This is a genomic window from Gallibacterium trehalosifermentans (genome assembly GCF_042433055.1).
Lineage (GTDB): Bacteria > Pseudomonadota > Gammaproteobacteria > Enterobacterales > Pasteurellaceae > Gallibacterium > Gallibacterium trehalosifermentans.
Genome location: NZ_JBHLWB010000002.1, coordinates 1 through 57,671 on the forward strand (window position 1 = coordinate 1; position 57,671 = coordinate 57,671).

At 36.1% G+C, this 57,671-nt stretch carries 58 protein-coding genes, 1 pseudogene and 1 riboswitch (1 of these 60 running past the window's edge); of the genes and pseudogenes, 18 read left to right on the forward strand and 41 right to left on the reverse strand.

Annotated elements, in window-relative coordinates:
* Positions 1-196: 196 nt before the first annotated feature.
* A complete protein-coding gene (locus tag ACFFHK_RS02680) occupies positions 197-1,030 on the forward strand; it encodes a DUF5718 family protein (RefSeq protein WP_382368971.1) in 834 nt (277 codons plus the stop codon).
* 58 nt (positions 1,031-1,088) lie between these two features.
* On the opposite strand, the gene era is transcribed toward ACFFHK_RS02680, so the two are convergent.
* The 6 genes from era to ACFFHK_RS02710 all read right to left on the reverse strand — a co-directional run bounded on the left by era (position 1,089) and on the right by ACFFHK_RS02710 (position 7,031).
* Positions 1,089-2,012 carry a GTPase Era gene (gene era, locus ACFFHK_RS02685; RefSeq protein ID WP_382368974.1) on the reverse strand — a complete coding sequence of 308 codons (924 nt, stop codon included), beginning with the start codon at positions 2,010-2,012 and terminating at the stop codon, positions 1,089-1,091.
* 11 nt (positions 2,013-2,023) lie between these two features.
* Complete coding sequence (gene rnc, locus ACFFHK_RS02690) at positions 2,024-2,704, reverse strand: ribonuclease III (RefSeq protein WP_382368977.1); 681 nt, start codon at positions 2,702-2,704, stop codon at positions 2,024-2,026.
* 2 nt (positions 2,705-2,706) lie between these two features.
* Positions 2,707-3,678, reverse strand: coding sequence for a signal peptidase I (gene lepB, locus ACFFHK_RS02695; RefSeq protein WP_382368980.1), 972 nt, complete (start codon positions 3,676-3,678; stop codon positions 2,707-2,709).
* A 9-nt stretch (positions 3,679-3,687) separates the two neighbouring features.
* Positions 3,688-5,484 carry a translation elongation factor 4 gene (gene lepA, locus ACFFHK_RS02700; RefSeq protein WP_382368983.1) on the reverse strand — a complete coding sequence of 599 codons (1,797 nt, stop codon included), beginning with the start codon at positions 5,482-5,484 and terminating at the stop codon, positions 3,688-3,690.
* A 146-nt stretch (positions 5,485-5,630) separates the two neighbouring features.
* Positions 5,631-6,215, reverse strand: coding sequence for a Fe-S biogenesis protein NfuA (gene nfuA / locus ACFFHK_RS02705; protein WP_382368986.1), 585 nt, complete (start codon positions 6,213-6,215; stop codon positions 5,631-5,633).
* A gap of 87 nt (positions 6,216-6,302) precedes the next feature.
* Positions 6,303-7,031: an amidophosphoribosyltransferase gene (locus ACFFHK_RS02710; RefSeq protein WP_382368989.1), complete on the reverse strand. Its 729-nt coding sequence runs from the start codon at positions 7,029-7,031 to the stop codon at positions 6,303-6,305.
* 105 nt (positions 7,032-7,136) lie between these two features.
* Here ACFFHK_RS02710 and ACFFHK_RS02715 point away from each other — a divergent pair, with 105 nt between their 5' ends.
* The 4 genes from ACFFHK_RS02715 to ACFFHK_RS02730 all read left to right on the forward strand — a co-directional run bounded on the left by ACFFHK_RS02715 (position 7,137) and on the right by ACFFHK_RS02730 (position 10,913).
* A complete protein-coding gene (locus tag ACFFHK_RS02715) occupies positions 7,137-7,955 on the forward strand; it encodes a Cof-type HAD-IIB family hydrolase (RefSeq protein ID WP_382368992.1) in 819 nt (272 codons plus the stop codon).
* A 208-nt stretch (positions 7,956-8,163) separates the two neighbouring features.
* On the forward strand, positions 8,164-9,135 hold the full coding sequence (locus tag ACFFHK_RS02720; RefSeq protein WP_382368995.1) for an ABC transporter substrate-binding protein: 972 nt from the start codon (positions 8,164-8,166) through the stop codon (positions 9,133-9,135).
* Between the two features lie 78 nt (positions 9,136-9,213).
* Positions 9,214-10,122, forward strand: coding sequence for an ABC transporter permease (locus tag ACFFHK_RS02725; protein WP_382368998.1), 909 nt, complete (start codon positions 9,214-9,216; stop codon positions 10,120-10,122).
* Positions 10,119-10,913, forward strand: a complete 795-nt coding sequence (locus ACFFHK_RS02730; protein ID WP_382369001.1) for an ABC transporter ATP-binding protein — start codon at positions 10,119-10,121, stop codon at positions 10,911-10,913. The genes ACFFHK_RS02725 and ACFFHK_RS02730 overlap by 4 nt, the downstream gene beginning before the upstream one ends.
* Positions 10,914-10,985: 72 nt before the next feature.
* On the opposite strand, the gene ACFFHK_RS02735 is transcribed toward ACFFHK_RS02730, so the two are convergent.
* From ACFFHK_RS02735 to ACFFHK_RS02810, 16 genes and pseudogenes are all read right to left on the reverse strand, one after another.
* Entirely contained in the window at positions 10,986-14,045 is a 3,060-nt protein-coding gene (locus ACFFHK_RS02735) for a type I restriction endonuclease subunit R (RefSeq protein ID WP_382369004.1), read from the reverse strand.
* Positions 14,046-14,268: 223 nt separating this feature from the next.
* Positions 14,269-14,820 (reverse strand): DUF5655 domain-containing protein, encoded by a 552-nt coding sequence (locus ACFFHK_RS02740; protein WP_382369007.1) that lies wholly within the window; start codon positions 14,818-14,820, stop codon positions 14,269-14,271.
* Between the two features lie 62 nt (positions 14,821-14,882).
* Positions 14,883-15,176 carry a PDDEXK family nuclease gene (locus ACFFHK_RS02745; protein WP_382369010.1) on the reverse strand — a complete coding sequence of 98 codons (294 nt, stop codon included), beginning with the start codon at positions 15,174-15,176 and terminating at the stop codon, positions 14,883-14,885.
* Positions 15,177-15,263: 87 nt separating this feature from the next.
* On the reverse strand, positions 15,264-16,409 hold the full coding sequence (locus tag ACFFHK_RS02750) for an AAA family ATPase (RefSeq protein ID WP_382369013.1): 1,146 nt from the start codon (positions 16,407-16,409) through the stop codon (positions 15,264-15,266).
* A 15-nt stretch (positions 16,410-16,424) separates the two neighbouring features.
* Positions 16,425-17,018: a restriction endonuclease subunit S gene (locus tag ACFFHK_RS02755; RefSeq protein WP_382369016.1), complete on the reverse strand. Its 594-nt coding sequence runs from the start codon at positions 17,016-17,018 to the stop codon at positions 16,425-16,427.
* 56 nt (positions 17,019-17,074) lie between these two features.
* A pseudogene (locus ACFFHK_RS02760) lies at positions 17,075-17,647 on the reverse strand (restriction endonuclease subunit S); the annotation flags it as partial.
* 24 nt (positions 17,648-17,671) lie between these two features.
* Positions 17,672-18,763, reverse strand: a complete 1,092-nt coding sequence (locus ACFFHK_RS02765) for a Fic family protein (protein ID WP_382369022.1) — start codon at positions 18,761-18,763, stop codon at positions 17,672-17,674.
* Positions 18,764-18,974: 211 nt separating this feature from the next.
* Entirely contained in the window at positions 18,975-20,516 is a 1,542-nt protein-coding gene (locus ACFFHK_RS02770) for a type I restriction-modification system subunit M (RefSeq protein WP_382369025.1), read from the reverse strand.
* A 128-nt stretch (positions 20,517-20,644) separates the two neighbouring features.
* On the reverse strand, positions 20,645-21,310 hold the full coding sequence (gene thiE / locus ACFFHK_RS02775; protein WP_382369028.1) for a thiamine phosphate synthase: 666 nt from the start codon (positions 21,308-21,310) through the stop codon (positions 20,645-20,647).
* Positions 21,303-22,124, reverse strand: coding sequence for a bifunctional hydroxymethylpyrimidine kinase/phosphomethylpyrimidine kinase (gene thiD, locus ACFFHK_RS02780; protein WP_382369031.1), 822 nt, complete (start codon positions 22,122-22,124; stop codon positions 21,303-21,305). The genes thiE and thiD overlap by 8 nt, the downstream gene beginning before the upstream one ends.
* A gap of 1 nt (position 22,125) precedes the next feature.
* Positions 22,126-22,929: a hydroxyethylthiazole kinase gene (gene thiM / locus ACFFHK_RS02785; RefSeq protein WP_382369034.1), complete on the reverse strand. Its 804-nt coding sequence runs from the start codon at positions 22,927-22,929 to the stop codon at positions 22,126-22,128.
* Between the two features lie 201 nt (positions 22,930-23,130).
* Positions 23,131-23,222, reverse strand: a riboswitch (TPP riboswitch).
* Between the two features lie 165 nt (positions 23,223-23,387).
* Positions 23,388-24,707: a TRAP transporter large permease gene (locus ACFFHK_RS02790; RefSeq protein WP_382369037.1), complete on the reverse strand. Its 1,320-nt coding sequence runs from the start codon at positions 24,705-24,707 to the stop codon at positions 23,388-23,390.
* Positions 24,704-25,243 carry a TRAP transporter small permease subunit gene (locus ACFFHK_RS02795; protein ID WP_382369040.1) on the reverse strand — a complete coding sequence of 180 codons (540 nt, stop codon included), beginning with the start codon at positions 25,241-25,243 and terminating at the stop codon, positions 24,704-24,706. The genes ACFFHK_RS02790 and ACFFHK_RS02795 overlap by 4 nt, the downstream gene beginning before the upstream one ends.
* Positions 25,244-25,296: 53 nt before the next feature.
* Positions 25,297-26,310 carry a TRAP transporter substrate-binding protein gene (locus ACFFHK_RS02800; RefSeq protein WP_382369043.1) on the reverse strand — a complete coding sequence of 338 codons (1,014 nt, stop codon included), beginning with the start codon at positions 26,308-26,310 and terminating at the stop codon, positions 25,297-25,299.
* Between the two features lie 26 nt (positions 26,311-26,336).
* Positions 26,337-27,098: a gluconate 5-dehydrogenase gene (idnO, locus tag ACFFHK_RS02805; protein ID WP_382369046.1), complete on the reverse strand. Its 762-nt coding sequence runs from the start codon at positions 27,096-27,098 to the stop codon at positions 26,337-26,339.
* A gap of 4 nt (positions 27,099-27,102) precedes the next feature.
* Entirely contained in the window at positions 27,103-28,125 is a 1,023-nt protein-coding gene (locus ACFFHK_RS02810; protein WP_382369049.1) for a zinc-binding dehydrogenase, read from the reverse strand.
* A 159-nt stretch (positions 28,126-28,284) separates the two neighbouring features.
* Here ACFFHK_RS02810 and ACFFHK_RS02815 point away from each other — a divergent pair, with 159 nt between their 5' ends.
* The 5 genes from ACFFHK_RS02815 to ACFFHK_RS02835 all read left to right on the forward strand — a co-directional run bounded on the left by ACFFHK_RS02815 (position 28,285) and on the right by ACFFHK_RS02835 (position 34,643).
* Entirely contained in the window at positions 28,285-29,286 is a 1,002-nt protein-coding gene (locus ACFFHK_RS02815; RefSeq protein WP_382369052.1) for a substrate-binding domain-containing protein, read from the forward strand.
* 170 nt (positions 29,287-29,456) lie between these two features.
* Positions 29,457-31,625 carry a DNA helicase II gene (gene uvrD, locus ACFFHK_RS02820; protein ID WP_382369319.1) on the forward strand — a complete coding sequence of 723 codons (2,169 nt, stop codon included), beginning with the start codon at positions 29,457-29,459 and terminating at the stop codon, positions 31,623-31,625.
* Positions 31,626-31,752: 127 nt separating this feature from the next.
* Positions 31,753-32,598 carry an RNA polymerase sigma factor RpoH gene (gene rpoH / locus ACFFHK_RS02825; RefSeq protein WP_382369055.1) on the forward strand — a complete coding sequence of 282 codons (846 nt, stop codon included), beginning with the start codon at positions 31,753-31,755 and terminating at the stop codon, positions 32,596-32,598.
* A gap of 334 nt (positions 32,599-32,932) precedes the next feature.
* Positions 32,933-33,712, forward strand: a complete 780-nt coding sequence (locus ACFFHK_RS02830; protein ID WP_382369058.1) for a M48 family metallopeptidase — start codon at positions 32,933-32,935, stop codon at positions 33,710-33,712.
* Positions 33,713-33,740: 28 nt separating this feature from the next.
* Positions 33,741-34,643: a DMT family transporter gene (locus ACFFHK_RS02835; RefSeq protein ID WP_382369061.1), complete on the forward strand. Its 903-nt coding sequence runs from the start codon at positions 33,741-33,743 to the stop codon at positions 34,641-34,643.
* A 75-nt stretch (positions 34,644-34,718) separates the two neighbouring features.
* Here the strand turns inward: ACFFHK_RS02835 and def are convergent, their stop codons facing one another.
* Positions 34,719-35,240 carry a peptide deformylase gene (gene def, locus ACFFHK_RS02840; protein ID WP_382369064.1) on the reverse strand — a complete coding sequence of 174 codons (522 nt, stop codon included), beginning with the start codon at positions 35,238-35,240 and terminating at the stop codon, positions 34,719-34,721.
* A gap of 178 nt (positions 35,241-35,418) precedes the next feature.
* Here def and dprA point away from each other — a divergent pair, with 178 nt between their 5' ends.
* On the forward strand, positions 35,419-36,549 hold the full coding sequence (gene dprA / locus ACFFHK_RS02845) for a DNA-processing protein DprA (RefSeq protein WP_382369067.1): 1,131 nt from the start codon (positions 35,419-35,421) through the stop codon (positions 36,547-36,549).
* Positions 36,550-36,644: 95 nt separating this feature from the next.
* On the opposite strand, the gene ACFFHK_RS02850 is transcribed toward dprA, so the two are convergent.
* From ACFFHK_RS02850 to mioC, 12 genes are all read right to left on the reverse strand, one after another.
* Positions 36,645-37,070: a F0F1 ATP synthase subunit epsilon gene (locus ACFFHK_RS02850; protein WP_382369070.1), complete on the reverse strand. Its 426-nt coding sequence runs from the start codon at positions 37,068-37,070 to the stop codon at positions 36,645-36,647.
* Positions 37,071-37,108: 38 nt separating this feature from the next.
* A complete protein-coding gene (atpD, locus tag ACFFHK_RS02855) occupies positions 37,109-38,482 on the reverse strand; it encodes a F0F1 ATP synthase subunit beta (RefSeq protein WP_382369073.1) in 1,374 nt (457 codons plus the stop codon).
* Between the two features lie 20 nt (positions 38,483-38,502).
* Complete coding sequence (atpG, locus tag ACFFHK_RS02860; RefSeq protein WP_382369076.1) at positions 38,503-39,369, reverse strand: F0F1 ATP synthase subunit gamma; 867 nt, start codon at positions 39,367-39,369, stop codon at positions 38,503-38,505.
* Between the two features lie 27 nt (positions 39,370-39,396).
* Positions 39,397-40,938: a F0F1 ATP synthase subunit alpha gene (gene atpA, locus ACFFHK_RS02865; protein WP_382369079.1), complete on the reverse strand. Its 1,542-nt coding sequence runs from the start codon at positions 40,936-40,938 to the stop codon at positions 39,397-39,399.
* 12 nt (positions 40,939-40,950) lie between these two features.
* Positions 40,951-41,484, reverse strand: a complete 534-nt coding sequence (atpH, locus tag ACFFHK_RS02870; RefSeq protein WP_382369082.1) for a F0F1 ATP synthase subunit delta — start codon at positions 41,482-41,484, stop codon at positions 40,951-40,953.
* Positions 41,485-41,496: 12 nt separating this feature from the next.
* Positions 41,497-41,967 (reverse strand): F0F1 ATP synthase subunit B, encoded by a 471-nt coding sequence (gene atpF / locus ACFFHK_RS02875; protein WP_382369085.1) that lies wholly within the window; start codon positions 41,965-41,967, stop codon positions 41,497-41,499.
* Positions 41,968-42,023: 56 nt separating this feature from the next.
* A complete protein-coding gene (atpE, locus tag ACFFHK_RS02880; protein WP_382369088.1) occupies positions 42,024-42,278 on the reverse strand; it encodes a F0F1 ATP synthase subunit C in 255 nt (84 codons plus the stop codon).
* Between the two features lie 54 nt (positions 42,279-42,332).
* Positions 42,333-43,142 (reverse strand): F0F1 ATP synthase subunit A, encoded by an 810-nt coding sequence (gene atpB, locus ACFFHK_RS02885; protein ID WP_382369091.1) that lies wholly within the window; start codon positions 43,140-43,142, stop codon positions 42,333-42,335.
* 44 nt (positions 43,143-43,186) lie between these two features.
* Entirely contained in the window at positions 43,187-43,567 is a 381-nt protein-coding gene (locus tag ACFFHK_RS02890; RefSeq protein WP_382369094.1) for an ATP synthase subunit I, read from the reverse strand.
* A gap of 162 nt (positions 43,568-43,729) precedes the next feature.
* A complete protein-coding gene (gene rsmG, locus ACFFHK_RS02895) occupies positions 43,730-44,359 on the reverse strand; it encodes a 16S rRNA (guanine(527)-N(7))-methyltransferase RsmG (RefSeq protein WP_382369097.1) in 630 nt (209 codons plus the stop codon).
* 1 nt (position 44,360) lies between these two features.
* Complete coding sequence (gene mnmG, locus ACFFHK_RS02900) at positions 44,361-46,250, reverse strand: tRNA uridine-5-carboxymethylaminomethyl(34) synthesis enzyme MnmG (protein WP_382369099.1); 1,890 nt, start codon at positions 46,248-46,250, stop codon at positions 44,361-44,363.
* Between the two features lie 384 nt (positions 46,251-46,634).
* Positions 46,635-47,087, reverse strand: coding sequence for an FMN-binding protein MioC (mioC, locus tag ACFFHK_RS02905; protein WP_382369322.1), 453 nt, complete (start codon positions 47,085-47,087; stop codon positions 46,635-46,637).
* A 335-nt stretch (positions 47,088-47,422) separates the two neighbouring features.
* Here mioC and ACFFHK_RS02910 point away from each other — a divergent pair, with 335 nt between their 5' ends.
* From ACFFHK_RS02910 to ACFFHK_RS02940, 7 genes are all read left to right on the forward strand, one after another.
* Positions 47,423-48,370 (forward strand): tagatose 1,6-diphosphate aldolase, encoded by a 948-nt coding sequence (locus tag ACFFHK_RS02910; protein WP_382369102.1) that lies wholly within the window; start codon positions 47,423-47,425, stop codon positions 48,368-48,370.
* A gap of 13 nt (positions 48,371-48,383) precedes the next feature.
* Positions 48,384-49,655 (forward strand): tagatose-bisphosphate aldolase subunit GatZ, encoded by a 1,272-nt coding sequence (gene gatZ / locus ACFFHK_RS02915; protein ID WP_382369105.1) that lies wholly within the window; start codon positions 48,384-48,386, stop codon positions 49,653-49,655.
* A complete protein-coding gene (gatA, locus tag ACFFHK_RS02920) occupies positions 49,652-50,101 on the forward strand; it encodes a PTS galactitol transporter subunit IIA (protein WP_382369108.1) in 450 nt (149 codons plus the stop codon). Before gatZ ends, gatA begins: the two co-directional genes overlap by 4 nt.
* Positions 50,102-50,118: 17 nt before the next feature.
* Positions 50,119-50,403 (forward strand): PTS galactitol transporter subunit IIB, encoded by a 285-nt coding sequence (gatB, locus tag ACFFHK_RS02925; RefSeq protein ID WP_382369111.1) that lies wholly within the window; start codon positions 50,119-50,121, stop codon positions 50,401-50,403.
* 39 nt (positions 50,404-50,442) lie between these two features.
* The gene (locus tag ACFFHK_RS02930; protein ID WP_382369114.1) at positions 50,443-51,807 is read left to right on the forward strand and encodes a PTS galactitol transporter subunit IIC; all 1,365 of its coding nucleotides are present in this window, start codon (positions 50,443-50,445) and stop codon (positions 51,805-51,807) included.
* A 13-nt stretch (positions 51,808-51,820) separates the two neighbouring features.
* Entirely contained in the window at positions 51,821-52,864 is a 1,044-nt protein-coding gene (locus ACFFHK_RS02935) for an alcohol dehydrogenase catalytic domain-containing protein (protein WP_382369117.1), read from the forward strand.
* 78 nt (positions 52,865-52,942) lie between these two features.
* Positions 52,943-53,719 carry a DeoR/GlpR family DNA-binding transcription regulator gene (locus ACFFHK_RS02940; RefSeq protein WP_382369119.1) on the forward strand — a complete coding sequence of 259 codons (777 nt, stop codon included), beginning with the start codon at positions 52,943-52,945 and terminating at the stop codon, positions 53,717-53,719.
* A gap of 95 nt (positions 53,720-53,814) precedes the next feature.
* On the opposite strand, the gene nlpD is transcribed toward ACFFHK_RS02940, so the two are convergent.
* The 6 genes in view from nlpD to ispD are tightly spaced (at most 33 nt apart) and all read right to left on the reverse strand, a layout consistent with a single transcriptional unit that may run on beyond the window.
* Positions 53,815-54,945 (reverse strand): murein hydrolase activator NlpD, encoded by a 1,131-nt coding sequence (nlpD, locus tag ACFFHK_RS02945; protein WP_382369121.1) that lies wholly within the window; start codon positions 54,943-54,945, stop codon positions 53,815-53,817.
* A 19-nt stretch (positions 54,946-54,964) separates the two neighbouring features.
* Positions 54,965-55,540 carry a YqaA family protein gene (locus ACFFHK_RS02950; protein WP_382369123.1) on the reverse strand — a complete coding sequence of 192 codons (576 nt, stop codon included), beginning with the start codon at positions 55,538-55,540 and terminating at the stop codon, positions 54,965-54,967.
* Positions 55,537-56,163 carry a protein-L-isoaspartate(D-aspartate) O-methyltransferase gene (locus ACFFHK_RS02955; RefSeq protein ID WP_382369126.1) on the reverse strand — a complete coding sequence of 209 codons (627 nt, stop codon included), beginning with the start codon at positions 56,161-56,163 and terminating at the stop codon, positions 55,537-55,539. The genes ACFFHK_RS02950 and ACFFHK_RS02955 overlap by 4 nt, the downstream gene beginning before the upstream one ends.
* Positions 56,164-56,169: 6 nt before the next feature.
* Positions 56,170-56,910: a 5'/3'-nucleotidase SurE gene (gene surE / locus ACFFHK_RS02960; protein WP_382369129.1), complete on the reverse strand. Its 741-nt coding sequence runs from the start codon at positions 56,908-56,910 to the stop codon at positions 56,170-56,172.
* Positions 56,911-56,943: 33 nt separating this feature from the next.
* Positions 56,944-57,426: a 2-C-methyl-D-erythritol 2,4-cyclodiphosphate synthase gene (gene ispF / locus ACFFHK_RS02965; RefSeq protein WP_382369132.1), complete on the reverse strand. Its 483-nt coding sequence runs from the start codon at positions 57,424-57,426 to the stop codon at positions 56,944-56,946.
* Positions 57,423-57,671, reverse strand: partial view of a 2-C-methyl-D-erythritol 4-phosphate cytidylyltransferase gene (gene ispD / locus ACFFHK_RS02970; protein WP_382369325.1) — the final stretch only. Its footprint extends 450 nt past the window's final position; the window shows 249 of its 699 coding nt (coding positions 451-699); the start codon falls outside the window, past its right edge; its stop codon occupies positions 57,423-57,425. The genes ispF and ispD overlap by 4 nt, the downstream gene beginning before the upstream one ends.

Here is a 57,671-nt window from a genome sequence, read left to right on the forward strand (position 1 = left end):
ACTGCTACTTCCAGCGACAGCTCCGCTCTTGTTGCGTGAGGCGGCATTATAGGCATTTTTTTGCGCCTTGCAATAGATTTTATGACCTAATTCACATTTTTTTATTTAACTGCTTGGATTTTCAACAAAGTATATTGTTTTGCGGTAAATTTCTTTTTACTCTGTCTTTGTGTTTTTTATTATTATGGAGATTATTATGAACTTAACCAAATTCATTGGCTTAGGTGTAGCAGGTAATTTTGCAGGACATTTAGAGCAAGCAGGCGAAGCAGCCGATTTTGTTACCGTAAAAACAACAGAAACAAACCAGCCAAAAGCAATTTTTCCTTTTTATGTTCCCACTGAACAGTTAGATGACTATACATTTTTAACGACTTATCCACTTTCTAGCACCACAATTCAATTTCCATCTGATGCAGATAATTTACAAATTGAACCTGAGGTGGCGTTAATTTGCGAAATAGACTATCAAGATAAGCAAGTGGTCGCTCTGCGTCCCACACACTTTGCCGCCTATAATGACTGCTCTATTCGTCGCCCAAATGCCAAGAAAATTTGTGAAAAGAAAAATTGGGGAGCAAATTCAAAAGGGTTAGCTACAGTAAAAATCCCACTTGATCATTTCTCTACTGGTGGCATTTTAGATAACTATCGCATCGCTTGTTTCCATAAGCGTAATGGAGAATTAAATCAATATGGTATTGATAGCCCCGCAGTAGGATATAGCTATTTTCACCAAAAATTATTGGATTGGATTGTAGATAGAATGAATAACCAACCCGATCAAGGTCCAATGAATAATATTGCCGAGTTATTAAAACAAGCGAATTATCCTTCTCAAGCTATCATCAGTATTGGCGCAACACGTTATACAGCATTTGGTGAAAAAAACTATCTGCAAGAAAATGATATAAGTATTGTTGTCGTGTATGACAGGCGTAAGTATACAGAGCTGCAAATCCAGCAATTTGCACAAACTGAAGAATTTCCAGCAGATATTTCTGCGTTAATTCAAAAAGTTACAGCCTAATATAAAATAAAAAACCTCAAAAAGTGAATTTTTGAGGTTTTTCAAATAGATAAATATATTAATCATCTATATAGCCAAGACTTCTTAACGCACGTTCATCATCAGCCCAGCCACTTTTCACTTTGACCCATAGCTCCAAATATACTTTTGCATCAAATAAACGTTGCATATCTTGTCTTGCTTCAGTCCCAATGGTTTTTAATTTTTGTCCTTGATGACCAATTACCATCTTCTTCTGGCCTTCACGCTCTACCAAAATTAAACCGTTGATTTCCAGCGTCCCACGTTCATTCACCTTAAATTGCTCAATCTCTACAGTTACAGAATAAGGTAATTCTTCCCCCATAAAACGCATTAACTTCTCACGAATAATTTCTGATGCCATAAATCGTTGTGAACGATCAGTAATGTACTCTTCAGGGAAATGATGAACACCTTTACGCAAAGATTGACGTACAATCGCTTGTAATTGATGAACATTATTTCCTCGTTGTGCAGAGATTGGCACTATCTCTTTAAAGGTAAATTTTTCTGTTAATTGTTGAATGAAAGGCAATAATTCATCTTTATGCTTAACATTATCAATTTTATTAATGGCTAAGACGACTGGCGCTTTGGCACTACGCAATTTATTTAACACCATCTCATCATCATCATTCCAATGTGTTCCATCTACTACAAAAATAATGAGATCCACATCGCTAATTGCACTGCTCGCAGCACGATTCATTAAACGGTTAATTGCTCGCTTTTCTTCAATATGTAATCCTGGTGTATCCACATAAACTGCTTGATAAGCCCCATCAGTATGAATCCCAACAATACGATGGCGAGTCGTTTGTGCTTTACGCGAAGTAATTGAAATTTTTTGCCCTAAAATTTTATTTAATAAGGTAGATTTACCAACATTTGGTCGCCCAACAATCGCTACAAATCCACAATATGTTTCTTGCTCTGTTAATTTTTGTTGATTTTCTGTCATTCTCTTCTCATTTATTTAATTTTTAATACTGCCAAGATTTTCTCCGCAGCAGCTTGTTCGGCTTTACGACGGCTACTACCAATGCCCTCAAATACCTCTGGTAACTGCTCTATTTGGCAAGTTACTTTAAAAGTTTGTTTATGTGCCTCACCTTTAATATCCACTACAGTATAGTTTGGTAGTGGTTTACGCAAGCCTTGTAAATATTCTTGCAGTCTCGTTTTTGGATCTTTTTGTTCATCACCTGGTTTAATTTCAGCTAAACGTTGTTGATACCAATGCAAAACAACCTTTTGTGTCGTTTCAATTCCACTATCTAAATGGATTGCACCAATAATCGCTTCTACACCATCAGATAAAATGGAACTACGACGAAATCCACCACTTTTTAGTTCCCCTGGTCCGAGTTTTAAGTGATCCCCTAATTCAAATTCAACGGCAATCTCAGCTAACGTTTGTTCACGAACTAAGGTAGCACGCATTCTACTTAAATCACCCTCAGAAGCTTTAGGAAATTGATGATATAACGCCTCACCAATAGTAAAGTTCAAAATTGAATCGCCTAAAAACTCAAGGCGTTCATTATGTACACTGGCTGCACTACGATGTGTTAATGCCTGTTGTAATAGTGCAGCATTGGTGAATTTATAGCCTAATTTTCGTTGTAATCTATCTAAATGTTCAATATTCATAATTATTTAATTGTTTGAAAGAGGCGATCTGTTCTAATGCCTGTTGGCCACTCGCCCTCTTTCTTATCTAAACTTAACCAAATAACAGTCGCCTTACCGACAATATTTTTCTCTGGGACAAACCCCCAGAAACGGCTGTCATTACTATTATCGCGGTTATCGCCCATGACAAAATATTCACCCTCAGGCACCGTCCATTCACCAACAGGATTACCTTCCTGTTTAAAATAATAAGGATCATAATTGAAACGATCGGGATTTAATAAAATTTGATGCGTTACTGCACCACTTTCCGTACGTTCAATTTGTGCATTGCCGTGATAAACAAATTCTGCATTTGGCGTTAATCCTTCATATTGATAAGTTTCACTTGGGCAAGACTCCTCTTTACAAGCAGGTGTTACCGTTAATACTCCATCTTGTTGGTTATATTTAATATGATCACCCGGTAAGCCAATCACTCGTTTTATATAATCGACATTAGGTTGAGTTGGTGCTTTAAAAACAACCACATCACCACGTTTTGGTTCACCAAGCGGAATTAATTTATTTTGGAATACAGGATCTTTCACTCCATATTCATATTTGTTTACCAGCAAAAAATCTCCCACACGTAAGGTTGGTTCCATAGAACCTGACGGAATTTGAAATGGTTCATACAAAAAAGAACGTACAATTAAGACAATCGCTAAGACAGGAAATAATGAAGCAAGAAACTCTTCACTTTCAGCAATCGGTTCAATTCGCGCTTTTTCCTCTTCGCTTAGTTGTTTACCGCTACGTTGCTCTGCCCGTGCAATTTGACGTAAACGTTTTGGTTGCCACACAAAACGGCGATGACACCAGAAAATCCCTGAGAAGACAGAAAAGATAATGAGCAAAATGGTAAACGTATTAGGTAATTGAAAATAATCTAATACTTTCCATAACACAAATCCAACGCCCAATAAAATAGGTAAGAAAAAGTTTGACATATTCACTCCTTATTTATCTTTCCCAACGTGTAAAATTGCTAAAAACGCTTCTTGTGGAACCTCTACATTCCCCAAAGACTTCATTCGTTTTTTCCCCTCTTTTTGTTTCTGTAACAGTTTTTTCTTACGGCTAACATCACCACCGTAACATTTCGCCAATACGTTTTTACGTAACTGCTTCACAGTTGAACGTGCAATAATATGGTTACCAATCGCCGCCTGAATCGCAATATCAAACTGCTGACGAGGAATAAGCTCTTTCATTTTTTCCACCAATTCACGTCCGCGGTATGGGGCATTATCTTTATGAACAATCAAGGCTAACGCATCAACTCGCTCACCATTAATCATAATATCCACTCGTACCATATCGGCTGGTTGGAAGCGTTTGAATGAATAATCCAATGACGCATAGCCACGCGAGGTTGATTTCAAACGATCGAAGAAGTCTAAAACCACTTCCCCCATTGGAATTTCATAAGTTAACGCTACTTGATTACCATGATAGACCATATTGGTTTGTACACCACGCTTCTCTACACATAATGTAATCACATTCCCCAAATACTCTTGTGGCAATAGCATATTACATTCTGCAATCGGCTCACGAATTTCTTCAATATTATTAATAGCTGGTAATTTTGCAGGACTATCAACATACAGGATTTCCCCGTTAGTCATTGCCACTTCATAAATTACTGTTGGGGCAGTTGTAATTAAATCAAGATCATACTCGCGCTCTAAGCGTTCTTGAATGATCTCCATATGCAATAATCCCAAGAAACCACAACGGAAACCAAAGCCTAATGCAGTGGAATTTTCTGGTTCATAGAAAAGCGAAGCATCATTTAAACTTAATTTTCCTAACGCATCACGAAACGCTTCATAGTCATCAGAACTTACTGGGAACAACCCTGCATAAACTTGCGGTTTAACCTTTTTAAAACCTGGTAATGGTTTATCCGCAGGATTATGATGTAACGTCAAAGTATCCCCAACTGGCGCCCCAAGAATATCTTTTATGCCACAGACGACCCAACCTACTTCTCCACAAGATAATTCGGTCGTATCAACTTGTTTTGGTGTGAAGATACCTAAACGATCCACACCATAACTTTGTCCAGAACTCATTACCTTGATTTTATCGCCTTTTCTTAATGTTCCATTTTTAATACGAACTAACGATACCACGCCAAGATAATTATCAAACCAAGAATCAATAATTAATGCTTGTAATGGTGCTTCAGGATCACCCTCAGGGGCGGGAATACGTTTAACAATCTCCTCTAAGACATCTTCCACACCTAAACCCGTTTTTGCAGAACAACGCACCGCATCAAGTGCATCAATGCCAACAATATCCTCAATTTCTTCCGCTACTCGCTCAGGATCCGCTGCAGGTAAATCAATTTTATTTAAAATTGGTACAACTTCGAGATCCATTTCAATCGCTGTATAGCAATTCGCTAAGGTTTGTGCTTCTACACCTTGTCCCGCATCAACAACTAACAACGCTCCCTCACAGGCAGCTAATGAACGAGAAACCTCATAGGAAAAGTCAACGTGTCCTGGCGTATCAATAAAGTTTAACTGATAAGTTTCGCCATTTTTAGCTGTATAATCTAACGTTACACTTTGTGCTTTAATTGTAATACCACGTTCACGCTCAAGATCCATGGAGTCAAGTACTTGCGCTTCCATTTCACGTTCACTTAATCCGCCACAAACCTGAATAAGACGATCGGAAAGCGTTGATTTACCATGATCGATATGAGCAATAATTGAGAAATTACGGATATTTTTCATAGACAAGTAATATTTATGTTAATTAGTTAAATAAAAAATAATCGGAGGATTTTACAAGAAACTGGGAAAAACTGCTACTAGAAAGGAATTTGCTATCTTTTTATTAAAAAGGCAGATTTTTATTAAACCTGCCCTAAAAAACAGCATTAATAATAAGAGTGTTCGCCTCGTTGGTGTTCAGTTACATCTTTTACCCCTTTCAGTTCACCACCAAATTGAGCCAATAACTGTTTCTCCACACCTTCTTTTAGCGTTACATCAACCATTGAGCACCCGTTACACCCCCCACCAAATTGTAGAATCGCCTCGCCCTCATCAGTAATTTCTATGAGTGTAATTCGTCCACCATGACTTGCTAATTGAGGATTAATTTGTGTTTGAATCACATAATCTACCCGTTCAATTAATGGCGCATCATCAGCGACTTTGCGCATTTTTGCATTTGGTGCTTTTAGGGTTAATTGTGTTCCCATATCATCTTTAACAAAATCTATTTCTGCATCTTCTAAAAAAGGTAAGCTCACCTCATCAACAAATGCAGAGAAAGATTCATATTTCATTTCACAATCTGTTGCTTCTACTGCAGAAGGTGGGCAATAAGAAACGCCACATTCTGCATTTGGTGTACCAGGATTCACCACAAAAATACGAATATTTGTTCCTTCTTCCTGTTGATCGAGTAGCTTGCGAAAATGAGCTTGTGCAGCGCTAGAAATAATAATTTGTTGCATAACAATCTATTCCTTAGTAAATACTTGACTGATATGGTCGGGAATAATACGCTCAATCAAAAAATTTTTCTACCCTTCAACCAACATTCATGCTGTTTTTTGTGTTCTACATAATGCCCAAACTTGAATATCTTCTATACCCATTTGTTGTAAACAAAAACAAATTTCCTCCATTGTTGATCCAGTCGTAATCACATCATCAATTAAGGCAATGGATTTAATCCCTCGTGGCAACGGTTTCACCAAAGCAAAAGCATTTGAAAGATTTTTTTGTCGTTGTACCGCTGTTTTTCCTCGTTGTGCCTCTGTTGCTCGTTGTCGTACAATCAAATCTTCTCGACAAGGTATATTTAGCCAACGACTTAAATAACGAGCTAATAAAGCAGCCTGATTATAACCTCTTTGCCATTGTCGCCGATGATGCAATGGCACAGGAATTAATAAATCAGGTAAGGCTAGTTGATGTGTTCGCTTTGCATTCCGCACGGCAAGGAATAACCAACGAGCTAAACTGCGATCAAGCCAATAATCTTGATGAAATTTAAAACGATAAATTAATGGTTGAATTGGCTCAACAAATGCGGAAATAAATACGATTCGTTGCCATTTTGGTGGATTAACTAAACAACCTCCACAAGACATTCGATCTTCTAGTAATGCTGCTCCACAACGTCCACAATATGCTCCTTTTGGTAATTGTCGATAACAAGTAGAACAAATTCCATGTTGAGAAATTGCTAAACGGCAACCACAGACTAAACACAGCGTATCAAAAATATTTGTCAGTTTCATAGTAATAACGATGACAAACTGCATTTAGTAATCCCACTGATTCATTTACTATTTGTGAACTATTTCGAGAAAAACAGAAAAAATGCTATTCTTTCTACTTATGTTCCCAACTATGAAGATGTATAAAGTATGTTAAAAAATCCAATTAAAATTATTTTCTTTGATATTGATGAAACTCTCTATGTAAAAGACAAAGCCATTTTGCCTGATACGATTCCCACCGTTATTCGTAGCCTAAAGAAAAAAGGCATTATCCCAGCAATCGCTACTGGGCGAGCAAGATGTGCCTTTCCAGAAAAAATTGATCAATTAATTAAAGAAGAAGGTATTGAGTTATTTGTTACGATTAATGGGCAATATAATAGCTATCAAAATCAAGTCATTGCAAAACACCCTATTGCCAAACAAGACATTGAACGCATTATTCAATTCTTACAACAACATCAGATTGAATATGCGTTTGTTGGTAATGAAGATATTGCCGTCTCCAATATCACTCCACAACTAAAACAAGCGCTTGATCCCATTACAACTCGCTATTTTATTGATACCGATTACTATCTAACCCACGATATTTTTCAGTTACTCCTATTTTATCCTGCTGAACAAGATCAGTTTATTGCTGAATCAGGCATTCTTGGTGAACAATTTAAAACTGTTCGTTGGCACGAATATTCTGTGGATTGTTTAGTGGCAACAGGCTCAAAAGCAAGCGGTATTGATGCGGTAGTCGAACACTTTGGATTGACGATTGATAACGTGATGGCATTTGGTGATGGCTTAAATGATATTGAAATGATCAGCCATGTTGGTACTGGCGTTGCAATGGGAAATGCCCACCCATCGTTAAAAGAATTAGCTAACTATATTACTGAAGATATTGAACATAATGGTGTGTTAAAAGGGTTGTTAGCATTAGGTGTATTAACAGAGAAAGATTTACAATAACAAAAAAGTGTAACGTAAAATTTACACTAAAAACAATTTATAATATTTATAAAAAATACAAATAAAAATACCCAATCCATTACTAAATAAAGATCTTTTAAATAAAATCGCTCTATGTTATAACTGCTTTCACTTGCTGTAAAATACAGTGTAATCTTAATTTTACAGCAAGAAAGACTTATCAAAATATAAAATAAGAGGAGCGAATATGAAAAATATTAAACGAATTTTATTAGCAACCTTAGCTACAACAACATTCTTAACTGGTAGTGCCTTTGCTACTGATGTTAAAAATGTAGCCATTACTGCTATCGTAGAACACCCAGCCTTAGATGCAGTGCGTCAAGGTGCTTTAGCTGAATTAAAAAAAGAGGGCTTTGAGGAAGGTAAAAACCTTAAAGTAGATTTCCAAAGCGCACAAGGTAATACAGCGACTGCCGCACAAATTGCCCGTAAATTTGTAGGTGATAAACCTGATGTTATCTTAGCTATTGGAACCCCAAGCGCACAAGCTGCGGCAGCTGCAACACGTCATATTCCTATTGTCTTTTCAGCTATTACCGATCCTGTTGCCGCAAAATTAGTAAAAAGTTGGCAGGCTTCTGGTGGTAACGTTACAGGTGCCTCAGATACGTTACCAATTCAACCACAAATTGATTTAATCAAAAAACTAATCCCTAACTTAAAAACCATTGGCTTTGTTTATAGTTCAGGTGAAGTCAACTCTACAGTCGTACTAAAACAGCTGCAAGAAGCGGGTAAAACAAACGGCTTTACTGTGATTGAAGCACCAGCACCACGCACAACCGATATTAGCACTGCTGCTCGCAGTCTAAAAGGTCGTGTTGATGTCATTTATACCTCACCTGATAATGGTATCGTCTCCGCATACGAATCACTGTATAAAAGTGCTTTAGATGCAGGTATTCCGCTTATCGCCGCAGATACGACGACCGTTGCTCGCGGAGCCATTGCCGCACTCTCTAATAACTACTACACCTTAGGTGAAGAAACAGGAAAAATTATCGCTTCTATCCTAAAAGGTGAAAAACCAGGAAATATCCCTGTAAAAACAATGGATAAACTGGATCTTCTTCTCAACTTAAAATCAGCTAAAGCATTTGGGGTACAAGTACCACAAGAATTAGTTGATTCAGCTAAAGAAGTAATCAAAGAATAATCGTTTTAAGTTTTCGGTAGGTATAACTCACTGTTATACCTATCTTTTCTTTGTGTTAGTTAAATTAATATAACGCTTATGACTTCAGTTCTATTTTTAGGTGCATTAGAAATTGGTTTGATCTATGCTATTGTTGCATTAGGTGTATTGATTTCTTTCCGTATTTTAGATTTTCCCGATCTGACTGCAGATGGCAGTTTTCCATTAGGCGGTGCAGTTTGTGCAGTTTGTATTGTCAACGGAGTTGATCCTTGGTTTGCGACAATAATAGCTATGCTTGCAGGAGCAATGACAGGCTTAGTAACGGCTTGGTTACACGTTTCACTCAAGATTCTCCAACTTCTTGCGAGTATCTTAGTGATGATTGCGCTCTATTCCGTAAATTTACGGATTATGGGCGCACCAAATCTCCCGTTACTCGGTGAAATAACAATCTTCGACCCTCTCATTAATGCTGATGCCAGCAACCAAGTTTATATCCAACCTCTTATGGTGTTAGGTTTCGTTATCGTAGTGAAACTAATCCTCGATTGGTTCTTTAATACCGAAATTGGTTTAGCGGTACGAGCAACTGGCGCAAATGAAAGAATGTCTAAAGCACAAGGTATTCCAACTGGACGCATGATTTATCTTGGCATGGCAATTTCCAACGCTTTAATTGCTTTAGGTGGTGCCTTATATGTACAAACACAAGGCGGTGCAGATATGTCCATCGGGGTTGGTACTATCGTAATTGGTTTAGCTGCGGTAATTATTGGTGAAACGTTAATCCCGTCAAAACGCCTATTTATTCTGACACTTGCCGTCATTATCGGTTCTATTCTCTATCGTTTCTTTATCGCCATTGCATTAAGTAGTGAAACCCTAAGAGAAATTGGGTTTGGCGCTCAAGATCTTAATCTGGTTACTGCAATTCTAGTTGTTTTTGTCCTTATCCTGCCACAATTAAAAAGTCGCTTTTTGGCAAAACGAGGTAATAGAGAATGATGAAATTAGACAATCTGCGTATTACCTTTCACCGTGGTACGCCAATAGAAAACCCTGTTTTAAGAGGTCTGTCTCTTAATATTTCAAAAGGTGAATTTGTTACTGTTATCGGTAGTAATGGAGCGGGTAAATCCACGCTATTAAATGCCATTTGCGGCGATTATTTAGTGGATAGTGGGAAGATTTATCTGAATGGTGAAGACGTTACTCGCAAAACTACCTGGCAAAGATCTGCTGCCGTTGCACGTGTTTTCCAAGATCCAATGCTCGGTACTTGTGAAGGCTTAACGATTGAGGAAAATATGGCACTCGCTTATTCACGAGGACAACGCCGAAATCTTTCGTTTTTTGTGAAAAAATCGACACGAGAATTTTTCCGTGAAAAACTTTCCATGCTAAAACTAGGCTTAGAAAATCGTTTAAGCGATCGTATGGGATTGCTCTCAGGTGGACAACGTCAAGCTGTGAGCTTATTAATGGCTTCATTACAACCATCAAGTATCTTGTTACTAGATGAACATACGGCAGCACTTGACCCTAAAACAGCCGCCTTTGTTATGGAACTAACCGATAAAATCGTACAAGAAAATCAACTGACGGTCATGATGGTAACGCACTCTATGCAACAGGCTTTAGACCATGGCGACCGTACAGTAATGTTACATCAAGGGCAAGTGGTGTTAGACGTTAACGGCGAAAAACGAAAAAGTATGGGCGTATCCGATCTCCTACAAATGTTCGAACGCACTCGTGGTGAGAAAATCTCTGATGATAGCTTACTACTAGATTAAAGACTTTCCACAATATATAAAATGGTTGAGCATACCGAAATATCTCAACCATTTTTATAGTTAATATACCAATTAAATTTCCCCACCAATTCCTCTAAACTTCTCTACAAAAGCCACGATTTTTTGAAATACCGTTTGCTTTTTGGTTCGATATTCAGGGTTTAACGGACTTAATTTAGGCAATATTTCATTGAGTTCTGTACCGTATTCGCTGGCGTATTCTCGTTTGAGTGAGGTTTTTAAGTAGCGTTTGGCGGCTTCTTCGTTTAATTTCTCGCTTTCAATTAGAGCGTTGGCTTCTTGTTGTTGCACTTGTTGTGCATAGCGGAAGAATGCGTCAATCATCGCGGTTTTATCACTAATTTCATCTAAATTAGTCTGCTCAATAAAATCGACCACCAAGCCCTCTTTGGCACGATTGCCCACGCTGGCTCTGATGGTTTTGCGAATATCATCGATTAGGCTTGATTTATCATTATGTTGTTTATGCTTTTCAAAAACCAGTTGTAAGATGTAATCTAAGTTAATCTCTTGTGATTTTAAAAGCTCCACTTCAAACACCACATCGCTCCAATCAAGCCGTGTTTTATCTTGTTCTTCTCCTTGTTTTTGTGTGCGAAGCCAATCTCGAATATCATTGTAGGTAGAGCGATAATCTTGTTCTTGAAGATCGGTTAGCCCTGTTGTGCCTGAAGTTGAATAGATTGGACTAGGCTCACAAACAGTATTGCCTGTGCTTGCTGTCTCGCTTGGTGCTTTATATTCATCATAATTTTGCAAAATATTATCAAGGCGTAAATATTCGCCAAATAATTTTACAAATGCCTTTTTGTCCTGCTCAGTTTCAATATTAGCTGGATCAGGGAAACGTTCCGTTAGTTCTTTGACCACATCAAGATAACCACGATGATGTTTACCTGCATCATCGGTGTAGCCATTCATATAGTCACTATAGCTTCTTTCTAGCACCACATTGCGGGTGTTTGTATCGCCAAATAAAGTAATGGCATCAATGGTGGCTTGTTCTAAATCACGGAAGGTGACGATATTGCCAAAGGTTTTGCTGGCATCAAAAATACGATTGGTGCGAGAATAGGCTTGAATTAAGCCGTGATAACGCAAGTTTTTATCGACAAATAAAGTGTTTAAACTCGGTGCATCAAAGCCAGTTAAAAACATTCCTACCACAATAAGTAAATCAATTTCTTGATCTTTTACCCGTTTGGCTAAATCACGATAATAATTTTGAAATTCACGGCTATCTACACCGTAATTGGTTCTAAAATACGCGTTATAGTCATCAATAGCCGCCTGTAAAAACTCTTTTGCCGAGCTTTTCATTGCTGTTGGTTCAAATCCTTCATCTTCAATTTCACCTATCGCATTTTGTGCTTCATTGGCAGCAAAGGAGAAAATGGTGGCAATTTTTAACGGCTTTGGATTGCCTTTTTGCAGGGTTTTAAAGGTTTCATAATACAGTTTGGCTGCGTCCACACTGCTGACAGCAAACATCGCATTAAAGCCTTTACCTGTCGGGTTTAAGCGGTGAGTCTTACGTTTAAAATTATCTAAAATATAGCTTGCGATTTCTTTGATACGCTCAGGATGTTGCAGTGCTAATTTAGTTTCAAGTGCGGTCAATTTTTCTAAATTTTGTTCTTGCTCACATTCTTTAAACTGAGGTCGTACATTATTGTAGTCAACTTTAAATTTCAGCACTTTTTCATCACGAATGGCATCGGTAATCACATAAGAATGCAACTCTCTCCCAAATACACTGGCTGTAGTTTCAGCACCTAGGGCATTTTCAGGAAAAATTGGCGTGCCTGTAAAACCAAATTGGCAGAATTTTTTGAATTTCTTTTTCAGATTTTTTTGTGCTTCGCCAAATTGTGAACGGTGGCATTCATCAAAAATAAACACCACTTGTTTATGGTAAATTGCCAAACTATCTTCTGATTTCATCAGATTATTGAGCTTTTGAATGGTGGTAACGATGATTTTGTTATCCTCGCTTTCAATATTGCGTTTTAGTCCCTTAGTGCTTTCTGAGCCGTTCACGCTATCAGGCGAAAAGCGTTGGTATTCTTTCATCGTTTGATAGTCTAAATCTTTTCTATCCACCACAAAAAAGACTTTATCAATAAACGGCAATTCGGTTGCCAAGCGCGCGGCTTTAAAGCTGGTTAAAGTTTTGCCCGAACCTGTGGTGTGCCAAATAAAGCCCCCACTTTCAGGTTTGCTCCAGATTTTGTTTTCATAAGCGCTTTTAATTTTCCATAAAATCCGCTCCGCAGCAGCAATTTGATAGGGTCGCATAATTAAAAGCGTTTTGCTCACATCAAATACGCAATAATGAATAAGCACACTAAGCAATGTTTCTTTTTTTAAAAAAGTGGCGGTAAAATCTTTTAAATCTTTGATAAGGCTATTATCCGATCTTGCCCAGTGCATAGTAAAATCAAAGCTGTTTTTATCTCGCTTGGTGGTATTGGCAAAATAGCGAGTGTCCGTGCCATTTGAAATCACAAAAATTTGCAAATACTTAAACAGTGAATGTTCTGTGTTAAAACTTTCCTTAGTATAACGATGAATTTGATTAAAGGCCTCACGAATAGCAATGCCCCGTTTTTTCAGCTCAATTTGCACCAGTGGCAAGCCATTGACTAGAATTGTGACATCATAGCGGTTGGCGTGTTTTCCCTGTTGTTCAAACTGATTAATCACCTGCACACAGTTACGATGAATGTTTTTCTTATCCAGCAAATAAATATTTTGAATTCGCCCATTATCAAAGACAAAATCATAAATATAATTGCGGTGAATTTTATCCGTTTTATCCAGCAGATTTTCAGACGGTCGATCCAAATACTCTGCCACAAACCTCCCCCATTCGCTATCACTAAAGCGTACATCATTGAGCTTTTCAAGTTGCACACGCACATTCGCAAGCAATTTTTCAGGCGTGTTTAAATCCTTGCGGTATTCATAGCCTTGAGCGACTAAATCAGCAATCAGCTCACGCTCTAAATCCGCTTCAGTTTGATACTGCGAGCCTTGCTCAATTTTCTCGTATTTCTCTAAAATGATAAAATTATCCGTTTCTGCGATGGGGGTGGTTTGTGTGCTCATTGTATTACCCTTAAAAATCTTGCTTATTTAACCCTAAATTTTGCTTAATAAAAATAAATGGTTGTTTTTCAATATGTTATAAAATTAGATTAGCCTTGCTTAAAAAGGGAGAAATCTTGCTTATGCTTGTTTATACCCCAGCAATAGCTCACGACAATATTTACACTGCTTTTACCATAAGCTATAACCATAATATTTTCTATCCATTAATTATATGTTTCATTTATCTCGGCAATGCCTGTTTAATCAAGCTCATAATATATTCTAAATTACTGGTATCGGTTACTTCAATCAAATAGTCGCCTGTACCGTTATGCCCAACATTTGCCACATTTTTACTGAGTCCCTTAGCATCATCAAGTAAACCAGCAGATACACCAATATAGATTTTGATCTTGCTTTTTTGTAATTGCAAACACACAATATTTTTTTGCTTTTTAAAAGCGATATATTGTTTTTGTGGTTTTATCTCAATGTCATTATCTAAGGCTAAAATAGCCTCTCTAAAAGTTTCATACAACTCAGCAATATGCACGGTAGTTGCCGATTGATGCTCTTCTTCACTATAAATTTTGATTTCTTTGGCAACAGCATTTAACTCAGGTGTTTGCTCGGTTAATGGTTTAATACTGGTGGCTGACTTGGATTTTTTAATTTCACGAATCAGCACCGTTTCATTAGCAAAACGCTTGATTTCGTATAACTCAATAGCAATATCTTTAAAATTGGTGGCTTGTTTTTGGTTTTCGGTAAAAGATTGGGAGACAAAAATCACTCGCACCTGCGACCAATCCACATCGCCGATTTTTAACGTGCTTTGAAATTGTTCTTGATGTTCTACACAAAATCGGCTTTGTTTTCCAACATTAACGCAAGATAAGTAAAGCCTTGATCAACAACACTGGCATTTTTCTCTTTCTTATATTCGATAATAATAAATGTTTGTGCGTCCTCATCATAAGCCAACGTATCAATGCGTTTATTTTTAATGCTAAATTCACTACGCACCAATCTTAGCCCCATAATTTGCTCAAGATGGCATTCAAACAATTTCTGAATGTCTTTTTCCAGCGTAAAGGGCTTTTCTTTAATTTCAACGAAATCATTATTTTTGATGGTGTAGATATTCATAATTATTCACTTAATGGCGTAATATTCTTTTTTTAGTTTGGATAGATAATTAGTAAATAACAGCCTTAATCATCTAACAATCTATTATTATTTCCCTGATTTAAATCGATAAGTCTCATCAAGTAAATTGATTAAATTTCGTATCACTACTTTATTACGTTCAACAAGCATCGTAACCTCTTCACTAGAATGTTGAGAATGACTACATAAATTGATAATTCTTGCCACTGTTGGGTTGCTCCCATCAGGATCTTTCGGCAATAATTCTCCCCATTTTTCATAGCCTAAAAATGTTGCTAGTTTTTCTAAAATATTTCTTAAGTAATTAAAATGGTATTTTTGTAACTCATCATTTTTTAATGCTAATTCAATCTCAGATTTCAAAAAAAGGTGAAAAGAAAAAGGTGTATCATTATTTTGTTTTAATAACTCAAAATCACCATTTTCATATTTTTTAAGCACATACTTATTTGCTTTATCAAGTTCATTCCATAATACATTATAAAATAAAGGATTATGAGTGGTAATAATAAATTTTAAATCGGATTTACTTGATTTAATTAACTGAGCAATATCTATTGCCATTTCAATTAAATAATTTTCATCTAAAGAACTAACAGGATCATCTATAAAAATATACTCTAACTCATCAAATTGATCTGTTTCACGATCACTAGGTTCAGGGATATTTAACTGCTCAATCACAAGCTCTAATAAGGCATAAAACACACACCAAATAAAATTGCTTTCTTCCCCTTTAGAAATTTTAATATGGTTTAAATCGTTTTCCTCATCATTGCCTCGTGTTAAAGAAAATCTTACTTCAGAATAACTTTTTACTCTTGAATTTTTATCTTGTGGGTTTCTTAAATATTCTTGATTAAAGCGAGGTGTTAATTTATCATTTGTATAACGTTGGAAATGCGTAATAATATTTTGATCCTGCCCTTGCTCTTGCAAAATCCAATTAGTAAAAGAATTTTCTTGAATTTTTAATACAGGCTTTTGATCTGTTTGTAGATCATTATCCCAATAGAATAAGTCTTCTGTAAAGGCATTATAATAAAGAATTTTATAACGAGTTAGAATACTATCATCAATATTTTGCTTTACAATATCTTTTAGTATTTTTGAAAGGCGAGTTTTCCCCGTCCCATTAAAAGCATAAATCAGCTGAACTTTTTTATCTTGATCTTTAAGTTCTTTTGCTATCTCATTGAGTGTCTTCGCCATAATTATACCTTGCTATTATTTAAACCCTAACAACATCTCCCGATAATATTCATATTGCTTTTGCCGTAGCTCAATCTCACGAGGCAAACCTTCACTAATGGAATTGGTTAGAGTATCGAATTTATCTAAAATCTCCACAATCTGCTTTTGTGTTTCTATTGGTGGGAGCGGGATTTGAATATTTTTTAGTTCTTTCATAGGAATACTTTTAACTGTCCCTCCTGCAACCTTTTCCATTATTTTTTCTTTTATACTGTCTGCCCTGAGAACATACATTAAAAATTTAGAAATAATAAATGATTTATTTGGCTTCAATGTATAAACACCTTCTTTTATATTCCAATTTTTTGGCTCTGATTTAATAACAGCAGTTTCCCCTATTGTTCCTGTACCAGAAAATAAAACATCACCAACTTCAAGATTAGAACGATTGTTACACAATTTTAAAGCCTCATCATTTATACGATCAGTTTTTTCACTAAAAATAATTTTTCCGTTTTTTAATTCTCTTATGGTTACATAATAATTATTAGCATCTTGTGTATTTAATGTGAAAAAACTGCGTGGGTTTAATCCAGTTTTTAGAGATATTAAAACCTCTCCCAACATTTTCCACTCAACCGCAGCCGAAATAAAAGGGCTACTTACCCCCCCCTATGGGTATTTTCATTAAAATTCAATAACATATCACGATAGTATTGATATTGTTTTTGGCGTAGTGTAAGCTCGCTGGTAAGCTCGCTGGTAAGGGCGGTAAGAGTATCCAAAATCCGCACGATTTCTTGTTGTACGGATAGAGGGGGGATGGGGATTTGCACCTTTTCCATTTGATTACTCATTAATTTAGGATTTCCCATACCTGCATATACATATTTTTTGGCTTCTGTAGATAACCAATAAAATAAAAATTTATAATTTAGCTGTAGATTATCTTTAATAGTGATCAATCCACAAACATTAGTGATTGAAAACTTCTCATTTCTGTAAAATACTGTTCCTGCATTAGCACCATCAGTTGTCCAGCTAACATACTCACCTTCAAAGTCAAAAGTATTTATTTTACCAATTTCCCCATTATTAACTGTTTGTGAACTATAAACGGGATAATCGCCTCTATTCTCATCAAGATATTGTTTAGAAATCACTCTACCTCGCTGTAAGCTAGCCACTTCCCCTAACGGCTTCCACTCCACCGCTTGCCCTTGTAGTAGTTGTTCTAAAAATGTGTTGTTTCTCATCTGATTTAGCCTTTTATTATAGCCTTAATAATTTAAGAAAAGCTCAAACAAAGGCTTATTAATATAATAATTATATTTGCCAATTTTCGCTTTTTCTAACAGACCAATTTTAGTGATTTCTTCTAAATAGCGTTTTGCTGTTTGCCAGCTGACATTTAGTTCTTTTTCGATAAATTCAATCTTAGTATAAGGGTGTTTAAATAATTGATTGAGTAGTTCTTGCCTATAGATTTTGGGTAACTCATCACGCAAGCGATGTTTGAAAGTTTGCATTTGTTTTTTTATCTCTTGAATTAATATCAAGGTTGATTTAGCGGTGTCTGCCACTGCGTCTAACATAAATAAAGTCCATTCTTCCCATTGCCCTGTTTCTCTTACCTTCTGCAATAGCTCATAGTAAGTTTGTTTGTGTTGTATTAAATAACGGCTAAGGTATAGCACAGGAATATCTAATAATTCTTGTTGCACCAGATATAAAATATTCAAAATTCGCCCTGTTCTGCCATTGCCGTCATAAAAGGGGTGAATACTCTCAAATTGATGATGAATAATTGCCATTTTAATGAGTGGATCTGTGTCAGGCATCTGCTCATCATCATTGATAAAGGTGATTAAATTATTCATCAATCTTTGAATATCATCTTTATGCTGTGGTGGCGTGTAAACGGTTTTACCTACTGAATTTTTTAGTACTGTGTTTGGCAATACTCTTAATCCTGCCTTGTTTTCTTCTAAGCAATTTTGAACACCAATGAGCGTATTAAGGCGAATAATTTTATCTTTTTGGATTTCTAAAAAACCGTAGTGTAAAGCCAAACTGTATTTTTGAACCTCTTTAGCTGCTGGGTTATTAAAATACTCCTCATTTAAATCTGCTTTAAATAGCTCATCTTGTGTAGTGATAATATTTTCAATTTCCGAACTATGCTTAGCTTCTTGTAAAGATAGCGTATTTAATAAGATGGCTTGATTAGGAATAGACAGCAATACACCTTTCAACTCTGCCAATGCTCTATTGGCGGTGGCTAGTTTTTTCAAAATAGCCACCGTTTCAAATTGCTCTACGGGCAATGGTAATTCTGTAACGTGGCAATCAAAAAAATTTATGTTATTCATTTTTTGTCCCTAACTAATCAGTTTTCCAAGAAAGTATGATTTTCTATCATTACCTACCTTCTCACCGATAGAAAAGTGCGTTTTTCTATCGGTATTTATTCTCTCACTGATAGAAAAGTGCGTTTTTCTATCAGTATCCACTTTCTCACCGATAGAAAAGTGCCATTTTCTATCGGTATTTATTCTCTCACCGATAGAAAAGTACCATTTTCTATCGGTGTTCGCCAATTTCCCTCACAATCTCGCCAATTTCTGCTCGCAAGCGGTCGATATTGGCGACTGTTTTGCTAATTTCTTGGTTTAGTACAGCAATATCAATCACTTCTCGAGTATCTTTGGCTTCTACATAGGTGCTAACCGAAAGATTGTAATCATTCTCCACAAGGGTTTGATAATCCACCATTTTGGCGATATGGGCAATATCTTGTTTGCCTGTAAAGTGGGCTAAAATTTGGTCAATATGTTCATCGGTGAGGACATTATTATTAGTTTCCTTTTTAAAATAACTACTAGCGTCAATAAACTGAATATCGGTGGTGTTTTTGTTTTTGGCTAGTATAAGAATGTTCACCGCAATGCTTGTGCCATAAAATAGATTTGGTGCAAGGGCAATCACGGTTTCAATATAGTTATTATCCACCAGATATTTACGGATTTTCTGCTCCGCTCCGCCACGGTAAAAAATACCTGGAAAGGTAACAATCGCCGCTTTGCCTTTGGCAGATAAGTAGCTTAATGCGTGCAAAATAAAAGCAAAATCAGCTTTAGATTTTGGGGCAAGCACGCTGGCTGGAGCAAAGCGTTCATCGTTGATTAAGGTTGGGTCATCACTGCCAATCCATTTCACCGAATATGGCGGATTAGAAACAATCGCATCAAAGGGCTTTTCATCATTATGTAGTGGATTGAGCAGAGTATCGCCAAGCTGAATATTGAATTTGTTATAATTAATATTGTGCAAAAACATATTCATACGAGCGAGGTTGTAAGTGGTGTGGTTGATTTCTTGCCCGAAAAAGCCTTCTTCAATCTGGCGTTCATCAAATTGCTTTTTGGCTTGCAACAAAAGCGAGCCAGAGCCACAAGCAGGGTCATAAATTTTATTTACGCTTGCTTGTCCATGCAGAGCCAGTTTGGCAATCAATTTAGAGACATTTTGTGGGGTAAAAAACTCGCCTCCCGATTTGCCTGCATTGGCGGCATAATTGGAGATTAGAAACTCATAAGCATCGCCAAATAAATCGATTTGATTGTTTTCAAAATGCCCAAAATCAAGCTCTGCCACGCCTTTTAGCACGGCAGCTAGGCGCTTGTTTTTATCTTCAACAGTATTGCCCAAGCGGTTGCTCGTGGTGTCAAAATCGGCAAACAAGCCTTTGATATCATTTTCTGATGGATAGCCCACCGCCGAGCTTTCAATGGCATCAAAAATTGCTTTTAAATCGGTATTCAGCTGATCATTTTGATGGGCATTTTTTGCTACATTTTCAAAAAGCTGGGAGGGGTAGATAAAATAGCCTTTGACAGTAATCGCATCTTCTTTGATTTCAGGGGTGATAATCTCATCTGATAAATGGGCATAATGGGTGTTGTCATCATTAAAAAAATTGGCAAAATTCTCGCTGATAAAGCGATAAAACAATGTCCCCAAAACATATTGTTTAAAATCCCAGCCATCGACTGATCCTCGTACATCATTGGCAATCTGCCAAATACGGCGTTGTAGTTCTGCACGTTGTTGTGTACCTGTCATTAATTTACTCCTATCCTTTAATATTTTTGTACTTATATTATTGATTAATCTATATCTTATCAATTAATAATCTTAGATTATAAAGAAAGGAGTTAATAAGATAATCCTATTATGCTTTGAGCTGATAACTATAAACTTCTCAAAATCATCTGAATCGTTCCTGATAGATTTTCTGCTTGCATAATGGTTGAAATCACTGCCACCCCATCTGCACCTGCTTGACATAATGGTTTCGCATGTTCCGCTTTAATTCCTCCAATCGCCACCAATGGTTTAGTAACCCCATTCTCACGTAGCCTTTGGATAAACTCAATCCCGACCGCTTGTTCGGCATCGGATTTAGATTGCGTAGGGAAAATCGGTCCACAACCATAATAATTCACATCACTGGTTGTATTATGTTGTAAGGCTTGTGCTAACGTATTAACCGATAAACCAATCAACATAGGGTGGGATAAATATTGAACGACTTGCTCAACAGGACAATCTTTTTGTCCTACATGAATACCATCTGCGTGTAATTTTTCTGCTAACCATACTTCATTATTTACAATAAAAGGGACATTATATTGTCGGCATAATACCTGACATTCACGCGCGAGTTGTTCGATTTGTTGTGGATCTTGTAAAGAAAAAGTCCCTTTTTCTCGGAATTGATAACAGGTTACTCCTTGTTGGAAAGCGGCTTCTAACCGAGTTAATAATGCAACTTGCGGACTTTGTTTATATTCAGGTAAATGCCGACAATCTTGGGTGCCAGCCACTAAATAACAACGCAAAATTTCGCTATTCATCAGTTGCTCCTAATTGAGCATAAGCCCAATGATTAGTTGGTCCATGCCCATGACCAATATTTAAAGGGTGAGAGATCGCTGCTGTTACAAAATCTTTAGTAATTTGACATGATTCTAATAAGGATTTCCCTTTAGCTAATTCCGCCGCTAAACACGCAGAAAAGGTACAGCCCGTACCGTGTGTTTGTTGAGTTGCAAAACGAGGTCGTTCTAATACGAGATTACCCTCAGGACTAAAAATCCAATCTCGACAAACGGTACTTTGTGAGTTATCCCGATGCCCACCTTTAATCACGACTGTTTTTGCTCCCATTCCCTGTAAGATTTTGGCAGCCTGTTCAACCGCAGATTCATTAAGTATTTTTACCCCAGTTAATGCCTCTGCTTCGGGTAAATTAGGGGTGATCACATCTGCTAAAGGTAATAATGATTGACGCATTGCTTGTACTGCACTCTGCTCTAATAAACTCGCTCCACCTTTGGCAATCATCACAGGATCAACTACTAAATTTCTCACTGCATATTTTCGAAGATAGGCTGCCACACATTCAATAATTTCGGCAGTCCCTAACATACCTATCTTGACCGCATTTGGTGAAAAATCTTGATAGATCGCATCTAATTGTGAACAAATTGTAGAAGTTGGGATTAAATGAATATCAGTTACCCCTAACGTATTTTGTGCCGTAACCGCAGTAAGCACGCTCATACCGAAAACATAGCGCATCTGGAACGTTTTTAAATCGGCCTGAATACCCGCTCCACCACCACTATCTGAACCAGCAATCGTTAATACTTGTACTATTTGGCTCATCTTATCCCCCAATCACTTCAACTCGTGCACATTCAGTAACCTTTTGATCATCTAGTTGAGCTAAGCTATCGAGTAATCCAAGATAAAACTGCCCATATTGAGTAGGTTGTAAGCTCTTTGCTGCAATCTCCCCTGCAACCGCATAGGCAGTACAGGCTTGAGTTACCGCTTGAAATGAATTTTGTTGATTAATTGCCAAAAATGCACCTATCACCGCTCCCAGTAAACAACCTGATCCCGTAATTTTAGGAAACATTGCTGTACCATTTGTAATTTTGGCAACTTGTTGACCATCACTAATATAATCGGTTGTACCACTGACAGCAGCGATACACTGATAACGCTGCGCTACAGTTTGTGCTATCAATACCACATCACCTGCTCCACTTCCTGCATCAACGCCTTTTGCTTGCCAATCTATGCCCGCTAATTGTGCCATTTCACCCGCATTACCTCGAATCGCACTAAATTTGACTTGTTGCAAGAGTTCCGCCACCACTTGCTGACGATAGGTAGTCGCTCCCACGCCTACTGGATCTAACACCACTGGAATACCTTGTTGATTCGCTGCTTTACCTGCAACAAGCATAGACGCTACTTTCACTGAATCTAATGTACCAATGTTTAATACTAATGCAGAGCTCAATTTTGCTAACGCTTCCATCTCTTCTACAGCATCAGCCATAATCGGAGAAGCCCCTAAAGCTAATAGCCCATTAGCAACATAATTCGCCACAACAATATTGGTAATATTATGAATTAATGGATTGGTTTGCCGAATTTTTTCAATGTAATGAAGTTGCATAAAATTTCCTTACTCGATTTGTTGTGCCATATCATTTAATGCAAAAAGCAATAAATTGTCATTTCCCAGAAAAAAGAGGGGAGGGGTAGGAGATACATGTGCATAGCGCTCATTGCTAGATCCATTAATAACAACGATCTAGATAACGCACACTAAAAAGTAAATTAAAGGGAAAAATAGAAATAAATGAAGAATATTGAACTGATTGCATAATTAGTTTCCTACGTCAGTGTTAACTGTATCAGGTTCACGGGTATTATCTCAGCTGCTAGGCAGCACCCCGACTAACGCTATTTACTCTACAAGGAAAAAATCTAAAAAACAACCTAAAATTGGTATAACTTTCCGTTCTATTTCATACCATTAAATTGATTCACTGTTACTCACTATATTTTTGTTAAATACAAAAATAGGTTATAAGAAAAATAAGACCACCATTGTGAGGTGGTCTTTATCTTTTAAAGAAGTAAAGTGGTTAACTCTGGATAAACTAACAGTACAACCAGAACTAAAATTTGTAATGAAATAAAAGGCCACACAGATCGGAAGATGTCAGTTAACTCAACGCCTTCAGGCGCAACACTCTTCAAATAAAATGCTGCTGGACCAAAAGGCGGGCTAAGGAATGAAACTTGCATATTCACACAAAACAACACCCCAAACCAAATCGGATCATAGCCAAGTGCAGTAATAATTGGTACAAAAATTGGCATAGTAAGCATTGCAACACCAATCCAATCTAAGAACATTCCTAAGATCAAAAGGATAATCATCATGATAATGATAGTATAAATTGGAGGTGCATTTAGACTTGCAAACAAGTTAGCAATAAATCTATCTCCCCCCATCAAGTTATAAATACCAATAATCATTGTTGCACCAATACCTACCCAAATAATCATACCTACAGTATTAATAGTATGTTTTAGCGATTCTTGGATAATTTTGAAATTTAACTCTTTACGATAGAATGCAGCTAAAATAACACCAACTACACCAATACAAGCAGATTCTGTAATAGAAGCAATCCCACCATAAATACTACCCAAAATCCAAGTAGCAATAGCTACTGGAATGGCAATATCATGAATAATCTTTTTAATATCTTCTTTTGTAAGCTGTTGGCATTCACTTTCTGCCATTGCAGGTCCATAATTTGGTTTCAAATAACAAAGTGTAAGAATATAGCCAATATAAAGTAAAGATAACAATATAGATATTGGCACTGCAGCTAGAAATAAGCCTCCAATCGAAACATTAGCAGTCATTCCATAAATAATTAATACAATACTTGGCGGTACCATTGTGCCTAATGCACCACCAGCAACGACCGTACCAATAGCTAAATTCTTGTTATAACCTAAACGTAACATTTGAGGTAATGCTAACATTCCCAGTAATACAGTTTCACCGCCAATAATACCTGACATTGTAGCTAACAACACCGCAACAAACATTGATTGAACAGCAACCCCTCCCTTTAAACGCCCTCCAATAATACGCATTGCGTTATATAAATCTCGCGCAATACCGGTTCTATCTAATAATGTCGCCATTAATACAAACATTGGCACAGCAACAAAAGTATAAGAAGAAGTAAAATCGGTTACCCTTGCCGCAACCATCTGCATAATAGAGGTTGTATCAAACCAAAGATAAGAAATCACTAGTGCAATAAGTCCTGTTAAAAAACCCAATGGCATACCTACAAAAAGTAACGACAACATCATCAAAAAAATGATGAGAGTACCTATACCAATACCAAGAGAGCTCATCATGATTTCACCTCCTGATTCTTTGATCTAATATGGCGAAAAATATGCAATACAGAAAGAAAAAGAACCATCAAACAAGAAATAAAGAAAAATGTTTTCTCAATCGCTGGAAATGGCATATCCAATACTGTACCAGATGTCTGCATTTTGAATGTTCCCATTGGGGTAAATAACGCTTCTATTGCAGAAAGATATGCCCCATAACTTAATAAAATAAAAAAGATAAAAACTAAAAACTCTACTAATAACGCTAATATCCATCTTACTTTTGGAGAAAATTGTTCACGAATAAAAATCATAGCAATGTGCTTATTATTTGCATAACAAGCTACACCTCCATACAGCAATGATAAGCTAACAAGAAAAGTAGTTACTTCATGTACCCATATTGTTGGGCTAGAAAAAAGATAACGAGCTACGACTTCGTAAAAACCAATCGCAACAATAAATAAGAAAAGATAAGAAACGTAATAACCTATCTTTATAAATAGCTGATCTAAGGTATCACATAGACGGAATAATGAGTGAGATAAAGACATTTCCAGCTCCTTAATGAATAAGGCTTATAATTAGCCTTATTCATTGTTATGGTTTACTGTACCATTCCTTGAGAAGTAAGGAATTTTAATAAGACTTGGTAATACTGATTACCGATTTCAGATTGTTGAGCAATTTCCTGCCAAATTTCTTTTGCAGCACTTCTTACTTTTTTGGTTTCTTCTGGCGACCAAGCAACAGGCTGAACACCTTTTTCTACAGCTTCTCGATACGCTAACTTATCTTCATAATGCGCCTTAATTAACGTATCTAATGCCATACCTTTAAAATAGGTAATAAGAAATTCTTGATCTGCTGACGATAAAGCCTGCCAAGTTTTTAAATTCATAATCATATGTACTGCTGGTGAAGAGTGAATTCCCGGATAAATAGGATATTTGGCAATATCATGTACACCTTGTGCTTGATTATTAGCAAAAGTTGAGAAATCCGCTGCATCGATAATTCCTTTTTCTAAACTGGTATAGATTTCTGAACCAGGTAATCCCACAGGAGAAGCACCTAATTTTGCGAATAATTTTTGAATTGGGCCAGATGGCGCTCTGATTTTTACACCTTTAAACTCATCTACTTGGCTAATTTTCACTTTTGATGGTAATGATTCTGCACCAGTAACAGATACCCCAATTAATTTTGCTCCATACTTTTGAAAGATTTCATCAACAACTTCAAAACCGCCTCCGTTATAGTAAAAGCTTAAAATATCTTCATCACTATTCCATGCAGAAATTGTATCACCTATTAAACCAAATCCCGGATCAGTTCCTGCATACATTGCAGCAGTAGCAACCGCACCATCAATAATTTTATTACGAACACCAGAAAGCATATCACTAGACTTCAGCACTGAATCTAAAGGTAATAATTCAATACTGATTCTACCATTAGATACTTTCTCAATATTGTCTGTCCACTGTTTTTGGATCTCGTAAACTTTCTCACCTGCAAAATTAGAACTTTCAAATTTTAAGTTAATTTCAGCAGCCGATACAGCAAATGACATCATGCTTGCTAATGAGATAAATAACAAAGATTTTTTGAGGTTCATAATACACTCCTTAAAATAGTAGTTGTTTAGACAGCCGCTAACATACCACCATCAACAAACAACAGATGGCCATTGACAAAATCAGAGGCTTTAGAAGAAAGAAATACAGCAGATCCAATTAATTCTTCAGGATCTCCCCAACGATTGGCTGGCGTTCTCTGGCATAACCATTGGGTAAACTGTTGATTTTCAACGAGTGCTTTAGTCATTTCAGTTTTGAAATAACCTGGCGCAATGCCATTCACTTGGATATTGTAACGAGCAAGTTCTACACAGGCTCCTCTAGTGATCATCTTCACGGCGCCTTTTGATGCGGCATAAGGTGTAATCGTATCTCTCCCTAATTCACTTTGCATTGAGCAAATGTTAATGATTTTCCCTGCACGACGCTGCACCATGTATTTACCGACTTCTTGAATCATCAAAAAAACAGCTTTCTGATTAATATTGATAACACTATCCCAATCTTGTTCTGGAAACTCTAAAAGAGGGTAACGACGTTGAATGCCCGCATTATTAATTAAAATATCAATTCCTCCAATTTGCTCTTCAATCTTGGCAATATTTTTTTCAATCTCTTTTTTATTAGTTACATCAAAAGGAACTGCATAGGCAGTAAAACCTTTCTCTTTTAGTTTATTCACCGCAATTAGCGCTTTTTCATGGTTAATATCATTAACAATAATTTCTGCACCATATTCTGCTAAACCATTCGCTAGCAAAAAGCCTATCCCTTGAGCTGAACCTGTGATAAGCGCTCTTTTTCCTTTTAAATCAAATATATTCATGATCCTATTCCTCAAAATTAAGTTGTACTTTTATCGCAACACTTTTATCACTTGCTATCTGTAAAGCTTTTTCAGCCTCTTGGTATGAATACTCATGTGATAATAACGGTAAAGGATCAATTAATCCTTTTTCTAACCAGCGAACTGCGATCTCAAACTCATTGGTAAAACGGAATGCCCCTTTATAAGTCAATTCTTTTGCTAGAAATTTGGTCAATGGAATTGCGACTTCTCCTTTTGCCATACCAATTTGTACAATCGTACCAGTAGCTTTAGTCGCATCGATTGCAAAATTAATCGCACTTACTACACCAGAAGCCTCAAAACTCACATCAAAATAACCTTTATCTGCAAAATATTCTTCATGATTATCTAAAGGATTAATCGTTGATGTTGCTCCCATTTTGATTGCACTTTCACGACAAGAAGATTGAATATCTGCAGCAACAATTTCTACTGCTCCAGCTTGTTTACAAGCTGCTATCAATAATGAACCGATCGGACCACAGCCAGTAACAAGAACCTTTTTCCCAACTAAAGAACCAGCTTGATTAACTGCATGGATACCAACTGCTAAAGGTTCAGCAAAAACCATAACCTTACTAGGGATTTTATTATCATAAGGAATAACCTGATCATCTCTTACCACGACATATTGTGAAAAACCACCATCTACATGAGGGTTTAACATCGCACTACCAAAAAAGCGCATATTTAAACATTGATTCGACTTTCCACTTAAACAAAACTTACAATGCAAACATGGCTTACTTGGATTTACTGCAACCGATTGCATTTTATCTTCTAAAATACCAATAACTTCATGTCCTAATATCATAGGATGTTTTAAACTAAAATTACCAATACCACCTTCGTTATAATAATGAATATCTGATCCACAAATGCCACCTCTTAATATTTTCACAATTACTTCATTTTGATATATTGCTTTTATCTCTGTGTTAGTGATTTGAATTTGATGAACTCCAGAAACCTTAATACATTTTGATTGAATATGTTTAACCATTTCTTTCCTCTCTTTATAATAATGCAACCGGTTGCTTAAAAGTATTATGTTAATATTTAACTTGCAATATTTTTTTGTTTAAATTGTGATCAGTTTCAAAAAAAGAATGATTTCAGATAAAATACAGCTAGCTAAAATTTAATGACTTAACCTATTTTTATGAAAAGACGCACCACTATTGATGATATTGCAAAAGCTTTAGGCGTGAATAAATCCACCGTTTCTAGAGGAATTAATAATCCCTCTCTTGTTTCACAAGAAATGAGAGTAAGAATAGAAAAAATGTGTAAAAAAATGAATTACATACCTAATAGTATTGCCAAATCATTAGCTTCATCTTCAAGTAATTCAATCGTATTATTAATTCCCTCTTTTAGTAATGATGTATTTAAAGAGGTAATTGATGGTGTGAAAGAAGTTTGTGATCAATATAATTACAACTTATTAATTAGTGATTTCTCTTATACCCCACTTGAAGAACAACGCATTATTGAAAAATATATGCAGCAAAATGTCGATGGATTTATTCTTACCGAAACATACCATACACAAAAAACAATCAATCTATTAAATACTACAAATATCCCAACAATAGAATTAATGCATATCTATGAAAACCCTCATTTTCTTGCCAATATTGGGATTAACCAATATGCCGCTGCAGAATATTTAATTCATTTTTTAGTGAATAACAAACAACGGCAACATATAGCTCTCTGTTCTTCTTGGTTAGATAGTCGTGCTTTATTAAGAAAAAGGGCTTGGGAAGACGTGTTAACTGCTAATAATCTTCCAATAGATCGACACTTTACCTTACAAGAAAAAACTTCTTTCGTTAGCGGAGCAGAAGCTTTAATTGAGATTTTATATCAATGGCCTGATACCGATGCTATTTTCTTTGTAAATGACGATATTGCGGCTGGCGCTATCATGGAGTGTTCTCGTAGAGGGATAAAAGTAGGCAAAGATTTAGATATTGTTGGTTTCAATGACTTAGATTTTGCTAAAGTATTAAATCCAACACTAACTACTATTGCTACGCCTCGTTTTGAAATTGGCAAGCTAGGAGCACAAACTTTAATTCAATTTTTGGCTGGAAATTCACCTGCAGAAAAAATCATTGAACTACCATTCAAGTTTGTACGCCGACAAAGTGCTTAACTATTATTGTTAAGTCTCAAATATAAAAGATACAACTATAAAATTTATACTTGTATTACTCCCCTATTAACTTTCATTTAAGCATGATTTTAGTACTCACCCAATTTAAATTGATATTTGATGTTATAATTTGGCGCATTTGCTAAAACCACAATATGGGAAGGATAATGATGGATTTCTCCGAACTTTTAGATGGCTTAAATGATCGACAACGTGAAGCCGTAGCTGCACCGTTAGGAAACTATTTAGTTCTCGCAGGGGCAGGTAGTGGCAAAACACGGGTGTTAACCTATCGGATTGCTTGGTTAATTGGTGTAGAAAATGTGAGTGAAGCCGCTATTATGGCAGTAACCTTTACCAATAAAGCCGCAGCTGAAATGCGTCATCGGATTGAATCCTTATTAAAAGATCATCTACAACCCCCTTTTGGTATGTGGGTGGGGACTTTCCACAGTTTGGCACATCGTTTATTACGCCGCCATGCGTTAGATGCAGGCTTACCACAAGATTTCCAAATTCTTGATTCTGAAGATCAATTACGCTTAATTAAACGCTTGATTAAATCTTATAGTATTGATGAAGGGCTATATCCACCAAAACAAGCTTGCTGGTTTATCAATAGCAAAAAAGACCTCGGATTACGTCCTGAGCAGATTGAAACAAAAGATAAAGAATCACGGAAATGGGTAGAAATTTATAAAATTTATCAAGATGCGTGTGATCGTGCTGGCTTAGTTGATTTTGCTGAATTATTACTGCGTACTTACGAACTTTGGTTAAAGAAACCCTTGATTTTGCAACGCTATCAACAACGCTTCCAACATATTTTAGTCGATGAGTTTCAAGATACTAACAATATCCAATATGCCTGGGTAAAACTGTTAGCAGGACAAACTGGTAAAGTGATGATTGTTGGTGATGATGACCAATCTATTTATGGTTGGCGTGGTGCACAAATTGAAAATATTCATCGTTTTTTAACTGACTATCAGGCGCAAACCATTCGCTTAGAACAAAACTACCGTTCAACAGAAAATATTCTGCAAGCAGCTAATATCTTAATCGCCAATAATGAAGGACGATTAGGAAAAAATTTATGGACAGAAGGCAATAAAGGTGAACCTGTTGGTATTTACCAAGCCTTTAATGAACAAGACGAAGCTCGCTTTGTTACCTCGCAAATAAAACAGTGGGTAGAAGAGGGTGGCAGTTATGATCAATGTGCCATTTTATACCGTAGTAATCGTCAATCTCGAATTTTAGAAGAAGCCTTATTACAAACGGGTTTACCTTATCGTATCTATGGTGGTTTACGTTTCTTTGAACGACAAGAAATTAAAGATGCCTTAGGCTATTTACGCTTAATTGCGAATCGACATGATGATGTTGCCTTTGAACGTGTCGTTAATACGCCAACAAGAGGAATTGGTGATCGGACAGTTGATATCTTGCGTCAAATCGCTCGCCAAAATGCAACCACATTGTGGCAAGCTGCACATTTTGCGATTGAACAAAAATTAGTCCAAGGGCGAGCGTCTGCCGCATTACTACGCTTTATTGAATTAATTAATGCGTTAGCGTCTGATACTGAATATATGCCTTTGGCGGAACAAACTGAATTTGTGATCAAACATTCTGGTTTACAAGAGATGTACCAAAATGAGAAAGGCGAAAAAGGGGAAGTGCGTTTAGAAAACTTAGAAGAGTTAGTTTTTGCTGCACGTGATTTCCAAAAAACCGATGAAGCTGAAGAGATGAGTGATTTATTAGCCTTTTTAACCCATGCTTCCTTAGAAGCAGGAGAGGGACAAGCCTCACCACATCAAGCCTGTATTGATTTAATGACCTTACACTCATCGAAAGGATTGGAATTTGATCGCGTCTTTATTGTTGGTATGGAAGAGGGCTTATTCCCAAGTGGTGCATCGAGTAATGATGTGCAAGGCATTGAAGAAGAACGCCGTTTAGCTTATGTCGGCATTACCCGTGCAAAGAAAAAATTAACACTGTGTTATGCGGAACAACGCCGCCTCTACTCACAAGAAGAGAAGCGAATTGTTTCACGTTTTATCAATGAATTACCAAAAGAAAATATTCAAGAGATCCGTTTGCGTGGTACGGTAACCCGTGCGATTAATCGTGAAGCCGTCGGTTCTGCAAAGCCATTATTAAACAATCAAGAATGGAAAATGGGACAAAAAGTGAAACATGCAAAATTTGGTTATGGTACGGTGATCAATGTAGAGGGCAGCGATCAAAATGTTCGCTTACAAGTTGCATTCCAAAATTTAGGGATCAAATGGCTGATTGCAAAATTAGCAAATTTAGAAAAATTGTGATCTTTCAGATCCATATGAAACTTTTTGCATTATAATGTGTCAAAGCAGCGTTCCAAAAGCACGCTTTTTTACATTAGATTGTAACTGTGCTATAACGGTAACGAATTTTTTAATTAAGAAGGTAATAATGACAAAAGAAATGCAAAGCATGATGCTTGTTCCACAAGGTAGTTTAGAAGCTTATATCCGAGCAGCAAATGAATATCCAATGCTGACCGCAGAAGAAGAAAAGGAGCTTGCAGAACGTTTGTATTACCATCAAGACGTTGATGCAGCTAAAAAATTAGTTTTATCTCACTTACGTTTTGTAATTCATGTCGCACGTGGCTATTCTGGTTATGGTTTACCACAAGCTGATTTAATCCAAGAAGGTAATATTGGTTTAATGAAAGCGGTTAAACGTTTTAACCCAGAAGTTGGTGTGCGTCTAGTTTCGTTTGCGGTTCATTGGATCAAAGCTGAGATTCACGAATATGTATTACGTAACTGGCGTATTGTGAAAGTTGCAACAACAAAAGCACAACGCAAATTATTCTTTAATCTACGTAAAACCAAACAACGTTTGGGTTGGTTTAATGCGAATGAAGTCGATCTTGTTGCAAATGAATTAGGCGTGTCGCCAGAAGATGTGCAAGAAATGGAATCACGTATGAGTGGTATCGATATGGCATATGACTTGCCAGTTGATGATGCCGAAGATGCGTATGCACCAGCGCTGTATTTAGAAGATAAAAGTTCTAACTTTGCAGCTGATTTAGAAGATGAAAACTTTGAAAGTCAAGCAACGGAACAGCTCACTGAAGCACTTGAGCTATTAGATGATAGAAGTCGTCATATTATTCAAACTCGTTGGTTAGACGACAATAAAGCAACCTTACAAGAGTTAGCTGATCACTACGGTGTATCTGCTGAACGTATTAGACAATTAGAAAACAACGCATTGAAAAAATTAAGAAATGCGGTAACGTTCTAATCTAAATCTAACCCCTAAAATAAGCCCACATTTGTTGTTTATATTGTGGGTTTATTTTTTCTCTCTTCTCCTCACATTTTTTCGTAATTGTTATCATTCTGTCATATTTGCTGATTAAACTGCTCGCCGTAGAAAGTTAATGACCTAATGAGGAGAAAAATATGCTATCTAAAGTGCTTAAAATTAGTAACTGAATGACTTGCCCGAGTATTAATAATGAAGCAAAAGAAATAAAATAATAATGTGTTAACTATTTGTATTGATCTTTATAGAAAAAAGAAGAATTATAATTGATATTGAACACGTTAATTAAATAACTATAGGAGAAACAGTAATGTACATTTTCCCATCAACGTTAAAACGTATTCTTGCCGCACTTTTTGTAACAACTATCTTAGCAAGCTGTGCCGATACTCGCTCTATCAACCAATCTTCAGCCAATCAATATCGTCAAGCAATTAGTACTGAAAAAAATAAAGGAACATTGGATACCTCTTCAACCACAGCAAAACGTGTACATAAAATATTCTCTAGAATGGTACCTTATGCAAGACAATATAATAAAACAGGTGTGCCTTTTGATTGGGAAATTTCTGTTATTAAATCTAATGAAGTCAATGCATGGGCAATGCCAGGCGGAAAAATGGTGGTTTATACTGGTTTAGTAGATAAACTCAATCTGACAGATGATGAAATTGCAGTTGTAATGGGACATGAAATGGCTCATGCCCTACTTGAACATGGTAAAAATCAAGCAAACCGCCAAACTGCAGTAAGTATTGCAGCAACATTGGCAATCGGAGCATTAGCTTCTCAAGGCGTTAATGTTGGCGCATCACAAGATTTAATAGGTGGGATAGCTGACCTTGGTATTATGAAACCATTCTCTCGCAGTGCTGAAAGTGAAGCAGATGAAATAGGATTAATGTTAAGTGCGCAATCTGGTTTTAACCCACAATCTGCACCTAATTTATGGGATAAAATGCAACGTTTAAGTAGTAATGGATCTATTCCAACGATTTTCTCAACTCACCCAAGCGATCAAAGTCGTAAAGCACATTTACAAGAATTAATGCCAAAAGCAATGAAACTTTATCAAGCTTCAAGAAAATAAGTTCAAATTAACAACAAGGGAAATAAATATGCAAAAGCAACATTTTGCGATCCCTGGAATTATCTTGGGGTGTGTTGTATTTGGTCTTGGTAGTTTAATTGTTGCCCACGTTCCTGTGGGCGCTTATGCAATCGCATTTTGGCGTTTATTAATTGCATCAGTCATTTTTTTTCTGCTAGCAAAGCATTTTCACCAACGTTTACCTAAATCGAAAAAAGCAATAAGTTATGCCTTAATTTCTGGTGTTTTTTTAGCTTTTGATTTGGCATTTTGGCATGAAAGTGTGTACGCAGTGGGTCCAGGTATTTCAACTTTGCTCAATAGTTTACAAATTTTCTTCCTTGCTGCGATCAGTTTTTTCTATTTCAAAGAAAAACAATCAATCATACAACTAATCAGTTTAGTATTAGCTATTATTGGTGTGTATTTTATTACAGGAAGTGAATTTTCTTATAACGAACACGCATTGTGGGGATTTTTTACAGGTATTCTCTCAAGCTTATTATTAGCATTATCTATGGTTTTTATCCGCAAAACACATGAAATAGAACCAATCCCCATTTTCCCAATGATGTTATTGATTAGTCTGGCAGGTGCAATTATTTTAATTCCCCCATCATTGCTATTTAATGCAGAGAATCTTTTTCCCACCACCAGCATAGATTGGTTATGGGTGTTTATTTATGGCGCTGTAATGCAATGTTTCGCATGGGGAATGATTGCTTACTGTGTACCATTATTATCTTTAGCGTTAACAGGTTTATTACTGTTGTCAGAACCTATTGCAGCCTTAATTATTGATTACTCCGTTTTAGATAAACCAATTAATTTGCTACAGTGGGTAGGAGCAGTTATTACTATGCTTGCAATTTATCTTGGCTCAGTTTCGTCTCAACCCAAAAAAGCTAAACTTTGCCAAGTTAAACAATAACATTAAGAATAAACTAAAACGGTTCGATAATAGCTAATTTCTCGAACCGTTTTTAATTTATCTCATCAAAAATTTTTAATTATTTTTATTCGCACGCTCTACTTGTTTCTTATATTTTTCGAGTTTTTCTTTTATTCGGTTACGTTTTAAAGGTGATAAATAGTCCACAAACATTTTACCATTAAGATGATCAATTTCATGTTGAATACAAATTGCTAATAAACCATCAGCTTCTAAGGTAAAACTTTCTCCTTGACGATTTAATGCTGTAACCGTTACTTTTTCTTTTCTTGGTACTAAACCACGAAAGCCAGGCACAGATAAACAACCTTCTTCAATACCTGTTTCACCGCAACTTTCAATAATTTCTGGATTAATTAATACTAACTGATTAGTTTTATCACCTTCAACATCAATCGTAATAATACGTTGATGTCGATTAACTTGTGTTGCTGCTAAACCAATACCTTCTTGTTGATACATAGTTTCAAACATATTATCAATAAACTCTCGGATTTCATCATCAACAACGTCCACAGGTTTAGCTATAGTTCTTAAACGTTCATCAGGAAAACATAATACATCTAAAATAGCCATTTTTTCTCCTCTTTTACAAAAGCACGCATTTTACCGATTTTTTACTGAATTAATAGCGCAATTTTTTACCATTTATTGTAATTTTTCGATCTTATTCACATTCTCTAATAAAACAGAAAAAATATATCTTAAGTAACAATAAACTAACTTCATTTTATTTTTCACTTTACTTTCCGTTATGCAAACACTACCTACTTTGTTACGTTTACTTTTACTGCCTCAATTTGGTATTAAAAAAATTCACCAACTGTTAGAACAAATTTCTCTTGAACATCTATTACAGTATGATACTGAGCAATTACAACATATTGGTTGGAATGCAGCACAAATTAAGGACTGGTTTAAGCCTAATACAGAAAGAATAGAAAAATTACTCACATGGCATCAAACCGAAAATCAACAGATTATCACTTTCTTTGATCCTGAATATCCATTCTTGTTAAAACAAATTCATACTGCACCGCCCTTACTGTTCGTTAAAGGTAACATCAATTCTCTTTCAACTCCACAAATTGCTATCGTAGGTAGTCGCTATTGTTCTTCATATGGTGAATATTGCGCAGAAACAATTAGTAGTGGGCTATCACAAGCCGGTATCACAATTACCAGTGGATTAGCATTAGGTATTGACGGTTTTTGTCATCAAGCTGCTGTAAATCAACAAGGGCAGACTATTGCTGTATTAGGCTGCGGATTAAATACTATTTATCCATCTCGACATAAAAAATTAGCCCAACAAATTATAGCACAAGGTGGCGCGCTAATTTCTGAACATATGCCAGAAATTCCTCCCATTGCAGGTAATTTTCCTCGACGAAATAGAATTATTAGTGGATTATCTTTCGGGACAGTTGTAATTGAAGCTTCCATAAAAAGTGGTTCATTGATTACCGCTCGTTATGCCTTAGAACAAAATCGAGAAGTTTTTGCTGTACCAGGTGCATTAACAAACCCACTAACAGAAGGTTGTCATCAATTAATCAAGCAGGGTGCTTGGTTAGTCGAACACGCAAAAGATATTTTAGACATAATTTCACCACAAATTAATGCTATACAACCATTTAATCATACTGATCCTTTATCTTCCTTACCTCAATACTCTTTTCAGCAAAAAACAACAATAAAACCCGATATTCCGCCACAGTACCAAACTCTATATCAGCAATTAGATCATTCACTTGTCAAATCAGTTGATGAATTAGCCACAACATTGCAACTCTCCGTAGAACAATTACTAATGGATATTTTAGAACTAGAAATGTTAGGTGTGATTCAATCAACACAGGGAGGATATATAAAATCTATATAAATAAAAATATTGTATAAAAGTTAATAATTCATCAATAAAAAACCAGTTATATAAATATATAACTGGTTTATTTCTTTAAATTTAAAACTTAAAAATTAGCGTTTATTTTTCACTGCTTTTTCAGTGAGTTCATAAGCTCGTAATTTTGCCAGCTCTCTCGATAATTTTGATGCCATAAGCTCATAATTACCGTCTTTATGTGCGCTACGAATATTTTCTTCTGCACGGCGTTTCGCTGCAAGGATACGTTCTTTATCAAGATCTTCTCCTCGAATTGCTGTATCCGCCAATACAATTACATTTTCTGGCTGTACTTCAAGAAATCCACCTGATACATAGATAACTTCTTCTTTACCATTTTGCATAATTTTAACAATGCCAGGCTTAATAGAAGTTAACAATGGCGTATGTCCTGCGAGAATACCTAATTCCCCTTCACACCCTGTAACTTGAATACTTTCAACAACACCTGAAAATATTTTTTGTTCCGCACTTACAACAGTTAAATTAAAAGTTGCCATTATCTATCTCCTTAGCGAGTGATTTGCCTTAGGAGCAATTACATTTTCTTCGCTTTTTCTAATACTTCATCGATTGAACCTACCATATAGAACGCTTGTTCTGGAATATGGTCATATTCACCGCTTAAAATACCTTTAAAGCCACGAATTGTTTCTTTTAATGGCACATATTTACCTGGCGATCCAGTAAAGACTTCAGCAACGAAGAATGGTTGTGATAAGAAACGTTCGATCTTACGAGCACGTGCTACCACTAATTTATCTTCTTCTGAAAGCTCGTCCATACCAAGAATTGCGATAATATCTTTCAATTCTTTATAGCGTTGTAAAATTGATTGCACACCACGAGCAACTTCATAGTGTTCTTGCCCAACAACTTGTGGATCTAACTGACGAGAAGTTGAATCTAATGGGTCAACCGCAGGATAAATCCCTAATGATGCAATTTGACGGCTTAATACCACTGTTGCATCTAAGTGAGCAAAGGTTGTTGCTGGTGATGGGTCAGTTAAGTCATCTGCAGGTACATACACCGCTTGAATAGAAGTGATAGAACCAGTCTTAGTTGAGGTAATACGTTCTTGAAGTACCCCCATTTCTTCTGCTAAGGTTGGTTGATAACCTACCGCAGATGGCATACGACCAAGTAGCGCAGATACTTCGGTACCCGCAAGGGTATAACGATAAATATTATCAACGAAGAAAAGGACATCACGACCTTCATCACGGAATTTTTCCGCCATAGTCAAACCAGTCAACGCAACACGTAAACGGTTACCTGGTGGCTCATTCATTTGACCATAAACTAATGATACTTTATCTAATACGTTAGATTCTTGCATTTCATGGTAGAAATCGTTCCCTTCACGAGTACGTTCACCTACCCCTGCAAATACAGAATAACCAGAGTGCTCAATAGCGATATTACGGATAAGCTCCATCATATTAACGGTTTTACCTACACCCGCACCACCGAACAGACCAACTTTCCCCCCTTTTGCAAAAGGACAAACTAGGTCAATAACTTTGATACCTGTTTCTAATAATTCTGTACTATTTGATTGTTCTTCATAACTTGGTGCTGCACGGTGAATAGACCAGCGCTCTTTTTCACCGATTGGACCTCTTTCATCAATAGGCTCACCAAGTACATTCATAATACGTCCCAATGTTTCTGTTCCAACTGGTACAGAAATTGGATTACCTGTTGTAGTTACAGTTAATCCACGTTTTAATCCGTCTGAAGATCCCATTGCAATACAACGTACAACACCACCACCTAATTGTTGTTGTACTTCAAGTACAAGCCCAGTTTCAACGTTTAAGGCTTCATATACTTTTGGCACTGCATCTTGTGGAAACTCAACGTCAATGACGGCACCGATGATTTGTACAATTTTTCCAGTTGCCATTACCATTCCTCTAATCTACTTTAAATTGCAGCCGCACCAGCGACAATTTCATTTAATTCATTTGTGATGCTTGCTTGACGAGCTTTGTTATAGATAAGTTGTAACTCTTTAATTAAGTTACCAGCATTATCTGTAGCAGCTTTCATTGCTACCATTCTCGCCGCTTGCTCAGATGCTAAGTTTTCTACTGCTGCTTGATAAACTTGAGATTCAATATAACGAATCAATAAACTATCAAGTAATACTTTTGGTTCAGGCTCGTAGATATAATCCCAAATACCACCTTGTAAACGATCATTTTCCAATGATGGTAATGGAAGTAACCTTTCTAAGGTTGGTTTTTGCGACATCGTATTAATAAATTTATTAAACACGAGATAAACTTCATCAACCTCACCATTTCGATAAGCTTCTACCATAGTATTTACAGTACCGATAATTTCTTCTACTGATGGAGTATCACCAATTCCCGACATCTGGGAAATAACTTTTGCAACCCCCATTGATTGGAAGAAATTAACCCCTTTAGCACCGATCAAACTTAGCTGAACACCGACACCCTTATCACTAAACGATTTCATGTCATTCATAACGCGTTTAAACAAGTTGATATTTAAACCGCCACATAATCCACGATCTGTTGAAACGATAATGTAACCAACATTTTTTACTTCTCTTTCAACTAAGAAAGGGTGTTTATATCCAATGCTACCTTTTGATACATGGCTAATTACGTAACGTATTGTGTCAGAATACGGACGTGAAGAAGACATGCGTTCTTGCGTTTTACGCATTTTGGAGGCAGCAACCATTTCCATCGCCTTAGTGATTTTTTGTGTACTTTGTACACTGGCGATTTTGGTTCTTATCTCTTTCGCACCTGCCATTTCATCTCTCCGTTACGTCTTTGGTAATTACCATGCACCGTTTTGTTTAAATGAGTCTAAAATTGCCTTTAAGGTATCTTTTACAGCATCATCATAGTTACCTGTTTTTGTTAATTCTTGCATAAATTCACTGTAATTATTTTCTGCATATTCTAATAATGCCGCTTCAAATGAACCGATACGGTTTAGTTCTACATCATCTAAATAGCCAAATTCAACAGCAAATAGCACTAAAGACTGTTGGGCAACGCTCATTGGTGAATATTGTTTTTGTTTCAATAATTCAGTTACTTTTTGACCATGAGAAAGCTGTTTACGAGTTGCATCATCTAAATCAGAGGCAAATTGAGCAAACGCTGCTAATTCACGATATTGAGCAAGGGCAGTACGAATACCACCTGACAATTTTTTCATTGCTTTGGTTTGAGCTGCACCACCTACCCGTGAAACAGAAATACCTGGGTTAACTGCAGGGCGGATACCTGAATTAAAGAGGTTTGTTTCGAGGAAGATCTGACCATCAGTAATCGAAATTACGTTAGTTGGTACGAATGCTGAAACGTCCCCTGCTTGGGTTTCAATAATTGGTAATGCCGTTAATGAACCAGTTTTACCTTTTACTTCACCATTGGTGAAACGTTCAACAAAATCCGCATTTACCCGTGCAGCACGTTCTAGTAAACGAGAGTGTAAATAGAATACATCTCCTGGGAATGCTTCACGTCCAGGTGGACGACGTAATAATAATGAAATTTGACGATATGCTACTGCTTGTTTTGATAAATCATCATAAACAATCAATGCGTCTTCACCACGGTTACGGAAATATTCCCCCATAGCACAACCAGCATATGGCGCAAGATATTGTAATGCAGCTGATTCTGCAGCTGATGCTACTACAACGATAGTATTTTCTAATGCACCATGATCTTCTAATTTACGCACTACGTTAGCAATGGTTGAAGCTTTTTGTCCAATCGCTACATAGACACATTTAATACCAGAATCACGTTGATTAATAATCGCATCAATAGCAAGAGCTGTTTTCCCTGTTTGACGGTCGCCGATAATTAATTCACGTTGACCACGACCAATTGGAATCATAGAGTCAACCGCTTTATATCCTGTTTGTACAGGCTGATCAACTGATTGACGATCAATTACACCAGGCGCAATCACTTCTACAGGTGAAAAACCATCGTGTTCAATTTCACCTTTACCATCTATTGGTTGACCTAAGGTATTTACCACACGACCTAATAAACCACGACCAACTGGAACTTCTAAAATACGCCCTGTACATTGAACTTCCATTCCTTCTGCTAGGTCTGCATAAGGTCCCATTACTACCGCACCAACAGAATCTCTTTCTAAGTTTAATGCGATTGCATAACGATTATCTGGTAATGCAATCATTTCCCCTTGCATTACGTCAGTTAAACCATGAATACGGATAATTCCATCATTCACGGAAACGATTGTACCAGTATTGTGTGCTTCGCTAACGACTTCAAACTGGGCAATACGTTTTTTAATCAGTTCACTAATTTCTGTAGAATTTAGTTGCATCTTTTTTTCCTCTTACAATTGCAACTCATTAGCTAAACGAGCAATTTGACCACGACTACTTCCATCAATGACAAACTCATCGGTACGAATAATTGCACCAGCAATTAAAGTACTGTCCACATTGCAATTTAATTTAACTTTACGAGCAAGCCTTTTTTCCATTGCTGCAATAATGTCTTGTTGTTGCTTATCGCTTAATGGAAAAGCGGAGGTAACATTCACTTCTGTAGTAGATTGATAATCATCTACATACTCTTTAAATTGTGTTAAAACGGCTGGTAATACATTTAAACGCTTATTTTCAGCCATAATACGGATAAAGTTTTCACCATATTGATCTAACTGATCACCACAAATTTTAATAATCACATTAGCAATTTTGGTAGCAGATAAATCGCTGACTAATAAATTTTGCATTTTGTCATCAGTTACTACAGCTGCAGCAAAATCTATCATAGTTTGCCACTGTGCTAATTGATTGTGTTCTATTGCAAAATCAAAAGCCGCTTTTGCATAAGGACGAGCTATTGTAGTAAATTCTGACATAGCCTACCTTCCTTATAAATCAGCCACTAATTTATCAATGATGTCATTATTCGCAGCCTCATCAATATTGCGTGCAACGATTTTTTCTGCACCAGCAACCGCAAGTGAAGCGACTTTCACACGTAATTCTTCTTGAACACGTTTACGTTCTGCTTCAATTTGAGCATAACCTTGTTCAACAATTTTTGCTTTTAATGCTTCAGCTTCTGCTTGCACTTCAGCTAAGATTTCATTACGGCGACGATTTGCTGCATCAATAATAGTTTGCGCTTGCGTTTTTGCTGCATTAACTTCTTTTTCAAGCAATGCTTTTGTATCTGCTTGCTCTTTTTTCGCTACTTCAGCAGCCGCTAATGCGTTAGCAATTTGTGTTTGGCGTTCTTCGATAGCTTTAATAATTGGTGGCCAAACATATTTGACACAAAACCATACAAAGATGATAAATGCGATTGTTTGCCCAATTAATGTTGCGTTGATATTCACAACGGACCTCCTATTGAGTTGGTTAATTTACCCTAAATAGAGCAACCCGTTATGTACTAACCTAACAATGAAACGAATGGATTTGTGAAAATAAAATATAATCCCATACCAACAGCAATCATTGCGATAGCATCAAGTAAACCTGCAATAATGAACATTTTTGTTAATAATGAATTCGCTAATTCTGGTTGGCGTGCTGCTGATTCTAGGTATTTTCCACCTAAAATAGCAAAGCCGATCGCTGTACCAAAAGCAGCTAGCGATAACATAATAGCAGCAGAAATGATTGTTGCAGTAATTACAGTTTCCATATTTTTCTCCAATTTGAGTTAAAAATAACAGCAAAATGCTGAGGTTAAAAATAATTAATGTTCTGCCTTATTATAGGCAAGACTTAAATAAACAACGGTTAACATCATAAAGATAAATGCTTGTAATGTAACCACTAAAATGTGAAAAATCGCCCAAATAAGTTGTAGGAATACTCCCATTGTTGCAATACTCACACTAGCTGAATACATCACAGCAATCAAAATAAAGATCAATTCACCAGCATACATATTGCCGAACAGACGTAATGCTAATGATACAGGCTTAGAAAGCAATGTTACTGATTCCAAAATGAAGTTTACAGGAATTAAAGCCCAATGATTAAATGGGTGTAGTGTATATTCTTTAACAAAACCACTTACCCCTTTGGATTTAATGGTATAAAAAACAATAAGAACAAATACACCTAACGCCATAGAAAAGGTCATATTCATATCTGTTGTTGGTACAGCTCTTAAATAGATATGATCATCGCCAGATAAGATAGCTGCTAATTTAGGTAAATAATCAACAGGAATCAAATCGATTGTATTCATCAACAAGACCCAAACAAAAATACTCAGTGCTAATGGCGCAACTACATTACGGCTACCATGGAAGTTTTCCGTTACAATACCATTAACCCATTCAACAAGAATCTCAACAGCAGCTTGTAATTTAGTTGGTTTTCCTGTGGTTACTTTTTGTGCTACACGGTAAAACACATATAAAAAAGCAACACCACAAATAACAGAAAATAAAAGAGTATCAAAATGGAATGCCCAAAAACCTTCACCCACTTTTAAATTGCCAAGGTGATGATTGATATATTCCATAGAAGTAAGAGTTGAACCTTCTGCAGACATATTTATTCCTACTGATTTGATTAAAATGCTAGTTATTTATATTGCTACTGTTTTCGCAAACTAAATAGCAATAGGTTATTCAATATGATTACACTAAAGTAACCACTGAATAACCCTAAAGGTGAAATTGTTTGATCTATCACAAACAACATCACAAAAAACAAAATTGTTATACAAAGTTTAAAAATTTCGGCTTGATATAACACTTTCAATTTATTTGCTTGGGGAACATTTAAACCTCTAAACAGCAAAAAACCAACAAATAGCATTTGTGGAACTAAGCTAATTAATGCACCAATGAGAAAAGCCCAAGCATAAATAGGCTGAAATGGGTGCCACCCAACAAAAATAATGGCAATTAATACTGCCATTATCATAAATACTTTTTTATATAGTGTTTTAGTATAACTAAACCATATTGACATTTTAGGTACTTAACTACTAAAGACAAGGGTTACAGCCCTTAAAATACCTCACAATTATACGAGGAGTTCTATTTTATGCAATCAATTTCATTCTATAAAAGTGTTACAAAGTTAACATTTTTGAGAAAAAATTTAACTTTTTCTCTTTTATCCACTTTTTTGTTAAATTTTTGCAACAGATTTAAGGCAAATTAAGTGCCTTTCCCCGATAAGTTCAGGTACAGTTAATTTAATAACATCAATAATTTGAAAACGTTCATTTAACATTTTGACTTCATCTTCTTGGTATTGCCCTTTTAAAGCATAAAAAATACCATTTTCTGATGGCAAATGATGACACCAATTTGTCATATCTTGTAGAGAAGCAAAAGCACGGCTTAATACACCATCAAAACGCTGTTTTGGTTGGTATTCTTCAACCCGACTTAATATAGGTTCAACATTAGTTAACCCCAATTCTCGTATCGTATTACGGATAAAACGAATTCTTTTACCTAAACTATCTAATAAATAAAATTTTTTATCTGGATTAATGATTGCCAATGGCAAACCAGGTAATCCTGGACCTGTTCCCACATCAATAAAGCGTTCTCCCTTTAAATAAGGGCTAACAACTAAACTATCTAAAATATGTTTCACCAACATCTCTTGCGGATCACGCACGGAAGTCAGGTTATATGCTTGATTCCATTTGTGCAAAAGCTCAACTAGCTTCACTAGTTGAGCCTTTTGCTGATCGGACAGAGAAATATTGGCTTGCGCTAATAATTGCGTTAATTTGCCAAGTAACATTTTACTCTCCACGTTTAAGCATTCCCTGCTTTTTCAAATAGACTAATAAAATTGAAATAGCCGCTGGCGTAATACCTGAAATACGCGAAGCTTGTCCAATCGACACTGGTCGATGCTGTTCCAATTTTGCTCTGACTTCATTTGATAACCCAATTACTGCAGAATAATCAAATTGTGCTGGAATTAAGGTATTCTCATGACGTTTATGGCGTTCAATTTCTTCATTTTGGTGTTCAATATAACCTTGATATTTAATGGAAATTTCTACTTGTTCAACAGCTTCTTTATCTTCCATTGCAGGTTGAAATGGCGTTAATTGACATAATTTGTCATAACTCATTTCTGGACGACGTAATAAATCTTCACCACTTGCTTCACGCATTAATGGGGAATTCAATGCCGCATTCACTTCTGCTAAATGTTCAGAACGAGGGTGAATCCATATTTGTCTTAAACGTTGACGTTCTAATGCAATATTTTCTAATTTTTGGTTAAAACGCGCCCAACGTGCATCATCAACTAAGCCTAAGTTACGTCCAATTTCTGTCAAACGAATATCAGCATTATCTTCACGTAGTAACAAACGATATTCAGCTCGTGAAGTAAAAACACGATAAGGTTCTTTTGTGCCTAACGTACAGAGATCATCAACTAACACACCAATATAAGCCTGATTACGACGTGGATACCAAGCTTCTTTATCTTGTACATGTAATCCAGCATTTAATCCTGCTAAGATCCCTTGTGCAGCAGCTTCTTCATAACCTGTTGTACCATTGATCTGCCCAGCAAAGAATAAACCATCGATCGCTTTCGTTTCTAAGGAAGGTTTCAGATCCCTTGGATCAAAATAGTCATATTCAATCGCATAGCCTGGTTTGACGATCCTTGCTTTTTCTAATCCTTGCATTGAATTAACGATCCCCATTTGTACATCAAATGGTAAACTCGTTGAGATCCCATTTGGGTAGATCTCATTACTGGTTAGTCCTTCTGGTTCTAAGAAGATCTGATGACCATTACGATCACCAAAACGCATTACTTTATCTTCGATTGACGGACAATAACGCGGCCCTACACCTTCAATGATCCCTGTGTACATTGGACTACGATCTAAATTAGATCGAATGATCTCATGTGTCTGCAAATTAGTATGTGTAATATAGCAAGGTACTTGACGTGGGTGTTCATCAACACTTCCCATATATGAGAACACAGGAAGAACTTCATCACCATGTTGTTGTTTTAACACAGAAAAATCAATAGTTCTTGCATCTAAACGCGGAGGGGTGCCTGTTTTTAAACGAGCAACACGTAAATCAAGATCACGTAAACGTTCTGCCAAACGAACAGAAGCAGGATCACCTGCTCGCCCCCCCTCATAATTATCTAAACCAATATGGATCTTACCTGCTAAAAAGGTTCCAGCCGTTAATACCACTGCTTTTGCTCTGAAAGTTAGTCCCATTTTAGTCGTAACACCTGTTACATGACCATTTTCAATCAAAATATCAGTAACTTCTTGTTGGAAAAGATCTAAATTTGCTTGTTGCTCTAATGCTGTTCTTACTGCTTGGCGATAAAGAACTCGATCTGCTTGAGCGCGAGTCGCTCGCACTGCAGGTCCTTTACTACTATTTAAAGTACGAAATTGGATCCCTGCTTTATCTGTTGCATGAGCCATTAGCCCGCCTAAGGCATCGATCTCTTTAACTAAATGACCTTTTCCGATCCCTCCAATAGCAGGGTTACACGACATTTGTCCTAATGTATCTATATTATGTGTAATAAGTAATGTACGAAGCCCCATTCTTGCTGGCGCTAATGCGGCTTCTGTTCCCGCATGTCCGCCTCCAACAACAATGACATCATAGTTATTTGGATAAAACATAAAAAACCTAAAAAGTGATATTTATAGCATGATAAGAAAATTTGGCTATTTTAACTGAAAATTTAAGATCTGTTAAAATTTAATTTTATTGATGATCTAATTAAGGATCGCTAAAAGTAATATAAGATCTTTATATAGAGATCTTTTTATTGTTTTTATTATTAGATCGCGAGATCTCTGTGGAGAAGCAGAAAAAATAGAATGATCTTAATAAGTTAGGATCTTTTTTTAATTGTGAAGATCATTCTGAACATTGTGATCTTTCTTGTGGATAAATAACTTAGTTATCCACAGGTTAAAAAAGATCTAAGTTTATATGCAAGAAAAAAACAACTTTTATAACGGAAAATAAGCAAGTTATCCACAGACGATCTTGTTGTAAGTTTAATCAATTTTTAATTGATCTAACATAGTAGGTAACCAATTTTCTGCCTCAGCATCGGGATCTTCGGTAGATAAAACATCTATTCTGAGTGATTCACATAAACGTGTAGCTTTTAATTCAAGAAGGCTTTTTTCAACATGATCAACTGCAAAACAGAATGTATCGTAATCACTATTCCCTAAACCAATCACAGCAAAACGTAAGTCAGACAAATTTGGTTGCGTTTCAGTAAGTTGTTCAAATAGAGGTTGTAAATTGTAAGGTAATTCACCAGCACCATGCGTCGATGTAACCACTAGCCAGATTTTATCCTCGATCACCTGATTTAATTCAGGCCCATGTAATAAGGTTGTGCTAAATCCTTTTTGTTGTAAGCAATCATCAATGTGTTCTGCAACATATTCAGCACCACCAAGTGTACTGCCAGTAATAATACAAATTGTGGTCATAATAACTCCTTTAAGTATTCTTCAAACAAGAAATATGAATAAAAAGATATTTAGGGAATATTACAATAAAAGTTTCATTTTTTGATCTGAGATTTTAATTTCTAATATGTATTAAATTTTTTGATTACTTCTGCTTATCTTTTCGTTATAAGAGAGATTTTTCTTTCTTTTTTTATATTTTATTTCTTTTGCATTTTGTTTTATTTTTTATGTTTTCATTTATTTTGTGATCCAGATCTTAAATTTTAAAAAACATACTTTTAATCATTAAAAATAGGATTATCATAACAAATCAAAAGTATTAGAAAATTATTAAAAGTTATTGCAGGGGTAGTATTATGATTAGTATTAAACAACAACGTTTACGTAAACTTTATGGAAAAGAAAAACTTTTTCGAGCTCTAGCAATTGATCAGCGAGGAGCTTTAAAACGAATGTTAGGTGAAGAAGCTACAAATGAACAACTTCAAATTTTTAAAGGGTTAGTTTCTAAAACTTTAACCACTTATGCATCAGCAATTCTACTTGATCCTGAATATGGTTGGATAGGTGCTGAACTAAAAGATCATAATTGTGGATTAATTATGGCATATGAAAAAACTGGATATGATAAAACCAGAGTAGGACGTTTTCCAGATTTGATTGATAACGTATCAGTAAAAAGACTTAAAGAACAGGGGGCTGATGCAATTAAGTTGTTGTTATATATCGATGTTGATGAAAGTGTAGTGATTAATGATGTGAAACAGGCTTTTGTTGAGCGAGTTGGTTCTGAATGTGCTGCTGAAGAAATGCCTTTTTTTTTAGAGATTTTAACTTATGATTCTGAAGTTTCAGATAAGAAAGAATATGCAAAATTGAAACCTCATAAAGTTAATGAAGCGATGAAACTTTTTTCTGATCCCCGTTTTAAGGTTGATGTATTAAAAGTAGAAGTCCCAGTAGATATGAACTTTGTTGAGGGCTTTGGGCAAGAAGTTGTTTATACACAGTTACAAGCCCAAGAATTATTTAGAGAACAATCACGAATAACTGATTTACCTTTCATTTTTTTAAGTGCAGGTGTTTCCCCTGAGTTATTTCAAGATACATTGAAATTTGCGAAATTAGCAGGTTCGACATTCAATGGTGTGTTATGTGGGCGAGCTACTTGGGCCAATGCAACAGAAATATTTAAAACAACAGGTGCTGCAGAGGCTGAAGCATGGTTAAAAGGCACTGGTGTAAATATTATTAATCAATTAAATGAAGTGCTGCTAGAAACAGCAAATAGAGTCAAAGAATAGGGATAATAAGAAAATGAAAGAGTTACTTAAATGTCATAAATCAGGTCAGTTAGTTGGTATTACGTCTGTTTGTTCTGCACACCCTTTAGTAATTGAGGCAGCGTTTCGATTTGATTTACATACACAAAATGATGTACTCATTGAGGCAACTTCAAATCAAGTCAATCAGTTCGGTGGTTATACAGGAATGAAACCAGTTGATTTTAAAAATTTTGTTTATGGTATAGCCGAAAAAATTGGTTTTCCAAAAGAACGTTTAATTTTAGGAGGGGATCACTTAGGTCCAAATTGTTGGCAAAATGAACCAGCTATTGAGGCAATGGAAAAATCGAAAATATTAGTTGTTGAATATGCGAAAGCTGGTTTTACTAAAATTCATTTAGATACATCTATGTCATGTGCTGATGATCCAAGTCCTCTTTCACCATTAACTATAGCGGAACGTGCGGCAGAATTATGTTTGGCAATTGAAACGGCATTACCGGTAGAACAATCCGAAAAAATTAGTTATATCGTTGGTACTGAAGTTCCTGTACCGGGTGGTGAAGCTCATGCTATTTCAACTATAGATGTAACAACAGTGAACCGTGCCCAAGAAACGATAGAAACTCATCGGATAGCTTTTGAGAAACGAGGATTACAAAATGCTTTTACGCGAGTTGTTGGTCTAGTTGTACAACCTGGTGTGGAATTTGATCACTCAAAAGTCATTTTATATAAGCCTGAATTGGCAGAGGAGCTTTCTAAATTTATTGAAAAAACACCTTATATTTTTGAAGCTCATTCAACAGATTATCAAACAAAACAAGCTTATCGTAATTTAGTAAAAGATCATTTTGCTATTTTGAAAGTTGGGCCAGCATTAACATTTGCATTACGTGAAGCACTATTTGCACTGGCTCGTATTGAAGAAAAATTAGTTTCTCTAGAACACCAAAGTTATTTGTTAGGTGTAATTGATCAGGTTATGCAAGATCACCCGAAATATTGGAGTAAGTATTATTCCGTGCAACATTCAAAAGCAATGATTGACTTACATTTCAGCTTATCTGATCGTATCCGCTATTACTGGCCAAATGAGCGTATTAATGCAGCAGTAGAAAAGCTTATCGGCAACTTATCAAAAGAAGACATACCATTAGGTCTATTAAGTCAATACTTACCAGACCAATATCGTAAAGTGGTTCAAGGTGAAATTAACGCGCAACCAACATCGCTTATTTTTGACAAAATTCAGCAAGTTCTTGGTGATTATGCTTATGGCTGCTATGGAGAAACAGTATGACAACAAATCTTTTAATTAAAACAGATGTTGAGTTTAAATCTTACGATGAAGTTTTTTATCATTTAGCAGATACCTTTATTGAACAAGGTATTGTGAAAGAGAGTTATAAAGAAGCAATTTTTGCTCGTGAAGCTGAGTTTCCAACAGGAATTGCTTTAGAACAAAACCATGCAGTAGCAATACCACATTGTGATGTAAGTCATGCACTTAAACCAGCAATTTATGTTATCCGTCCGAATAAAGCTGTGCAATTTAATCGCCCAGATGAAGATGGAATAGTAGATGCTGAATTAATCATTGCTTTAGTAGTAACAGATCCAAAGGAACAGCTTGTGTTATTGCGTAAATTATTTGGCAAATTACAAGAAAATGAATTTGTTGAAACACTGATTAATGCTACAGATGCAAATTTACCAAATTTAATTAAGCAAAACCTACAACTTTAAATTTTGAGGAGTGAATTATGAAAAAGAAAGTGATTGTCGCCTGTGGTGGTGCTGTTGCAACATCAACTTTGGCAGCTGAAGAAATCCAAGAGTTATGTAAGGAACACAGTATTTCATTGGAGTTAGTGCAATGCCGTATTAATGAAATTGACACATATCTTGATGGTACAGATTTAATTTGTACGACATCAAAACTTATACGTGATTTTGGGAATATTCCATTAGTGCATGGTATGCCATTTGTATCTGGTGTGGGCATTGAAGAACTTAAAGAAAAAATCGTTAGCATATTAAAAAGCTAATAGTGAGTTAACAATAAGTAAGGGCGTAAGGGGGAAATTATGTTTGTTGAAGTTATGCAATATATTTTGGATCTTGGTCCAGCAGTAATGCTACCAATTTTAATAATTATTTTCTCATTAATTTTAGGAATGAAATTTGGTGATTCATTCAAAGCTGGACTACAAATCGGTATTGGGTTTGTGGGAATTGGTTTAGTTATTGGTTTAATGTTAGATAGTATTGGGCCTGCAGCTAAAGCTATGGCACAAACCTTTGATATTAATTTAGAAGTTATTGATTTAGGTTGGCCTGGAACTGCACCGATTACATGGGCCTCTCAAATTGCTTTAATTGCTATTCCAATTGCAATTGCAGTAAACATTTTTATGCTTGTATTGAAAATGACCCGAGTTGTTAATGTAGATATTTGGAATATTTGGCATATGATATTTACAGGTGCAATGGTTCATATCGCAACAGGTTCTTATTGGTTAGGGATCTTAGGTGTTGTTGTGCATGCTGCTTTTGCTTATAAGCTTGGAGATTGGTTTAGTCGTGATACAAAACATTATTTTGAATTAGATGGTATTGCAGTTCCGCACGGTACATCTGCATATTTAGGTCCAATTGCTGTATTAATTGATAGTATCATCGAGAAAATTCCAGGTTTAAATAAGATCACTTTCTCAGTCGATAATTTACAACAACGTTTTGGTACATTAGGTGAGCCAGTAACAGTGGGGTTCATTATTGGTGCAATTATCGGTATTTTAGCAGGGTATCCAGTAAAAGATATTTTGCAATTAGCAGTAAAAACAGCAGCAGTAATGTTATTAATGCCACGAGTGATTAAACCAATTATGGATGGATTAACACCGATTGCAAAACATGCTCGGAAGAAATTACAAGCAAAATTTGGTGGTAATGAGTTCTTAATTGGTTTGGATCCTGCATTATTGTTAGGCCATTCTTCTGTTGTTTCAGCAAGCTTATTATTCATTCCTGTTACGATTTTAATCGCAGTGTTATTACCTACAAATAAGGTATTACCATTTGGTGATTTGGCGACTATTGGATTCTTTGTAGCAATGGCAGTGGCGGTACACCAAGGAAATTTATTTAGAACCTTAATTTCTGGCGTTGTCATTATGTCTATTACCCTATGGATTGCGACAGAAACAATCCCTTTAGTAACTCAATTAGCAGCTAATGCAGGTGCTTTAAAAGCAGGTGAAATGGTTGGCTCTATGGATCAAGGTGGCGCTCCTCTTACTTATTTACTTGTACAACTTTTAACGTTAAAGAATGTTATTGGACTAGTTGTTATTGGTGCGATATATGTATTAGCCATCTTTATAACATGGAAACGTGCAAAAAATGCAGAAAAACTGACATTAGATGAACAAAATGTAGTGGGAAAATGAGGGTATTTGAAAAATGAAAGCAGCAGTTGTAAAAGCAAATTGTGAGCTAACAGTGGAAAATATAGAAATGCCACGAATTGAAAATGCTGATGATGTATTGGTAAAAGTAAAATTTTCGGGAGTGTGTGGTTCGGATATTCCACGTATTTTTCACGAAGGCACTCATTTTTATCCGATTGTATTAGGGCATGAATTTAGTGGTTTTGTAGTTGAAACAGGTGAAGCTGTGGCAGAGTTTAAGCAAGGTGATCAAGTTACCTGTGCACCATTATTACCTTGTTTTCAATGTGAAGAATGTAAAAAAGGATTTTATTCACTTTGTAAAAATTATACTTTTGTTGGTTCACGCAGAAATGGATCAAATGCGGAATATGTTTGTGTTAATAAACATAATTTAGTAAAAGTGGATACTGATTCCAATCCATTACATAATTCATTTATTGAACCGATTACAGTTGGCTTACATGCTATTAATTTAGCAAACGGTTGTATAAATAAAAATGTGATTATTATCGGTGCGGGAACTATTGGTTTACTTGCTGCTCAAGCTGCAAAAGCTTTGGGTGCTAATACAGTGAGTGTGATAGATATCAACCAAGAGAAACTCAAGTTAGCCACTGAATTAGGGGTAGATAAGACTTTTAATTCAATAGAATTAAAACCAGAAGAAATTTATTCAGCACTTAATGATAACCGTTTTGATCAGTTAATTCTTGAAACAGCGGGTGTACCAAAAACTGTTGAATTAGCTATCCAAATTGCAGGTCCTCGTGCACAAATAGGTTTAGTGGGAACACTTCACAGTGATTTAACATTAAATCAGAAAGTTTTTGGGCAGATTTTGCGTAAAGAATTGATGATTTTAGGTTCTTGGATGAATTATTCTAAACCATGGCCGGGGTCAGAATGGATAGATGCAGCAAAATTAGTCAATAAAGGTGGTATTAAAATTGATCAATTAATTCATTCAGTCAATGAAATAGAGGATTACATTGAGGAAGTAAAAAAACTTGATGGTAAACCAATGAATGGAAAAATTGTTTTAAAATTTAATTAATTCAATACTGAAATCAGCTATACTACGAAAAAGTTAGGGGCGTGTTATAATAATACGCTCTCTTTCCAAGGAGTTTATATGAATACGTTTGAACGTCGAAATACGATTATTGAATTATTACGCGAAAAAGGTTCTGTTGTAGTAGCAGATCTTGCGAAGCAATTTAATATTTCTGAAGTATCTATTCGTACTGATTTACGTGTTCTTGAAGAGCAAAATTTGTTAGTACGTTTTCATGGTGGTGCAGGTTTGCCAACAAACTTAACCCAACCTCAAGTACAGCAAGAAGAAACTCAGTTAGATGATCGTTATTTACTTTCTCGCGATCCTAAAATTCAACTTGCTAAAGTTGCAGTAGGATTAGTTAAAGAGGGTGATACGATAATTTTAGATAGTGGTAGTACCACAATGATGTTAGCTATGGAATTAGCTAAAATAAAAAATATTACTGTCATAACGAATAATCTTCCAGCCGCATTTGTTCTTTCTGATTCATCAGATATTACTCTTGTTATTTGTGGCGGATATGTTCGACATAAAACCCGTTCTATGCATGGCACTATGACTGAAAATGCTTTAAAAGGAATTCGTGCAGATTTAATGTTTGTTGGCGCTGATGGAGTCGATCCGAAAGTGGGGTTAACAACATTTAACGAGGGATATGGAATTAGTGCCGTGATGGCAGATATTTCAGCAAAAGTAATTTGCCTTGTTGATTCAACCAAATTTAATCGCAGTGGTTTTAATCTTGTTTTACCAATGAATAAAATAGATTTATTAATTACTAATAGAAATATTTCTAAAGAAGCCAAGCTAGAATTAGAAAAAGCTAATGTTGAATTTAAATTAGTTTAGATAAAAAATATTTTTCTCTAATATTTTGTCCTTATATACCTACAAAAAACGGCATCTTTAGTAAAAATGCCGTTTTCGCTATTAAGTTGTCAAATTTAGTTTCTTGGGAGATAAGTTGCTGGATTAACTGACTTACCTTTGTAACGGATTTCAAAGTGTAGTTTTACACTATTAGTACCTGAGCTTCCCATTTTAGCAATTTGTTGACCAGCGGTAACTTGTTGTTGATCTTTTACAAGAATTGTTTCATTGTGAGCATAAGCACTGAGGTAATCATCATTATGTTTAATGATAATTAAGTTACCATAACCTCTTAGCGCGTTACCTGCATAGACAACTCTTCCTGGTGCTGCTGCATAAACAGCTTGACCTCGAGAGCCGCCAATATCGATCCCTTTATTTCCTCCATCACTATTTGAGAAACCTTGAATGATATTTCCTTTCGTTGGCCAGATCCATGTGATATTACTATTATTTTTTGCTGGTTCAGGCATAACCGTTGTGGTTTTTGATGGCATTACAGTCGGTGTTGATTGTGCTGTAACGGGAACGGTATTGACCGAATTATTTGTTGTTGGTGGTACTGTACCTGTGGTTGATTTAACAGGCCCTACAATCGTACCGTCTGAACCATAAGCAGTACCATTAGGACCAGGTGTATAAGTTACAGCTGGTTGTTGTGGTTGTGCTACAGGTGTTTGTGTAGTTGTGGCTGTGTTATTATTGTTGACTTTTAATGTTTGACCAACACTCAGTTTATAAGGTTCAGATATGTTATTTAATGCAGCTAATTCACGAACATCCATTCCTGAAATATAGGCAATCAAAAACATAGTATCGCCTTTGCGTACAGTATAGGTTGATCCTTTATAGAATCCTTTATCAATTTTACTGTAATCAGGTGCATTGGTTTGTGGGTGTCTTGGAATGGTAAAGTCTTGTGGTACCGCTGTTTGTGGTTTAGCTGAAACAGCTGGAGAAATTGGTTGTTGATATGTTGCTTGTGATTGTGTTGTTGTTTCAGGAATTGGTGTTGCCATCATATCAGTTGGCATCTGTTGTTGTTGAACTTGTGGCTCCCAAGTAGCGTTACTTTCATTACCAACAGATTGCATAATTCCAGGTGTTAATGTTCCATCTGCATCTTCAACAGGTGCAAAACTATTGCTATTACAGCCTGCAAGAATTGCAGCAAGCACAGGGACAAGTAAAAAAGATTGTTTCATAAATATTCCTATTAAATGATTATTTCAAGAGGAAGTAGGCACAGACTGCTAATACTACAACGGCCCAGCCAATGATTTCAATATAATTGCGTAATTGTGTAGCAAAACGCTCACCCCCCCAAGCTGATAATTTTGCTACTAATATAAATCGAGCGGTACGAGAAATAAATGCTGTGATCACGAAAGGAATAAATGCCATATTCATGACACCTGCACAAATTGTGAATACTTTATAAGGAATAGGTGAAAATCCAGCAACAAATACAACTAAAATACCCCAGTGATCAAACCAAGATACAGCAGTATCCCAATGAGATTTATAACCAAGGGTAACGATATAATCTTTAATTAAATCAAAAGCATAATACCCAATAGCATAGCCAATTATTCCACCAATAGTCGAGGCTAAACCACAATATAAAGCATAGTGTAATGCTTTTTTAGAGTTTGCCATCGACATTGGAATGAGCATAACATCAGGAGGAATAGGGAAGAAAATAGCTTCAATAAAACTTACCAATAATAACCAATAAAAGGCAAATTGGTGTTTTGACCATTTCATTGTTTTGTCATATAAACGACCAAACAAATTCATAGAGTATCTCCTTTAATTAAAGGTACGAATTTGACTTCTTCTATATTTTCAACTTTATATTTATCATTAATACGAGTAATACGTTGTAGAATCTGATGATTTTCATTGCCAACAGGTAGTACTAAACGTCCGCCATTGGCTAATTGTTCTAATAATGCTCTTGGCACTTGATCAGGTGCAGCGGTAACAATGATGGCATCAAATGGTGCATGACCTTTTAGCCCTTCCCAGCCATCACCATGCTTTAACTGAATATTGTGTAATTCAAGTTTTTTAAAGCGATACATAGCCTGCCATTGTAATTTTTTTATTCTTTCGATACTAAAAACTTGTTGCACTAATTTAGCTAAAATAGCCGTTTGATAACCACTACCAGTACCGATTTCTAGCACTTTGTCTGTAGATTTTAATGCTAATAAACTTGTCATTTTAGCAACGATATAAGGTTGAGAAATTGTTTGTCCTTCACCTATTGGTAAAGGCATATCCTCATAACTATGCCTACTAAAAATTTCTTCAACAAAAAAAGGACGAGGAATTTCATAAATCGCTTTTAAAACCGATTCATCGGTAATCCCTCTTTGATAAAGATCTCTTACTAAACGTTGTTGTTCAACGGACATTGCTGTTTACCCTAAATTTAACCAATCTTCTACAGCTTGTAATGAATGATGTGCTGTCATATCCGCTTGAATTGGGGTAATGGATACAAACCCTTGTTTAACAGCATAAAAATCGGTCCCTTCACTGGCATATTCAGGTAAACTTGATGGACCTAACCAATAAATGGCTTCGCCACGCGGATCAATTTGCTTAATGATTTCACCCTCACTAGAACGATAACCAAGCTTAGTAACTTTCATTCCTTTTAACTCTTCATAAGGCAGATCAGGAACATTAATATTTAAAATTTCACGACGTTTTAATAAATTAGTATGTAATTTTGGAATTAATTCACAAACGATTTTAGCGGCAGAATCATAATGTTGTCTGCCATCTAAGGAAACCGCAATGGCAGGTAAGCCAAGATGTCTACCTTCAAAAGCAGCCGCAACGGTACCAGAATAGAGAATATCATCGCCTAAATTAACACCAGCATTGATCCCAGATACGACTAAATCAATTTTGCCTGATAATAGATAATTCATCGCTAAATAAACACAATCAGCGGGCGTACCATTAACACAATAATCACCATTATCTAGCAATCTTGGACGTAATGGTTCAACGAGAGTTAACGCAGACGATGCTGCACTACGATTACGATCAGGGGCAACAATAATGACATTAGCAAATTGGCGTAAATGTTGAGCTAAAGTTTGAATACCTTCAGCATGAATACCATCATCGTTACTTAATAAAATATTCATTATGTAAGCTCCTGTTATATGTTGATTAATTTTTTATGACTTGATGAGTAAAGCAACTGCTTCGCAAGCAATTCCTTCACCTCGACCAGTAAAACCCAGTTTTTCAGTTGTGGTGGCTTTGACATTAACTTGTTCGATATTGCAATGTAAATCTGCGGCAATATTAGCACGCATTTGGTCAATATAAGGACGCATTTTTGGTGCTTGTGCAATAATAGTTACATCAACATTACCGATTTGATAGCCTTTTTGTTGGATTTGGCGAAAAGCTTCAACTAATAAATGACGGCTGTTTGCGCCTTTATAAGTCATATCTGTATCTGGAAATAGTTTGCCAATATCGCCTAACGCAGCCGCGCCTAATAAGGCATCTGTCAAGGCATGCAATGCAACATCGCCGTCAGAATGGGCGAGTAAGCTTTTAGGATAAGGAATGTTTACCCCACCAATAATCACAAAACCTGAACTCTCTTCACTGAAAGCGTGAACGTCAAAACCATGTCCAATTCTTATCATTTTTGCCACTCTTTTTGTTGTTGAAGTAAATAAAATTCTGCTAATGCTAAATCTTCTGGGCGGGTAATTTTGATATTATCACTACGACCAGCAACTAATTGCGGATATTTCCCGATTAATTCAAATGCAGAAGCCTCATCTGTTACAGTAAAACCTTTGTTTTTAGCCTGTATTAATGCCTGTTTTAACACAACTGCTGGAAAAAATTGTGGGGTTAAGGCGTGCCATAATAGAGAACGATCTTC

Bases quoted from the DNA above. Each gene is read 5' to 3' on its own strand.
- ACFFHK_RS02765 (WP_382369022.1), bottom strand. From the start codon at position 18,763: ATGAATAACATAAATTTTTTTGATTGCCACGTTACAGAATTACCATTG.
- atpG (WP_382369076.1), bottom strand. From the start codon at position 39,369: ATGGCAGGTGCGAAAGAGATAAGAACCAAAATCGCCAGTGTACAAAGT.
- dprA (WP_382369067.1), top strand. From the start codon at position 35,419: ATGCAAACACTACCTACTTTGTTACGTTTACTTTTACTGCCTCAATTT.
- ACFFHK_RS02800 (WP_382369043.1), bottom strand. From the start codon at position 26,310: ATGAACCTCAAAAAATCTTTGTTATTTATCTCATTAGCAAGCATGATG.
- idnO (WP_382369046.1), bottom strand. From the start codon at position 27,098: ATGAATATATTTGATTTAAAAGGAAAAAGAGCGCTTATCACAGGTTCA.
- ACFFHK_RS02750 (WP_382369013.1), bottom strand. From the start codon at position 16,409: ATGGCGAAGACACTCAATGAGATAGCAAAAGAACTTAAAGATCAAGAT.
- rnc (WP_382368977.1), bottom strand. From the start codon at position 2,704: ATGAATATTGAACATTTAGATAGATTACAACGAAAATTAGGCTATAAA.
- atpD (WP_382369073.1), bottom strand. From the start codon at position 38,482: ATGGCAACTGGAAAAATTGTACAAATCATCGGTGCCGTCATTGACGTT.
- atpB (WP_382369091.1), bottom strand. From the start codon at position 43,142: ATGTCTGCAGAAGGTTCAACTCTTACTTCTATGGAATATATCAATCAT.
- thiD (WP_382369031.1), bottom strand. From the start codon at position 22,124: ATGAGCCAAATAGTACAAGTATTAACGATTGCTGGTTCAGATAGTGGT.
- thiM (WP_382369034.1), bottom strand. From the start codon at position 22,929: ATGCAACTTCATTACATTGAAAAAATTCGGCAAACCAATCCATTAATT.
- mnmG (WP_382369099.1), bottom strand. From the start codon at position 46,250: ATGTTTTATCCAAATAACTATGATGTCATTGTTGTTGGAGGCGGACAT.
- thiE (WP_382369028.1), bottom strand. From the start codon at position 21,310: ATGAATAGCGAAATTTTGCGTTGTTATTTAGTGGCTGGCACCCAAGAT.
- ispF (WP_382369132.1), bottom strand. From the start codon at position 57,426: ATGATAAGAATTGGACATGGTTTTGACGTTCACGCTTTCAGTGAAGAG.
- atpA (WP_382369079.1), bottom strand. From the start codon at position 40,938: ATGCAACTAAATTCTACAGAAATTAGTGAACTGATTAAAAAACGTATT.
- uvrD (WP_382369319.1), top strand. From the start codon at position 29,457: ATGGATTTCTCCGAACTTTTAGATGGCTTAAATGATCGACAACGTGAA.
- ACFFHK_RS02725 (WP_382368998.1), top strand. From the start codon at position 9,214: ATGACTTCAGTTCTATTTTTAGGTGCATTAGAAATTGGTTTGATCTAT.
- era (WP_382368974.1), bottom strand. From the start codon at position 2,012: ATGACAGAAAATCAACAAAAATTAACAGAGCAAGAAACATATTGTGGA.
- nlpD (WP_382369121.1), bottom strand. From the start codon at position 54,945: ATGAAACAATCTTTTTTACTTGTCCCTGTGCTTGCTGCAATTCTTGCA.
- gatB (WP_382369111.1), top strand. From the start codon at position 50,119: ATGAAAAAGAAAGTGATTGTCGCCTGTGGTGGTGCTGTTGCAACATCA.
- ACFFHK_RS02935 (WP_382369117.1), top strand. From the start codon at position 51,821: ATGAAAGCAGCAGTTGTAAAAGCAAATTGTGAGCTAACAGTGGAAAAT.
- ACFFHK_RS02815 (WP_382369052.1), top strand. From the start codon at position 28,285: ATGAAAAGACGCACCACTATTGATGATATTGCAAAAGCTTTAGGCGTG.
- ACFFHK_RS02735 (WP_382369004.1), bottom strand. From the start codon at position 14,045: ATGAGCACACAAACCACCCCCATCGCAGAAACGGATAATTTTATCATT.
- lepB (WP_382368980.1), bottom strand. From the start codon at position 3,678: ATGTCAAACTTTTTCTTACCTATTTTATTGGGCGTTGGATTTGTGTTA.
- surE (WP_382369129.1), bottom strand. From the start codon at position 56,910: ATGAATATTTTATTAAGTAACGATGATGGTATTCATGCTGAAGGTATT.
- rsmG (WP_382369097.1), bottom strand. From the start codon at position 44,359: ATGTTACTTGGCAAATTAACGCAATTATTAGCGCAAGCCAATATTTCT.
- ACFFHK_RS02955 (WP_382369126.1), bottom strand. From the start codon at position 56,163: ATGTCCGTTGAACAACAACGTTTAGTAAGAGATCTTTATCAAAGAGGG.
- lepA (WP_382368983.1), bottom strand. From the start codon at position 5,484: ATGAAAAATATCCGTAATTTCTCAATTATTGCTCATATCGATCATGGT.
- ACFFHK_RS02910 (WP_382369102.1), top strand. From the start codon at position 47,423: ATGATTAGTATTAAACAACAACGTTTACGTAAACTTTATGGAAAAGAA.
- ACFFHK_RS02790 (WP_382369037.1), bottom strand. From the start codon at position 24,707: ATGATGAGCTCTCTTGGTATTGGTATAGGTACTCTCATCATTTTTTTG.
- ACFFHK_RS02830 (WP_382369058.1), top strand. From the start codon at position 32,933: ATGTACATTTTCCCATCAACGTTAAAACGTATTCTTGCCGCACTTTTT.
- ACFFHK_RS02755 (WP_382369016.1), bottom strand. From the start codon at position 17,018: ATGTTGGGAGAGGTTTTAATATCTCTAAAAACTGGATTAAACCCACGC.
- def (WP_382369064.1), bottom strand. From the start codon at position 35,240: ATGGCTATTTTAGATGTATTATGTTTTCCTGATGAACGTTTAAGAACT.
- ACFFHK_RS02715 (WP_382368992.1), top strand. From the start codon at position 7,137: ATGTTAAAAAATCCAATTAAAATTATTTTCTTTGATATTGATGAAACT.
- ACFFHK_RS02850 (WP_382369070.1), bottom strand. From the start codon at position 37,070: ATGGCAACTTTTAATTTAACTGTTGTAAGTGCGGAACAAAAAATATTT.
- ACFFHK_RS02810 (WP_382369049.1), bottom strand. From the start codon at position 28,125: ATGGTTAAACATATTCAATCAAAATGTATTAAGGTTTCTGGAGTTCAT.
- ACFFHK_RS02835 (WP_382369061.1), top strand. From the start codon at position 33,741: ATGCAAAAGCAACATTTTGCGATCCCTGGAATTATCTTGGGGTGTGTT.
- ACFFHK_RS02730 (WP_382369001.1), top strand. From the start codon at position 10,119: ATGATGAAATTAGACAATCTGCGTATTACCTTTCACCGTGGTACGCCA.
- ACFFHK_RS02680 (WP_382368971.1), top strand. From the start codon at position 197: ATGAACTTAACCAAATTCATTGGCTTAGGTGTAGCAGGTAATTTTGCA.
- ACFFHK_RS02890 (WP_382369094.1), bottom strand. From the start codon at position 43,567: ATGTCAATATGGTTTAGTTATACTAAAACACTATATAAAAAAGTATTT.
- nfuA (WP_382368986.1), bottom strand. From the start codon at position 6,215: ATGCAACAAATTATTATTTCTAGCGCTGCACAAGCTCATTTTCGCAAG.
- ACFFHK_RS02930 (WP_382369114.1), top strand. From the start codon at position 50,443: ATGTTTGTTGAAGTTATGCAATATATTTTGGATCTTGGTCCAGCAGTA.
- ACFFHK_RS02950 (WP_382369123.1), bottom strand. From the start codon at position 55,540: ATGAATTTGTTTGGTCGTTTATATGACAAAACAATGAAATGGTCAAAA.
- ACFFHK_RS02940 (WP_382369119.1), top strand. From the start codon at position 52,943: ATGAATACGTTTGAACGTCGAAATACGATTATTGAATTATTACGCGAA.
- gatA (WP_382369108.1), top strand. From the start codon at position 49,652: ATGACAACAAATCTTTTAATTAAAACAGATGTTGAGTTTAAATCTTAC.
- ACFFHK_RS02770 (WP_382369025.1), bottom strand. From the start codon at position 20,516: ATGACAGGTACACAACAACGTGCAGAACTACAACGCCGTATTTGGCAG.
- ACFFHK_RS02720 (WP_382368995.1), top strand. From the start codon at position 8,164: ATGAAAAATATTAAACGAATTTTATTAGCAACCTTAGCTACAACAACA.
- gatZ (WP_382369105.1), top strand. From the start codon at position 48,384: ATGAAAGAGTTACTTAAATGTCATAAATCAGGTCAGTTAGTTGGTATT.
- ACFFHK_RS02795 (WP_382369040.1), bottom strand. From the start codon at position 25,243: ATGTCTTTATCTCACTCATTATTCCGTCTATGTGATACCTTAGATCAG.
- ACFFHK_RS02745 (WP_382369010.1), bottom strand. From the start codon at position 15,176: ATGAATATCTACACCATCAAAAATAATGATTTCGTTGAAATTAAAGAA.
- ACFFHK_RS02710 (WP_382368989.1), bottom strand. From the start codon at position 7,031: ATGCAGTTTGTCATCGTTATTACTATGAAACTGACAAATATTTTTGAT.
- atpE (WP_382369088.1), bottom strand. From the start codon at position 42,278: ATGGAAACTGTAATTACTGCAACAATCATTTCTGCTGCTATTATGTTA.
- rpoH (WP_382369055.1), top strand. From the start codon at position 31,753: ATGACAAAAGAAATGCAAAGCATGATGCTTGTTCCACAAGGTAGTTTA.
- atpH (WP_382369082.1), bottom strand. From the start codon at position 41,484: ATGTCAGAATTTACTACAATAGCTCGTCCTTATGCAAAAGCGGCTTTT.